The following is a 57,671-nucleotide window of genomic DNA, read 5'->3' as shown; positions in this document are numbered from 1 at the left end:
CGCGTACCAGCAGTGGTTCGGCGTCGTGGGGGTTGAGTTCGCTCAGTTTCTCGAAGCAGGGGGCCGCCTCGTCGAGGTTTTGCTCCAGGTAATAGGCGGTGCAGAGGTTGTAGACGTCCAGCGGGGGGAGTTTCGTTGGCGCGACGGATTTCAGCAGGCGAATGGCCTCCCCACTGCGCCCCATATCCAGCTCGTTGGCGGCGAGCAGGGAAATGGCGTCCATCTGTCCGTTGTCTATCTCCAGTATCCGCTGCAGTACCGGCCTGGCGCCCTCCATATCTCCCAGGAAACTGAGGGCAATGGCTTTCTGCAGCAGGTAATTGGTGCTGGTGCGGTGGGCCAGGGCGCGTTCGGCCGCCTCCAGTTCCTTCTCATATTCGCCGCGCAGGTGGTGATCCAGGGCCTTGCGGTGGTAGTAGTGGGCTATATCGGGGAGGGCAATTTTCAGGCGGGCCAGCTGCCTGTCAGCCTCCTGCCAGTCGTATTGGGTTTCCGCCAGGTTCAGCCTGGCGCTGATGATTTCCGGCGTGTCGGCGATTGACGCGGGGGCCTTGGCGAGGAGTTTTTCCAGCCGCTGTACCGCATCCAGGTCGACGTTTTCAAACCGGGCCATGAAAACGCCCAGGCTGTGGAGTTCATAGAGGGGGGCGAAGGAGGGGGCGCTTTGCTGCAGGTCTTCCAGGGGTTGCAGGATTTCTGCGTTCTGCTGTTCGCGGTAGTGGAGGGTCTCCAGCTCCAGGTAGCGCCGGTAGTCGGCCTCCGATATTTGCAGCGCCGGTCTCGGGTGGCGCGGGGGATAGTCTGGCAGCAGGTAATTGATCTGTTGCAGGGTCTTTTCATAGCCGCCCAGGTTGGCATCCGCGTCCAGCGCGACATCGCGGCTGGCGATGACGGAGAGGCTTTGCGAGTCGATCAGTTCCAGCGTCAGGTCGCAGGAATACTGTCGGCAGGAAATTTCCGTGTTGAGCAGCAGTTGTACATTGAGAGCGCCGGCCATATCGCGCAGCGGCTTGCCCTGCAGCGCGCGGGACTCGGAGATGGGCACCAGGTAGAGTCCCCGGCGGTTGGAAATCCCCTCCCGGATGGCGCTCTGCACGCTGCGGTACAGCAGTTTGATCTCGCGCCCCTCTGTGTCCGCCGCCTGTGGCAATAAGATGGCGATATACTGGCCGCCTTTTTCCCGCGACGACCCGGAAAGATAGAGGAAGGACAGGATTGCCAGAAGCGCGATCGCGGCCGCCGCGAGTACGGCGGCGCGGGCGGGGATGTTGCGGATTTTTTTGTGCCCCTGCCGGCGGTGCGGGGCTTCCACCGTCATGGTGGCACTGCACCCGCTGTCGACCGGCAGGCCGGCGGCCCGGCTGTCCCCGGGTGCGATGGCGATATCGCGCAATAGGGCGGCGACCTCGCCGGCGCTGGCCGGGCGGCGCCTGGGGTCCTTGGCCATCAGCCGGTCCAGGAGTTTGCACAGGGCATCCGGAAGTTGTGGGTTGAGCTTCGCCGCCGGTGGGTGTGGGTGGTGGACGATACGCTCCACGGTGACATAGGGACTGTCGCAGTCGCCGAAGGGATTCTGCCCGCACAGCAGCTGGTAGGCGAGCGTGCCCAGGGTGAAGAGGTCGCTGCGGTGGTCCAGCGGTTTGCCCTGGGCCTGCTCCGGCGACATCAGTCCCCAGCTGCCGGCAATATGCTGCTCGCGGGTCAGGTCGCTGTCCTCGCGCCAGCTCTTGGCGATGCCGAAGTCGGTGATTTTAGCGGTGACCGGGCTGTCGCCGGTGACCAGGATATTGTCGGGTTTCAGGTCGCGGTGGACGATACCCACGGCGTGGGCCTGCTCCAGGCCGCTGCATATCTGCACCAGGATATCGAGCTTCTCCTGCAGGGATCGGCGCTTGCCGCGCAGCCACTGGCCCAGGGTGCAGCCCTCCACATACTCCATCACCAGGGCGATGCCGCCGCCCTCTTCGAGCACGTCGTAAAGCTGGACGATATTGCCGTGGTTGAGTCTCGCCAGCAGCCTGGCTTCCCGCTGGATACGCAGGTGTGCCGAGGTACTGGTGGTATCCCTGCGCAGTTTCTTGATCGCCACCCGCCGCTGCAGCCTGGTATCGCGGGCCAGGTAGACGACGCCCATGCCGCCGGCGCCGAGGGTGCGCTCTATGCGGTAGCGGCCCGCTTGCGCCTGTTCCGGTTCGGCGGTTTCCATAGCCTTTTATTCTTGTTACGGGGTGGAAGTACATTGTTTCGGGGAGACCACAGTCTACCGCTTCTGTGCTCCGGGCACTATTTCTGCGTGACCTCCAGTTCCGGCCGGTTGTGACACAGGGCCGGGTAATCCGCGCGCAGGTCGGTAAAGGCCGGGTGGTGGCAGAGCTTGGTGAAGTGGAGAGTCCGGTACCACACGGGGGACATGCCTTCTTCCAGCGTCTTGCGAATATAGGTTTCGGTGGAGACGGTATCCTCGGTTGCGATATAGACCCGCGCGAAGGCGTGATTCGAATAGGTGTCGTCCTGTGCCTGCTGCTGGATCTTCAGCAGCGGGGCGACAGCTTTTTCCGGCTGTTGCAACTGGGCATAGGCCAGCGCGAGCATCAGCTGGTTTTCCCAGCCCTGCTGGTCGCGGGCCAGGTCGCGCACCCGCTCGGCGAATTCCCGCGCGCGTTCCGGTTGCCCCTGCTCGCGGGCAATTTCCGCCCGGTAGAGCAGGGGCTCCAGGTCGTGGGGCAGGCTGGTGTAGAGGTCGGCGAAGCACTTGTCTGCAAGGGAGAATTCCCTGTTCAAAAAATAGGCGGAGCAGAGGTTGAAGGTATCTATGGCGGTCAATCGCTCGGCATCGATGGAGCGGTACAGCCGGACGGCCTCATCGATGTTGCCCAGGTCCAGCTCGTAAGTTGCGAGTTTGGTGATGGCGTTCAGATCGCTGCCGTCCCTCTCCAGCACCTGGCGCAGGTAGGACTTGGCCTCCTCTATCTCACCGGCGTATCCCAGAATGTTGGCCTTCTGCTGCAGGTTGGAGATGCTGACCCGCAGGGCCAGGGCCCTGTCGATGGCCGCCAGGGCCGGGGCGTAATCGTCCCGGAGCAGGTGGTAGATGGACTCCATCTGGTGGTAGCCGGCCGGGTCAGGCATGGTCGTCTTCAGCTTCTGCAACAGCTCGCTGGATTTATCCCAGTCGTAGCGCATATTGGCCAGGTAGTACTTTGCCATCAGTACTTCATGGGTGTCCGCGATATTGGCCGGGGCCCGGGCGAGGAACTGCTCCAGCATTTCGGTAGAGTGGGCATCGCGGTTGATCAGCCGGTTGTCTGCGGCCAGCTGGCTGTAGAGGAAATAGATCGGCGGAAAGTGCGGGGCATCCCGCTGCAGATCCTCCAGGGCGCGCATCGTTTCGGCGGTGACCTCGATGGTGCGGTGTTCGTAGCTATGGGCTTCCAGTTCCAGGAAGCGCCGGTATTGCCCTTCGCTGATATCCAGGGTCGGGTCATCGTGGCGCAGTGGGAATTCGGGCAGAAGATAGTTGATCTCCTGCAGGGTGCTGCGAAAGCTGTCGAAAACGGAGTTCTGTTTCAGCGAGACACTGCGCCTGCTGAGAACGGAATCTGCAGCGGCGTCGATCAGCTCCAGTGTCAGTTCGCAGGCCTGTGCGGTGCAATCGAAAACCGGGTTGAGGACCAGCTGGGCGTTCATGGCGCGGGCCTGTACGGCCGGTGACTTGTCGCGCAGCTCCCGCGACTCGGCGTAGGGCACCAGGTAGAGGCCGCGGCGATGGGTGAGCCCGCGCTTTATGGCATTGAGCGCGCTCTGGGTTACAGCCCGGTACTCATCGCTTTGCTCCGAGGGTGCCAGTATGGCGATATATTTCCTTTCCGTACTCTGTAACCAATGGGGCAGCACCACCAGGGCGGCGACCGCGAGCGGCAATACCAGGCTCGCCAAGATTCCCGGGCGGCTCAGTGCAGGGCGGGGTTTCACCGGAGTGAAATTGTCCGCGGTCACCGTGAGGGTGTGGGGCACGGATGTGGCTGTGGCATTGCGTCTGGCACTCTGCGCTATGGCTTCGAGTTCCGAACACACTGTTGCAGCGTCGCGTGGGCGCCTGTCGGGGGATTTCGCCAGCAACCTGTCCAGCAGCCGGCACAGCGCCTTCGGTAGATCCGGTTTGAAGTGTGTGGCTGGCGGGTGCGCCTTGTGCACGATGCGCTCCGCCGTCTCGAAAGGGCTGCGGCCCTCGCCAAAAGGAGAGTGTCCGCACAGCAGTTGATAGGCGAGGGCGCCGAGCGCAAACAGGTCGCTGCGCGGGTCCGGAGATTTGCCCTGCAATTGTTCCGGCGACATGGCGCCGATGGAGCCGGCCACGTGGCCCTCGCGGGTGAGTTTGTCACCGTCGTGCCGCAGGGATTTTGCGATACCAAAATCGGCGATCTTGGCGGTGCCGCTGTCGGTAATCAGGATGTTGTCCGGTTTCAGGTCGCGGTGGATGATGCCCAGGCTGTGGGCGGCGCCGAGGCCGCGGCAGATCTGGGCCAGCAGCCCGAGTTTCTGCGCCAGGTCGGGCGCCTGTTCGCGCATCCAGCGTTTGAGGGTGGGGCCCTCCACATATTCCATCACCAGGGCCAGGCTGCCTTCGCTGTCGAAGGCATCGTACAGCTGCACTATGTTCGGGTGGCTCAGGCTCGCGAGCAGCCGCGCTTCCGACTGGATGCGCGTGCGGGCGGAAGCACTGGCGGTGTCACTGCGCAGCTGCTTGACGGCCACCTGGCGCTGCAGGCGGGTATCTTCGGCCAGGTAGACGACACCCATGCCCCCGGCGCCGAGCGTGCGTATGGTGCGGTAGCGGTGCGCCTGGTCGGACTCCGTGTCGGCAACTGTCATGATCGTTGTTCTTGTCTCGTTATCGGTACTTGTTGATCCGCTGCTGCCCCCTGCGGACCGGCTGTGGGCTCCGGGTTCAACGACGCGTCCCCGGCCGCACTATTTCCGCGCGATATGGGTGGTCTCATTCTTTTCGGCGCAGAGATCCGGGTAGTCGGCGCGCAGGTCGGCGAACTCGCTGAGCGTGCACAGGGAGGCAAAGGTCGCAGTGCGGTACCAGATGGGGGAAACGCCCAGCTCCATGGTGCTGCGGATATGTGCCTTGGCCGAGTGCATATCGCCGATGGTGAAGTAGATCTGGGCGCGGGCGTAGTTGACGTAGATGTTGCTCGGCGCCTCGCGGCGAATTTTGATCAACTTTTCGATGGCGGCGCTGGCTTGGCCCAGTTCCGCGTGGGCGCGGGCCCCCATCAGAACCCCCTCCCAGTCGTCGCGGCCACTGCTGAGTTCCAGTGCCCGCTGGGCAAGTGCGCGGACTTTCTCGCGCTTTTTCTGTGCGCGGGCAATTTCCGCACGGTACAGCAGTGGGTCGGCGTCTTCGGGTGTTGTCTCGGAAAGGGAGACAAAGCACTGGTCCGCGCGATCGAACTGTTTCTCGATGTAGTAGGCGAGACAGAGGTTATAGGTGTCTATGGGGGCGATGCGGTCCAGTCCGGCATCGGTCAACAGGCGAATGGTTTCATCGGGGCGGCCGCTGTCGAGCTTGTTGCCGGCCAGCAGGGAAATGGCATCTACACGGTCTCCATCCAGCTCGAGTGCCTTCATCGCGTAGGTGTTGCCTGCCTCCATATCGCCGGCTTCCGACAGGACAATGGCCTTCTGGAGCAGGTAGGAGGCGCTGGCGCGATGTTCCAGCGCGTGGTCGATAGCCGCCAGCGCCAGGTCGTACTCGCCGCGCAACATGTGATAGATAGTCTTGTGATAGTGGTAGGAAGCCTGGTCGGGCAGTGTCAGTTTGAGCTTGTCCAGCAGTGTCCTGCTGTGCTGCCAGCTGCCGGCAGACAGCGCGAGGCGTATTTGCGCCGAGATCACTTCCGGTTCCCCGCCGATTTCACTCGGCGCCCGGTGCACAAATTCTTCCAGGCGCTTCAGGGCGTTGGCGGAACGGGTGTTGAATTTGTGGTCTATGACGATATCGGCAAAGAGTTCGTAATAGGGCGGAAAGGCCGCGTTGTTGCGCTGTAATTCCTCGAGCCCGTTGAGGATATAGCCGGTTTTCGCGCTCAGATTGCGCAGCGAGTAGAGTTCCAGGTAGCGCTGGTAGTCCTCGGGGCTGACCGTGAAGCGGTTGTCGCGATCCCGCGGGGGATTCTGCGGCAACAGGTAGGTCAGCTGCTGCAGGATGCGCGAGCGGCTCTCCAGGCTCTGATCCGGTTCAAGCATGGTGCTGCGGCTGGCCTGCACGGAAAAATTGCCGGTGTCGATCACCTCCAGGGACGCCTCACAGCGGTGGCCGCTACAGGACAGGGACGGGTGTAACAGTAGATGGGCATTGAGAGCCCGGGCCTGCTCCCGCAGCGACATGCCCCGAACCTGCTCCGACTCGGAATAGGGGATCATGAAGAGCCCCTCCCGGTCGGACAGGCCCTGCTTGATCGCGCCCAGTACAATGCTGGCCAGCAGCCGCTCCTCGCGGGATTCGAAGGCATCCCCGTGCGGCGCCACCACGGCGATGTACTGTCCGCTGATTTCCGCTTCCGCCGCCGGCCACAGGGCGCTGCCCGCGCCAATCAGCAGTGCCACAGCGGCGGTGGCCGCGCAGCCGAAGAAAACCTTGCGCAGGGTGTCGCGGCGCGCATTGCGCCGGTAGAAGCTCTCGGCGGTGACACTCACGGTGCGTGTATCGCTGTCGCCGTTGTCAGTCTCCAGTTCCTGTTCAACCGCATCCAGTTCCGCGGCCACGGCGGTGGCGTTGCGCGGGCGCTGCCCGGGATCCTTTTCCAGCAGCTTGTCCAGCAGCTGGCACAGCTTCTGCGGCAGGTCCGGATTGAGGCTGGAAGCCGGCGGGTGCTGGTTATTGACGATGCGATCGACGATGACGAAAGGGCTCTCGTGCGCGCCGAATGGCTTCTGCCCGCACAGCAGCTGGTATGCCAGCACGCCGAGGGAGAAGAGGTCGCAGCGGTTGTCGAGGGGTTTGCCCAGGGCCTGTTCCGGCGACATGACACCCCAGCTGCCGGCGACGTGCTGCTCCCGTGTGAGTTCGCTTTCCTCACGCCAGTTTTTGGCGATACCGAAATCGGTGATCTTGGCGATATTGTTTTCGTCGATCAGGATGTTGTCGGCTTTCAGGTCGCGGTGAATGATGCCGATACTGTGGGCGCGCGCAAGGCCGTGGCAGATCTGTTTCAGCAACTGGATCTTCTGGCGCAGGCTGGCGCGGCGCTCGCGCTGCCAGTAATCCAGCGAGCAGCCGTCGACATGCTCCATGACCAGCGCCACATCGCCGCGCTCCTCCACCACGTCGTAGATCTGCACGATATTGCTGTGGTTGAGCTGCGCCAGCAACAGGGCCTCCTGGCGGATGCGCAGGTGGGCGGAGGAACTGGTCGGGTTCTTGTGCAGCCTTTTGATGGCCACGCGGCGGTGCAGCCGTTCGTCGGTGGCGAGGTAGACCACGCCCATGCCGCCGGAACCCAGGCGACCGGTTACCTTGTAGCGACCGATATAAAAAGGTAATTGCTCTGACGTCATGGATTGACTGAGTTGCCCCGCTATTCCACTCCGCCGTCCCTGGCAACTCGTTGTTCTTCATTGTGCTGTTCCGGTGCCGGGCTCCCCGGCCGCGCGCACCGACAGCGATTCAGTCAGCCAGTGTCTCTGCCTGCAGGTTCGACTGGGATTCCAGTTGAGATCCCTTGTAGATTTCGAAGCGGCTGCAGCCGAGGCGCATCTCCCAGGAGCGGCGTTCGACCAGGCCGGAGGTGTCTATGGCGTCCGGCAGTGTCTCGGCAATCTGTTTGCGCGCGCGGAAGATCTGCGTGTTCAGGTGGCTGACGGTGATTCCCAGTTCGCGGGTGGCCAACTGGATGGAGACCCAGCCCTGGGCATCGGCGTCTGCACCCTGCTGCATATCGCGGATGCGCGCCCGCGCCAGGTAGAGCAGCAGGTAGTTGTGGATGCGCGCCGGCAGCGCCTGCTTGATGTCCTCGCGGCGCATCTGCAACTGTACGTGTTCCTCGTGGTGGCTGACGGAGAAGCGCAGTTCGAAGTCGGTGATCGACAATTGCTGCAGCGACAGCTCCTTGGTCGCGCCCTGGTTGTCGGCCAGGAACAGCTGCCAGCTGTGCAGGCCGCAGTCGATGCGCTCGCCATGCCTGACCGCGGTGGCGTTGTTGCTGCCGTTGGAATTGCCGGTCAGCTCGTAGAGCCACTGGCCGGTGACCGGGCTGAAGTGCAGGCTGGCCAGGGGGTCGCGCTCGTTGGGCAGCAGGTGGTACTGCTCCAGGGCCTGGGCTTCGCCGGTGTGCAGGTCGATCAGCAGGTTTTCCGGCGCGTCCAGGTTTTCCACGATCCAGATTGGGTTGTTGGCGCGGCCGAAGGCGATCCGGTCGCCCTGCTGTAGTGGGTAGTTTTTCGCCGGCACCAGCTGCTGGCCATTGACCCAGGTGCCATTGCGGCTGAGATCGCGGATGTTCCAGTGCGTTCCCGTCCACTGGACGGCGGCGTGGATGCCGGAAATTTCCCCGCTGGTAATGCGTGTGTCCACGGCGCCCTGGCGGCGACCTATGGTGTGGTGCGCCATCAGGTAGACGGGCTGGTCCCTGTCTGGATGCTGCAAACAAGCCATGCTTTTGTCCCTTCCCCTTTGTGGATTCTTTTTGGGGTGTTTGCACTATGGTGACTCAATCAGGACAGGTGGCGCGGTGGCAGGTTACTTTGCCCCCAAGTGGAAAACCGGTGGGGCCGATAGGAGGTTTTCATTTCGCCAGGCGCTGCGTTGCTGCCACTAAAAATCCAATGCCGCAATGTCGATGCTGCCCGCATCGCTGGCCGAACCCCAGGCCAGTGGCAAAGTCATTTTCAGAGGCGCGTTTGGAATTGTTATTGCGCCCTGTCTTGAGTAAGCAAGCGCTAACCATCAGGTTGGCGGTTGCTTTAGTGTTGTCGCTCCATTTATACCGATCTTCCGTGCGATTGCAACGATTGAATGCGAATGGGTTCAATTTCGCCGGCAACTTGCGCTGGCGCCGAAAACATTCCGATGGATTTTGTCAGTTCTTAGGTAGGAACTGCAGGAAACTTACGAAAGTCAGGCTCTTGCGGTGGGGAGTTACAGCCTCAGGGCTCTTCCTTGTCTTCCGGTGGCAGTTGGCGGCTGTCTTTGCGGTCGAGGTCGCCGACATCCAGCACCGGCGAGGCGTCGATATGCTCCGCGTCCATCATCAATGCCACCCGCTGCAGGGAGGAGATGATCATCGACTGTTCCCAGTCGCGGAGGTCCCTGAACTGGCGCACGAAATGCTCCTGCAGGGGGGTGGGGGCGTCGCGCAGTATCTCCATGCCCTTGTCGGTCAGGTAGGCGTGCACCTTGCGCTTGTCCTCCGAGGAGCGCACGCGGTACACCAGGCCGCGCTTTTCCAGCCGGTCGAGGATGGTGGTTACTGTCGCCTGGCTGAGGCTGATTTCCTTCGCCAGGGCGCCGATGGTCACTTCGCCCTTCTCGCGAATCGCCTGCAGCAGCAGCAGCTGCGGCGCCGTCAGCCCCGCGGTCTTCACCAGTTGCTTGGAGTGCAGGTCGGTGGCGCGGATCAGGCGGCGCAGGGTGATCAGTACTTCTTCAATCTTGTCCATCAACAACAGGCTCTGTAAGTCGCGGCGGGATAATTGTCTGCGGCCGACTTTAGGTCCTGCCTGCGGTTTGTCAATCACCGGTCGTCCCGTCTCCCTGTCTTTCGGCCCGTCGGTCGCGCTGTCGCCCCCGCCCTCCGGGTTGTGTGATCTGGTTAGCTCTTGATCGGTCTGCATGGGGTCTGGCCTTGCGATTTGGCTATTATTTAGAGTACTATGCAAAAAATTATTTAGACCAGTAAATAGTTTTATCTATTTTAGGTCAAATTTGATCTGAATAGCCCAAAATGAGGCGCGAAAGCCAACTTTTGGATGACAAACAAAAATTTGATGACTAAAGGTATTGATTTGAACGCCACAAGCGTTGCAGATGCCCACGGCGAGGGTAAGAGTGCCCACAGCGGAAACGGGCAGAGCGGAAGCTCGGACGGCAAAACCGACCAGCCTCCGGAAGGAAAGGGCCCGGAAGAAAAGGTTCACGCGCGGCAGGATTCCGCCAACAAGAGGGAAGTCCTGCTGCGCCGACCGGTCAGTGAGGACGGTGCCGGAGTGCACCGCCTGATCAGCCATTGTCCACCCCTGGACGAAAACTCCATCTATTGCAACCTGTTGCAGGCCAGCCACTTTGCCGATACCAGCGTCGCCGCCCAATGGGAAGGCGAAGAAAGCGGGGAAGTGGCCGGCTTCGTCTCCGGCTACCTGGTGCCGGGGCGCCCGGACACCCTGTTTATCTGGCAGGTGGCCGTGGCCGAAGAGGCCCGCGGCCTGGGGCTGGCGGGACGCATGATCCGCGAGATATTGCGCCGCCCCGCCTGCGCGCAGGTGCGCCACCTGGAGACCACCATCACCCCCGACAACGCCGCCTCCTGGGCGCTGTTCCGCGGTCTGGCCCGCAGGCTGGATACCGGCTGCGCCGAATCGGTGATGTTCGACCGCGAGCGCCACTTCCGGGGGCACCACGACAGCGAAATGCTGTTGCGTATAGGTCCGTTCTCCCAAACGGCGGTCGCCGGCTGATGCCCCCCTTTTCCTGCGAATTACCAATCAATCGAACAAAGGTTGCCAACATGAAAGTTTTTGACGAGATCGAATCGGAAGTGCAGAGCTATGCCCGCGCCTTCCCGCGCGTGTTCAACAAGGCCCAGGGCGAATACCTCTACGACGAGGAGGGCAATCAGTACCTGGACTTTCTCGCCGGCGCCGGCACCCTGAACTACGGCCACAACAATCCGCTGTTCAAGGAAGCGCTGCTCGACTACATACAGCGGGACGGCATCACCCACGGCCTGGACCTGCACACCTTGGCCAAGCGCGAATTCCTCGAGACCTTCTACGAGAAGATCCTCAAGCCGCGCGATCTGAACTACGTGATGCAGTTCACCGGCCCCACCGGCACCAACGCGGTGGAAGCGGCGATGAAGATCGCGCGCAAGTACAAGGGCCGCGAGAACATCATCTCCTTCACCAACGGCTTCCACGGCTGCAGCATCGGGGCCCTGTCCGCCACCGGCAATTCCCATCACCGCGGCGCCGCCGGCGTGAGCATGGCCGGTATCAGCCGCATGCCCTACGACGGCTACCTGGGCGACGACATAGACACCACCGCCTACCTGGACAAGGTGCTGTCCGATTCCTCCAGCGGCATCGACCACCCGGCCGCGGTGCTGGTGGAAACGGTACAGGGCGAGGGCGGCATCAACGCCGCCAGCGCCGAGTGGTTGCGCAATCTGCAGAGCGTGTGCAAAAAGCACGACGTGCTGCTGATCATCGACGACATCCAGGCCGGTTGCGGCCGCACTGGTGGCTACTTCAGCTTTGAAGAGGCGGGCATAGTGCCGGACATCGTTACCCTGTCCAAATCCCTGTCCGGCTACGGCCTGCCGTTTGCGGTGGTGCTCATGCGCCCGGAACTGGACCAGTGGAAGCCCGGCGAGCACAACGGTACCTTCCGCGGCAACAATCTGGCCTTCGTCACCGCCAAGGCCGCCATCGACCACTACTGGAGCGACGACAAGTTCGCCAGGGAAGTGCAGCGCAAGGGCGACTACATCGGCCAGCGCCTGGAGAAAATCGTCGAGAAATATGGCGACGGCAACATGACCACCCGTGGTCGCGGCATGTTCCGCGGCCTGAACTGTGTCAGCGGCGACCTGGCCGGGCAGATCACCCGCGAGGCCTTCAAGAACGGCCTGGTGATCGAGACCAGCGGCGCCGACGACCATGTGGTGAAAACCCTGTGCCCACTGACCATCAGCGATGAGAACCTGAAGCGTGCGCTGGATATCGTCGAAGCGGCAGTGGAAAAGGTACTGAAGGGCAAAGAGGTGCCGGAGGAGCGTGATTTCTTTGCCGAGGACAGCGGTGAAGCCGCGGCGAAGAAGGCCGAGCTGGCCGGCGCCGCCTGAAAGTTTTTTCAGCCGTAGGGCCGCACCGCGCGTTTACAAAGCACCGCTTTGTGCGCGGTGAGGCGCCCCCCAAGGACGGCGGGGCCGGGGCTCGATCGAAGGCAATGTCGTCGCGCCAGGGATGGCAAGTATGAAATTGATACCAAGACAAAACCTATTGAGAGAAAAGTAATGATCGTAAGAAGTTTGCAAGAAGCCGAAAAAACCGATCGCCGCGTCGTATCCGAAGGCTGGGAGAGCACGCGCCTGTTGCTGAAAAACGACAACATGGGCTTCTCCTTCCATATCACCACCATCTACAAGGATGCGGATCTGCACCTGCACTACCAGAACCACCTGGAGTCGGTCTACTGCATTTCCGGTGAGGGCGAGGTGGAAACCGTGGAAGACGGCGTGGTCTACCCGATCCAGCCGGGCACCATCTACATCCTCGACAAGAACGACAAGCATATCCTGCGCGCCAGGACCGAAATGAAAATGGCCTGCGTATTCAATCCGCCGCTGCACGGAAAGGAGGTCCACAACGCCGAAGGCGCCTATGAACTGGATGCAGAAGAGGTTTCCGGTAAATAAATAGATGTCGTGTTGCCGGGCCGGCGGTGGAAATGTCGGCCCACTATAAAAGCTCACTCATGCATCTACAGGAAAACCATGAAATCACACACGGTGGAAAAAATTGGCGGCACGTCCATGAGCGACTATGCCGCGGTTCGCGACAACATCATCCTGAAAAAAAATGGTGCTGCCAACGGCAAGGTTGCCGCGGAGGGGGTCTACCAGCGCATCTTCGTGGTGTCCGCCTACGGCGGTATCACCGACCTGCTGCTGGAACACAAGAAATCCGGCAAGCCGGGTATCTTCGCACTCTTCGCCAGCACCGAGGAGGAGCAGAGCTGGAGCGAGGCGGTGGACGGCCTGCGCCAGCGGGTGGAGGCGCTCAACGCGGACCTGTTCGAGGATCCGCAGCTGCTGGCCAAGGCCAATGCCTTTATCGGCGAGCGCCTCGAGGATACACAGCGCTGCCTCGGCGACCTGGAGCGTCTCTGCCAGCACGGCCACTTTGCACTTGAGGGCCACCTGGACACCGTCAGTGAAATGCTCGCCAGCCTCGGCGAGGCCCACAGCGCCTGGAACACGGTGCAGCTGCTGCGCCAGGAGGGCATCGAGGCCCGCTTCGTCGACCTGACCGGCTGGCACGATCGCGAGCAGCTGGAACTGGACGAGCGCATTCGCCGCGCCTTTGCCGACATCGACCTGAGCAGGGAGCTGCCGATCGTGACCGGCTATGCCCACACCCGCGACGGCCTGATGAAAACCTTCGCCCGCGGCTACAGCGAAATGACCTTCAGCCGCATCGCCGTCATTACCGAGGCCCGCGAGGCGATCATCCACAAGGAATACCACCTGAGCAGTGCCGATCCGCGCCTGGTCGGCGAGATGCAGGCGGTACCCATCGGCCGCACCAACTACGACGTGGCGGACCAGCTGGCCAACCTGGGCATGGAGGCGATCCACCCCCGCGCGGCCAAGGGCCTGCGCCAGCAGGCAATTCCGCTGCGGGTGATGAATACCTTCGAGCCGGAACACGCGGGCACCCTGGTCACCGGCGACTATGTCAGCGAGACCCCCTGTGTGGAGATTATCGCCGGGCGCAAGAATATCTATGCGGTTGAGTGCTTCGACCAGGACATGATGGGCTGCATGAGCAGCTACGACCGTGCCATCAACGAGATCATCGCGCGCTTCAAGGGCAGCGTGGTCACCAAGGACATCAACGCCAACACCATCACCCACTTCCTGGCCAACAACCTGAAGACCGTAAAGCGCATCCGCAGTGCGATCAATGAACTCTACCCGGACTGCGATATCCAGGTGCGCAAGGTCGCGGTGGTCTCCGCCATCGGCAGCGACATGCACGTGCCCGGTATGCTGTCCCGCGCCGTGGCGGCGCTGGCACAGTCCGGTATCAGCGTGCTGGCGGTGCACCAGTCGATGCGCCAGGTGGACATGCAGTTCGTGGTCAACGAAAGCGACTATGAAAAGGCCGTGAAGAGCCTGCACCACGCGCTGGTGGAGGTCTATGAGCACGGTGAGGCGATTTGCGCGGCCTAAAATCGGGACTCGGGACTCGGAAAAGAATGCCAGAGCTTGATGCGAAGGCACTGATGCCGGGGGAAGTTTGCGGGACTGTCAGCGAGAGGGACCTCGCTGCCAAGCCTACAGGATGTATTCACGGCGCGTCCCGCAAACTTCCCCGGTAGCAGGGCCGCCCAGGCGCCTCTTACTGGTACCTGGTAGCGAGTAGTCAAAACAATAAATCAATAAAGGGTAATTAGCCGTGCTCACCAGCTTTCTATTTTTTCTCGCCCTCTTCGCCGCCATCGGCATCAGCTCCTTCCTGAAAAGCCGCGGCACCAAGAAAGACTACTACCTCGCCAGCCAGGATGTGCCGCCCTTTCTGGTGGGGCTCTCCGCCGTGGCCACCAACAACAGCGGCTACATGTTTATCGGCGTGATCGGCTACACCTACGCCACCGGCCTCGCGGCCATCTGGCTGATGGTGGGCTGGATACTGGGGGATTTCCTAGGTTCCCTGTGGGTGCACAAGTCCCTGTGCAAGGCGACGCGGGAAACCGGTGAATCCAGCTACGCCGGCGTGCTCAGCCACTGGGGCGGCTCCCGCTTCGGCGCCTGGCAGCGCCTGGCCGGTCTGCTGTCGCTCTTGTTCCTGCTCGCCTACGCCAGCGCGCAGCTGGTGGCCGGCAGCAAGGCGCTCTACGTGCTGCTGGACATGCCGATCTGGAGCGGCGCCGCGATCGGCGGCCTGATCGTCGCGGCCTACTGCCTGGCCGGCGGCATCCGCGCCTCCATCTGGACAGACGCCGCCCAGTCGATGGTGATGATCGTCGCCATGGGCACGCTGCTGTTCGTCGCCACCCAATCCGTCGGCGGCGTCGGCGCGGCCATAGAGTCCATGGGCCGGGTGGAGGGCTTCCTCAACTGGTACCCGCAGGACCTGCTGCTGCCCGGGGCCGCCGGCGGCATCATTTTCGCCCTGAGCTGGCTGTTCGCCGGCCTGTCGGTAATCGGCCAGCCCCATGTGATGGTGCGCTTTATGGCCCTCGATTCCGCCGACCGTATGGTGCAGGCGCGCTGCTGGTACTACCTCTGGTTCACCGCCTTCTATTTCATGGCCACCGGCGTGGGCATGCTGGCGCGCATCCTGCTCAGCGACCCGGGCAGCTTCGACGCCGAACTGGCCCTGCCGATGATGGCGACGGAGCTGCTGCCGCCGGCGTTCGTCGGCCTGATACTGGCCGGCGTCTTCGCGGCCACCATGTCCACCGCCGACTCGCTGGTGCTGAGCTGTTCCTGCTCCCTGACCCACGACCTGCTGCCGCACAGTATAGAGAAAACCTGGATCCTGAAACTGGCGACCCTGTTGATCACCGCGGCCGCGGTGGGCTGGGCGCTGCTGAACAAGCAGAGCGTGTTCAGCCTGGTGGTGCTGTCCTGGTCGTCCCTGGCCTCGGCCTTTGCGCCGTTGCTGATCGTGCTGGCCCTGGGCGCGCGGCCGGCCCAGAGGGTGTGCATCGCGATGAGCCTGATCGGCCTGGCGACAGCGCTGGTGTGGCGTTGGCTGGGCTGGCACGGGCATATCTACGAGGGGATGCCGGGGATTCTCGCCGGCCTGGCGGTCTTCGGCGCGGCCAGGTGGTTTGCGCGGGAACCGCTGCTGAGCAAGGCAAACGCCTGAGTTCTTTTTCAGATTGATCGCGGCCATGGGCCGCTCCTACAGCGGGTCAATGCACACTTGTAGGAGCGGTCCGGCCGGGAGCGGCCCATGGCCGCGATCAGAGCATAAAAAAGCCCGGCAGTTTCGCCGGGCTTTTTCGTTCTGGCGGGCCTCAGGCCCGCTTGCCGGGGACTTAGATCTTGATGCCTTCCACATCCAGGATCATTTCCACCTTCTGAGAGGCCGGGCCCAGGTTGTAGTCGATACCGAAGTCCTTCAGGGCGAACTCGGTGGTGCCGGTGAAACCCTGGCGGTAGCCGCCCCAGGGATCCTTACCGCCGCCGATATTGGTCACGTCGATGGTGATCGGCTTGGTGACGCCGCGCAGGGTCAGTTCGCCACTCAGCTTGGCCTTGCCATCGCCCAGGGGCTCGAAGCCGGTGCTCTTGAAGGTGGCGGTGGGGAATTTGGCCACATCGAGGAAGTCGGAGCCGCGCAGGTGCTTGTCGCGCTCGGCGTGGTTGCTGTTCAGGCTGGTCACGTCGATGTTGACCTCGACGGAGGACTTCTCCGGGGCCTTTTCGTCGTAGAAGAAGGAACCGCTGAAGTCGTCGAAGCGGCCGTACAGCCAGCTGTAGCCCAGGTGCTTGATGCGGAACTGGATAAAGGCGTGGGCGCCCTTGGTGTCTATCTGGTACTCCGCGGCCTGGGCGGTGGCGCCCACCAGGGCGGCGAACAGGAAAATGGCGAGTTTTTTCATTGGGAGTCTCCCTCTATTTTGTCGTGAGTGTGTCTTGGGGGTGTGAAATTGTGTGTGGACTTTCCTTTGCGCCCAGTCCCAGCATTTTACGCAGGGTCTCGTCGCGGTCGATAAAGTGGTGCTTGAGCGCCGCCAGCGCGTGCAGCGCCACCAGCGCCATCAGGCTCCAGGCCAGTATCTCGTGGACCTGCCCGGCGATATCCTCCTGGTTGGGGATGGCCTGAATGGTGGCGGGCAGGCTGAACCAGCCGAAGACATCGATGGCGCGGCCGTCGGCGGTGGAGATCAGGTAGCCGGAGGCCACAATGGCGAGCAGCAGCAGGTAGAGAACACCGTGGGCCAGCCGCGCCGCCAGCGATTGCCAGCGGGGCGTGTCCGCTTCCGGCGCCGGACTGGGATTGAGCAGCTTCCAGACCAGGCGGAACAGCAGCAGGCCGGCGAGCAGTATGCCGATACCCTTGTGCAGTTCCGGCCCCTGGCGATACCAGGGATCGTAATAGGAAAGCTGCCGCATCCACCAGCCGAGGGCGAAGAGGCCGATGATGGCCGGCGCCATCAGCCAGTGCAGGGCTATGGCCACCCAGCCGTATCGTGTTTCACTGTTTCTGGCCGACACCGGCACCTCCAAAATGCGTCGATACAACGATCAGTGCGCGGCCGCGTACAGCCGGGCACAGAGACAGGCTACACATTATAAAAATTCCGCGGAACCGGAATAGGGGAAAAAGCTGAACAAACCGATCGAAAAAATTGGCGGGCTGCGCAGTTTTTGTACCAAGTGCCCGCTGCCGTTGGGCTTCGCTGAGCTCAGCCCAACCAACGACGTTTCTGCGGGGCGGGCATTATCAGTGCGGCGTGCCGCGTACGCCCTCGCGCTCGGCCGCCGCCAGCACCCGCTCCAGGGCGGATCTGTCCAGGGAGCCGGAGCGTTGGGCCAGCTGTTCGGCCAGCCAGGCGGGGCTGTGGTGATTGCCGTCCAGGGCCAGTCTTTCCAACTGCCAGATCACATTCAGCAGTAGCCGGGGCCGCAGCTCGCCCTCCGCCTCGGCGGTGGAGAAGATGTGGGGCTCCAGCCGTTCCAGGTCGCTGAGTTTTACCACCAGCTCCGCCAGGCTCGGGTACCAGCGGCCGCTGAAGGGCTCCGGGCGCTGGCTGTTGTCGAAGGTGATGCGCAGGCGGTTGCCCTCGGCGTCTTCCAGCAGGGGGGTGTCATTTTCGTAGGCGGGCAGGGCGGGGCGCTGGCGGAGGATACCGGCTATCGCACTCCAGTCACTGTGGTTTTCCGCGCACAGGCGCAGTGGCTCCGTCAGCTCGCGGGTCTGGGGTCTGTCCAGGTAGGCCAGCATCTGGCCGGGGCGGTACCAGTAGAGGTCCAACTGGTGCTCTTCGGCCAGGTCCGCCAGGTCGGCGCCGGTCAAGGGCTCCTCGGCCAGGGCGCTCAGGTGATTGACGGCCTGCTGCACACTCAGCCACTGCCTGCGATGGAAGGGTTTGGTTTTCATTAACAGCCCCCCGGTGCGGATCAATCTGCTTTGGTTAATAGTAGCAGCTGGAAAGTTCACTCAACTGACAGGATTTGGCGCGAGGCGCCGGGTACAATGGCGCTTTTTACACAGCCAATGGAGTCGTCTGTGAAATCAAAACCTGTACTTCCGTACCTTTTCTCACTGTCTCTGCTGTGGTCGCAGTTCGCCGGCGCCGATGTGTCCCGGGTCGCCCGGCAAACGGCGGACTATGCGGTGGAAAACTACCAGGGGGCCATGACCGATACCCTGGCCGAACTGGTGCGTTTCCAGACGGTGGCCCGCGAGGGGGTACCGCTGGAAAACAGCAAAGCGTTCAGCGGCTTCAAGCGGGCCCTGCGCGACAAGGCGCAGCAACTGGGGCTGGAGTATCGGGACCACGGCCACGTGGTGATCATCGCCCTCGGCGAGGGAGGGGAGAAGCTGGGTATAGTGACCCACGGCGACGTGCAGCCGGCCAATCCCGCAAAGTGGAAGAAGAGCCCCTTCGAACTGGACAGCGAGAGCGAGCCCGGCAAGCTGATTGCCCGCGGCAGCGAGGACGACAAGGGCCCCATCGCCACCGCTCTCTACGCGATGAAGGCGATCAAGGATAAGGGTGTGCCGATGAAGCGGCGAATCGAGCTGATCATCTACCTGGCCGAGGAGTCCGACTGGGAGCCGCTGCGGGAATTCCTGAAGACATATCCGATACCTGCCTACAACATCACCATCGATGCCAGCTACCCGGTGGTGACTGCGGAGAAGGGCTGGAGCGAGGTGCGGGTGACCGCTGCCCAGGCGCCGACCGGAAATATGCAACCGATCGCCAATGCAGGCCAGCCCTACCTGAGCGAATTTTACGGCGGCTATTTCCGCAGCCAGGTGCCGGATGAGGCCCATGCAAGCCTGGTGAACCCAACCCCGCAACTGGTGAAATCCATCCGCGCGCGCGCCGCGCAGCACCGGCAGGTGAAGTTTGAGTTTGTCGAAGGCGACGGCAAGCTGGAAATCACCGCGCGCGGCAAGGCCACCCACAGCTCGGAGCCGGAGCACGGCGTCAATGCGATCGCCTTCCTCGCCGACGCCCTGAAAGTGCACGACTGGCCGGCCAATGCCGCCGGCAGCACGGTGCGCTACCTGAACGACCTGGTGGGCACCGGCATAGTCGCGGAGCAGTTTGGCGATATCGCCTACGAGGACGATTTTATGGGTCCGATGACCGCGGCGATAACCATGGTCAAGGCGGAGGACGCGGGGCTGACCAGCTACCTGAACCTGCGCCGCCCCACCGGCAAGAGTGCCGCCCGGCTGGAAGGCGAGATCCACACCGCCCTGGTGGAATGGCAGAAGCGCAACGACATCCGCTTCGCCAATATCGAGGTGGAGCTGGGCGACCCCTACCGGGTAGAGAATGCGCCCCATGTCGAGCCGCTGCTGGAAGTGTTCCGCCACTTTACCGGTATGAAGGACGCCGGCCCCGTTTCCATCGGCGGTTCCACCAATGCCAAGTTGCTGCCCAACGCGGTCAGCTTCGGTCCGTCCATGCCGGGCGCGGCCTACACCGGCCACTCGGAGCACGAGTTCATCACCGCAGAGCAGTTTCGCCTGAACCTGAAGATGTACACGGCGATGATGATCGAGATCGGCAATCTATAAACTGCAATCCAGTAGGCGGATCTGGCGATAATATCGATGCGAAGGCCCTGCTGCCGGTGGCCGACCGGGAAATATTTGCCGATGAGGCTTTTTACCGGTCGGCCACCGGCAGTAGGGTCGCCTCGGAACTGCCTACAGGGGATCGAAGCTCGGGGGTATCCCCGGCCGCGGGCGAACACAAGGCTCGCCCCTACAGATCCACTTCCCTGCTGCGGTCGAGGGAAATCATGTATTTCCCCACACTACAACCACCCCTTCTTCTTGAAATACCAATAGGGGGCAATACCCGAAAGCACTATCAGCCCCAGCGCAAAGGGATAGCCCAGCAGCCAATCAAGTTCCGGCATGAAATCGAAGTTCATGCCGTAGATGCTCGCCACCGTGGTCGGTGGCAGGAAGACCACCGCGGCGATGGAGAACATCTTGATGATGTTGGTCTGCTTGATATTGATAAACCCCTGGGTGGAGTCCATCAGGAAGTTTATCTTGTTGGACAGGAAGCCAGTGTGCGCCGTCAGTGTGTCGATGTCGCGGGTGATATCGCGGAAGCTCTCCTGCAGCTCGCTGTCGATATGGATATGGCGCTGCAGGAAGGTGATGGAGCGGCGGGTGTCCATCAGGCACAGCAGCACCTTGCCGTTGCTGTCCTCCAGCTTGGCGAGCAGGTCTATGGCCTCCTCCAGGTCCGAGTCCTCCTCCTCCAGCACCAGGTAGCTGGCCTCGCCCAGTTTTACGTGGATGTCCTCCAGCGCATCGGCCAGGTTTTCCACCTTCTGATCGAACAACTGCACCGCCAGTTCGTGGGCGCTGCGGGCCTCCACCTGGCCGCGGCGGGCGCGCATGCGCAGCAGGCGGAAATCCGCCAGCTCACTCTCGCGCACGGTGATCAGCCGCTGGGGCTGCAGGATAAAGGCCACTGTCGCCGTGTTGTGGCGGCCCTCGCTCTGGGTCAGGAACAGGGAGTGGATATGCACCCCCGCATCGTCGACGAAGTAGCGCGCCGAGGCCTCGATCTCGTCGACATCTTCCGATTCCGGCAGTTCGGTGCGCAGCAGCCGCTCCAGCAGTTCCCGCTCCTCCTCCTGGGGCTCCTGCAGGTCTATCCAGACCACTTCTGCGAGCTGCTGCTCGCTCACCCCCGCCGGGCCGGGCTGTTCGACGATCCTGCCGCGCCTGATTTCAAAAAGTCTCAGCATTGCAGTTTCCGATAGGCGCTATCAACCGCGACATGGTTGCAAGCTGCGGGGCGCAAATCAATCGCCGGCCGGATTTTTGTTTCGGGCTCTCTACAACCAGGTCGGCAGCTGTGCGCGTATCTCCTCGGCATCGCAGCTCACCAGGTTCTTGCCTGTCTCGCCGGCGATGACCGCCCGCGTGGGATGATCCAGCGCCTCGCGCAGGCTCCCCACCATCTGCGGCTCGGCCACTATGTAGAGCTTCTCATAGCGCCCCTCCACGCGGCCGCGCTCCAGGGCGTGGGCAATTTCGCGGGCGAACTTCTGGCCGCTGAGGCGGTGCAGTTGGCTCACGTTGCCCATCGCATGGCGTCCCTGGCCGCCACTGTCGAAGGCGCGCCCGGGCGCATCGCTTATCAGGTCGCGACCGTTCATGCGGGACTCGGGGTGAATCAGGGATTCCAATTCGTGGAGCTCACCGGCCCGTTTCTCTGCCTCGAACAACCGTGCTTGTGATTGGTTGGCCACAAGGACCCATGCAAGTGCCATGAGACTTTCCTCTCTGTTTCTCTCCCTAATGCTAGTTGAAACCGGCGTCAAAGACGCGGGTCAATGGATATAAGCCTCCGCTTCCAGGAAGCCTTTTCATATAAGGAAATTTTTTAAGGCGAATCGCTGCTGGCGGCCGGAAAGTCCCCAATTGTCGTCCTAGACTTGGTTGGAGATGTCTGGGGCGCCGTCGTGGGCTGTCCTGTTAAATCCGCACCGAGAGGAGGTTGGCCATGAGCCTGATTCCCAGAGGGTCGCTATTCGACCTGGACAATGTATTCGAGCAGTTGATGTCACAGTCGCGCGCAGTGGGGCCGGCCCGGGAAGGTTTTTTCTCCCCGCGTATCGATGTCAGCGAGAATAAGGACAGCTATGAGATCAGCGCCGAACTGCCGGGCGTGAGCAAGGACGATATCAATATCACGCTGGAAAGCGGCGTGCTGACCCTGGAGGCGGAAGTGCATCAGGAGAAGAAGGCCGAGAAGGAGGGCCGCGTGATCCGCCAGGAGCGTCGCTACGGCAAGTTTATGCGCAGCTTCAACCTTGGTGACGACGTCAGCGAAGAGGAGATAGACGCGAGCTTCAAGGACGGCGTGCTGACCCTGAAGGTGCCCAAGCGCGAGGAAGTGATACCGGAGCGGAAGCGTATCGAAATTCACTAAAAACTGTGGCTGCAGCGGGGCTGTGTCGATCGACACAGCCAGCCTACACTGCACGCAGCGAGGCAAGATGTGGAGTTGAATCATGAAAGTTAAACAGGCAATGCACGAAGGCTGTACCTGGTGTTCACCGGATACCCCCCTGTCTGAAGTGGCGAAGATACTGCGCGACGAGGATATCGGGGCCGTTCCCATCGGCGAGAACGACAAGCTGGTTGGCATGGTCACCGACCGGGATATCGCCTGCCGCGGCGTAACCCAGGGTGGGGATGTGTCCTCGCTGACCGCCCGCGATGTGATGACCGAAGGCATCCAGTGGTGCTGGGAAGACGACGACATTGACACAGCCATGCAGAAGATGGAGGACCAGCAGTTGCGCCGTATGCCGGTAATGAACAGGGAAAAGCGCATGGTGGGCATACTGAGCCTGGGCGATATCTCCCACGCGGCGGGCCGCAAGCAGACCGGCGAGTTCGCCTCGGCGGTCTCCGCGCATCACTAGTCAAGGGCAAGGCCCTGCTGCCGGTGGCCCCCAACCTACGCGGCTTAACTGGCACGATGCGGGCCCGTCACAGCAGCTGCTCTATCGGCAGCCAGCTGCTGAGGCGGGACCCGATTCTCTGCAACCAGCTGGCACCCGGGTCGCGGCGGAAAGTCCTGCCGTCGGCCCGGTGCCATATTACCCTGCCTTCCCGCAGCTCCAGTTTGTAGGCGTTGTTGCGCACATTGCCGGTAAAGTTCTGCGCGACTTCCGTTGCCAGCTGCGGCGACTCGATGATCAGCCCCAGCTCCGTATTCAGCAGTATCGAGCGGTGATCCAGGTTGAAGGAGCCCACGTAGAGCCACTGGCCGTCGACAATGAAGAGTTTGGCGTGCAGCAGCGATTTCGACTCCCCATTCCAGTTGTCCAGTTTGTACTTCAGCGTACTGGACAGTTCGTACAGGTGAACCCCGGCTTCCAGCAACGGCTTGCGATATTTGCGGTAGGCGCCGTGCACCAGCACCACATCGGTGGACGCCAGTGAATTGGTCAGTATATGCACCTCGACACCGCGCCCGGCGGCGTCGACCAACTGTCGCAGGTATTCGCTTCCGGGCAGCAGGTAGGGTGTGATCACAATCAGCTGCCGCCGGGCACTGAGAATGGCGCCCATCAGCTCACCGCCGGCGAAGCGGCCGCTGGCTGGGGGCACAGCTTCCATTTTTTCCGGCGGGTCGAACAGCGCGCGGGTCCGCCCCCGGTACCAGAGGCTCGCGTCCCGGCTCAGTGTCTCGATGACCGGGGAATCCTGCAGGCTCCTGCCGTAGTCGCTGGCAAGCAGCTGCTCGCCGTTGCGCTCCAGTTCCTCCACGAAGTGCGGCTGCGCACTGTCCGGCCGCCGGCCCAGTACCGACTGCACCGGGAAGCTGTAGGGACTGTTCCAGTAGAGATCGAACTGCCGGGCTATGTCCGGTACCACCGCACCTATGGCCACCAGCTCCAGGTCGCCGAAGTTCACCTTCTTGTCGATGCCGAAATACTTGTTGCTGAGATTGCGCCCGCCGATAAAAGTCACCCGGCCGTCCACGGTGAAGGACTTGTTGTGCATGCGCCGCTGCAGGCGGCTGAAGTCGGCGAAGAATTCCAGCGCGCGCGGGCCCCGGTGGGGGAAGGGATTGAACAGGCGTATCTCGATATTCGGGTGCCGTTGCAGCGCGACCAGCACTGCGCCCGCATCGCCGGTTGTGAAGTCGTCGAGCAGGAAACGCACACGCACACCGCGCTCGGCGGCGCGCAGCAGTTCCCGCGTCAGCAGCAGGCCCGTCTCGTCGCGGCGGAAAATGAAGTACTGGATATCGATGGAGCTCTGCGCCGCGCGGATGGTCGCCAGGCGCACCACCAGCGCATTGTGGGCCGAGGTCACAGGGTAGACACCGCTCAGGCCGGGTTGGCCCGCGGTCAGGCGCTCGGTGATTCCTACCAGCGGTGCCCCCGCCGGCGCCTCCAACTGGAAGCTGGCCTCTCTCGCCGGTGGCTCGGGAAAAACCGCCTGGCCGGAGCAGGCGCAGAGGCAGAGCTGGAGCAGCAACAGGAGCGGGTACTGGCGCAAGACGGCTTCCATGCGGATGGGCATCGACCCGGTTGAACACAGTGGATGGAACTCAAAGACGCAGTATAGATCGCCTGGATGGGGCATAGGCACAAGGTCAAGCCGGCGCCGCGCGCCTGCCGAAAGTGTGCATCTGGGGACTGGTTATGGCTCGATTGAGTAACTTTTCCTAATTTAAATTCACATATTGGTAAAATATTTCAGGCGTGTCACTGTATAAGTCTGCCTTTATACAGTTCTTTACCTGGTGGGGGCCGCTGGCGCCGTCCCGAGGGCCAATCTGTGTTTCTATACGGGAGTAATAAGTGAGGAAGACTTACAGGGGGAGCTGTCACTGCGGCGAAGTGCTCTTCGAGGCGGATCTGGACCTGGCTGCCGGCACCGGCAGGTGCAACTGCTCATATTGCAGTAAGGCCCGCTACTGGGGCGCCCTGGTGCCGCCCCAGGACTTCCGCCTGATCCGGGGCGAGGAGTTCCTCAGAGACTACCAGTTCGGCAACAAGGTGGGGCACCACTTCTTCTGCAAGCGGTGTGGTATCGCCCCTTTCGGACGCGGCTATGTCGAGGAACTGGGCGGCGACTATGTCTCCGTCAACGTCGCCGCGCTGGACGACGTGGATACACGGGAATTGGTCGAGGCACCGGTCAAATATTTCGACGGGCGCAACAACAACTGGCAGTCCGAGCCGGCCGAGACCTGGTATCTCTGAAACGGGGGCCTTTTAAGCTAAGCTGCTTTTGGTCGGTCGCGATCAGCGTATAATCCGCGCCTTTTCAGCGAGGAGAGATCAGGTGAGCAGCGAACAGCAATTGATGGAACGCAGCGGCGGCAAGTGTGAGCTCTGCGCCGCGGATGCCGGACTGGTGCCCTACGCAGTGCTGGCGTCCGAGGGGCGCGGCGACGCGGACATACTGCTGTGCCAGGCCTGCCGCGACCAGCTGGAAAACCCCGCCGAGCTGGACGGCGACCACTGGCGCTGCCTGGGCGACAGCATGTGGAGCCAGGTGCCGGCGGTGCAGGTGACGGCCTGGCGCCTGCTCAAGCGCCTGAGTGGCGAAACCTGGGCCCAGGACCTGCTGGACATGCTCTACCTGGACGAGGACCTGCTCGAATGGGCCCAGGCCGGCGCCCTGCCGGAAGAGGGCGACACAGTGGTGCACCGGGACTGCAATGGCGCGCAGCTGCAGGCCGGCGACACCGTCACCATCATCAAGGACCTGGACGTGAAGGGCACCAGCATAGTCGCCAAGCGCGGCACCGCCGTGCGCGGCATCAGCCTGACCGACAACCCGGAGCATATCGAGGGCCGGGTCGAGGGGCAGCGCATCGTGATACTGACCAGGTTCGTGAAAAAGTCCTGATACGGCGTCGGGGCGGCGACCGGCCTGGGTTATCGGTTTTTCATAAAAATACTAGCATGTATACCGCTGCGATACCGGTGCCGCCCCGGTCTTTCTTTCGCTGAGCATCATTCATCAAGGGTTGTCGAAGAAAATATATTCCCTTTCCACCCTATTGGTTCTCACCGCCTCGCCATCTTCCAGCCGCGGCCGGAAAAGCAACCTGCGCAGCATTTTACGCAGGGCGATTTCGGCGCTGTGATCATTTTGCGGGGATATTTCGAGTATCTCCAGGTCGTGCAGTTTGCCGTTGCGGCTCACACTGAAACGCACTTTTGCGCGCCCGCGCGGCTCCCGTTGGTCGAGCCGGGTGTCGGGCAGGTAGACAAAATCATCCGGCAGCTCTACTGGCTCCGCAAACAGTTTGTGGCGCCCGGCTTCGCCGTCTCCAGTGAACAGATGAAAGGCCTCGGCATAGGTGCGCCGGGCCGAGACACGCTTGCCCTGCCACTGGTACCAGTCGCCCTCGGCCACCAGCGCCCTCGCGCGAATTTCCGGTGTCTCCCGCTCTGCGGCCTCCACCAGATCTTTCGCGGTGCGCAGGCCGCTGCGGTAATTGAATTCCTGAAGTTGCCGCAGGCGCGATTCATCGGCGGTGTAGGGGTCCATGCCGTTCTGCCGGATCTGGACCTGGAACTCCGGCTGCCGCGACCCGTTGTGGAAGTCGAGCAGATAGGCCACCTGCAGTGCGCCCCAGAGTTGCGGCAGCAGGGTGTTCCCCGGTGCATCCTGGTGTTTCAGCGCCCCCAGAGTGTCGTCATACAGGCGGTGCAGGGTCAGCAGCCGTTGGCCGCCGCCGGGATTTTGCAGATAGTAGGAGCGGTGCCACTGCACATAGTCGCGGGTGGCCTGCTCGAGGCGGGGATCCCCGGGTTCCAGGGCCTTTCTGTGCACCAGGTAGATATATTCCTGCAACTGGTCCAGCTCGCCCATTTTCTCTTCGGCGAGCAGGGATTCGCGCAGGCTGTCCAGCAGTGGTATCTGCTCTTCGGTAAAGGGGCCGCGATTGACGCGCGCGAGGTGGATGGAGCGCCTGAAGCTGTCGATAGCGCTCTGGTGCTCGCCGAGGTTCTGGTAGTTGTGCCCCAGCCCCGTCAACACTTCCGTCAGTTCGCCGGTGTAGGGACCCTGTTCCGTCTCCAGTTCCCTGATCAGTGTCCGGTATTCGGCGATGCTGTCCCGGCTGGCATTGCGGTCTGCGGCATCCGCAGGGGGGGCGTGGGTTTGGTGGTCCCGGCTTTGCGGGCGCCAGTGCTCCGCGCGAATCAGTTCCAGGCCGTAGGCGGTGGGTTCGGGGGGGCTGGGAACCATGGAGCCGGTGGGGCCGGTGATTTGCGCGCTACTGGAAGCCGCGGTGACCAGCAGCAGGCTCAGGGCGAGTCGATGCACTGGGAGCTCCATTGACGTTGTTTTTTCGCATGAGTTTAACCCGCATCCCGAAATCGGCAACAGAGCGCTGGGAAGGTTCCCGGCGCCAGATAACAATTAACCAAAAGGTTGACAATTAATGTCCTGCTCTTATTGTTAACCATATGGTTAATAGAGGCGATCAACAGCTCGACGACCTGGAAGCGCTACTAAAAACGGAATCGCCTTGACTTTATTAACCCGGCTGTAAATGGACCATCCCTGTTAGTTGCTTGGAGAACTCACAATGGACAACAAACCGAAGTTCGCTGCTGGTCGCAACATCGCCATGAAGGTTCCGACTCATTTATACGAAGCGACGATTCAATTTTATCGTGATGTCCTCGGTTTCAAAGAGATAATGAAGCACGCTCCATCTGTCGGCTTCGAGTTTGGCGCCAACAATCTCTGGATAGATCGTGTCCCAAGCCTGAGCCAGGCCGAAACCTGGCTTGAGGTGATCACAAACGATATTGAAGCGGCTTCAAAACATCTCAAGGCGGCCGGTGTAGTGCGGTGCGACGAAATCGAGACTTTGCCGCAAGGAATGCAGGCGTTCTGGGTATCGAGCCCCGCATCCATCATTCACCTCATCAGCAAAGACACTGAGTCATGGTCATAGATCCACCTAACGAACGGTTGCAGCGGACAGCCCATTGCGCGGCCCGCCGCTGAGCCGGAGCGATCTATTTACATGTCGCCCTTAAAATACTGGCGCAACTACGGAGAGTTGCTTGTACTTTTGGAGCTCGCGCCAGCCTGCGGCCGGCAGCGGCACATATGGCCGCAAAAGGATGGCGGAAATGCAGATTTGCAGGGTCGAAGACGCCGCGAATGCGTGGAGCGGTCGTACGCAAAAATCTGCCCCTGCGCCGGATTATTAACCCTTTCTGTTTTGATGCCGAGCTACCAAAAGAAATGAATTCAGAGAAAGCCGCGCATCAAGCGGCTTCTGCCGGGACCAGTGGAGCGGATCTGGGAATACCTGGTGGATCCGGAGAAACGCGGCCGCTGGCTCGCATCCGGCGATATGCTGCAGCGCGCCGGCGACCCCGTCGAGCTGGTCTTTCACAATTTCCAGCTGTCGCGCCCCGGAGATGTGGCGCCGGAACAGTGTGCGGACATCGCCGGCGATGCGAGCTTGCGCGGCCGCGTCATTGCCTGTGAACCTCCGCGCCTGCTGACCATGAGCTGGGGTTCGGACTCAGAGGTCTGTTTCGAGCTGATGGCGGAGGATGAAAAGGTGCTGATGGTGGTCACCCATCGGCATCTGCCGGATCGTGGCGAAATGCTCAGCGTGGCCACGGGTTGGCACACCCTCCTGGAGATCCTCGGCGCCACGCTCAATGGCACCGAGACAGCCAGCCGCAATCGCCTTTTGCAACGGCGTATTCTACCAAGGTCCTACTGTTATGCGGGGGATTTTTAACAGCCTGCTAGCGCGAAATCTGCAGACCCCGATAAATTTTTTTCTTCGTCCAGTCGCCGCGCTGGCTTCCACAGTGATCGGCCAGTTCCTCGCCATAGATAAGTTCGTAGATATCCCTCCGCCGCGGCGGCTCCTGCAGAATCGGATGGCCCCGGTACAGGCGCGGCGAGGTCTCCTCGCCGGTGGTGAAGGGCTTGCCCCTTCGCTCTTCCAGTGTGGTGATCATCTGCCGGGTTTCGCTGTCGACGGTTCTGTCACGTGCCCGGGCCAGTTGTCGCTCGAACCCGTAGTCTGTAAACCGCAGTGTTATGTCGAATTCGGCCTTGAGGCGTTTGCGCAGCTTGCGCAGTAGGGTCAGTACCTCGGAATTCATCAGCCAGTGGTTGTTGTTCATTGTCCCTCCCTCCATGTTCCAACGGTCGCGATTAAAGCGGAGCAAGTTTCGGGCCAGCTTGCCGGAAAAGTAGTCCCGCGGTTTCTATGGCTGTGTCGTTGGCACCGGGATGGTGCAATCGTCGGACCGGTACGGGTATGATCTGCGCCCAGCCGCCCTCAAGGCATGGATTCGAAGAGCACTGAATGAACCCCATTTACGAGATTCGCAGCGGCGCCCTGGCGGGATTCAACCAACTGGTGCCCCGCCTCGGCGGCGATCCGTCCACGCTGCTGGCGCGAGTGGGGCTGCCGGCGGACTGTATGCGCCGCCCGGACCTGCTGATCCCGATCGCCACCCTGACCGGACTGCTGAATCTCTGCGCCGGGGAACTGGAGTGCAGTGACTTCGGCCTGCGCCTGGCGAATATGCAGGGCGTGCGCATTCTCGGTGCGCTGGGCAAGCTGGTGCTGGACAGCGCGGATCTGCGCGGAGCGCTGGTGGTGGCGCAGCGCTATATGGCGCTGCACAACCAGGCGGAACACTGGCGCATCCGCGTGGAGGAGAATCTGCTGGTGGCGCAGCGTTTCGATCACTTCGGCGATGCGCCGGCCGCGGCGCAGTACCGGGAACTGGCACTGGGCGCGGGCTTCCGGCTGATCCGGGACCTGGCCGGGGAGGATATTCGCCCGCGGCAGGTGCTGTTCCGCCAGGGGCCCCAGTCCAAGATGCAGTGCTATCGGGGCTTTTTCCACATCGAGCCGCAGTTCGGCCAGTCCGGCGACTGCCTGGTGTTCGACGCGGATATAGTGCAGCGGCCGCTGCGCGCACCGGGTGCCGCCCTGAATCGCTATTTCGACGAGTTCACCCGCCAGTTACTCGAGAAGCACAGCGGCAGCCTGGCCGAGCAGGTGCGGGCGTTGATCCTGCAGACCCTCGGTGCACAGCGGCACAGCCTGGCGCAGGTCTCGCGCCTGATCGGAGTGCCGGCGCGCACGCTGCAGCGGCACCTGCAGAGCGAAGGCAGCGGTTTCAAGCAGCTGCTGCAGGATGCGCGCATGGAGACGGCGCGCTGGCATCTGCGCGCGTCCACTATCGATATCAATCTGCTCTCCGCCGCGCTCGGCTACACCGATATCAGTGCCTTCTCCAAGGCATTTCGCGCGGTGCACGGCCTTTCGCCGCTGCAGTGGCGCAAAAAACAGCGGGAAAGGGACTGATACCCGCTTTGCCGGGCAGGGCGATCGGTCTATCCTGAACGCCCCACACTATAAAAAGGAATTTGCCCATGTCCGCAGAGCCCATTCGCTGCAAAGCCGCCGTGGCCTGGAAGGCCGGTGAACCCCTCTCCATCGAAGAGGTCGAGGTCATGCCGCCGCAGCGGGGGGAGGTGCGTGTCAAGCTGGTGGCCAGCGGTGTCTGCCACACCGACGCCTTTACCCTGTCCGGCGAGGACCCGGAAGGCGTCTTCCCGGCCATCCTCGGCCACGAGGGCGGCGGCATCGTCGAGTCGGTGGGGGAGGGAGTTACCAGTGTCGCCGTGGGCGACCACGTGATTCCGCTGTACACGCCCGAGTGCGGCGAGTGCAAGTTCTGCAAATCCGGCAAGACCAACCTGTGCCAGAAGATCCGCGAAACCCAGGGCAGGGGACTGATGCCGGACGGCAGCACACGATTTTCCGTCAATGATGAGCCGATATTCCACTATATGGGCACCTCGACCTTCTCCGAGTACACGGTGCTGCCGGAAATAGCGCTGGCCAAAATCAACCCCGAGGCGCCGCTGGAGGAGGTCTGCCTGCTCGGCTGCGGTGTCACCACCGGCATGGGGGCGGTGATGAACACCGCCAAGGTGGAGCCGGGGGCGACGGTGGCGATATTCGGCCTCGGCGGTATCGGCTTGTCCGCGGTGATCGGGGCGAAGATGGTCGGTGCGGGGCGGATCATCGGCATCGACATCAATGAATCCAAGTTTCCGCTGGCGAAGAGGCTGGGCGCCAGCGAGTGCATCAATCCGAACAACCACGACAGGCCGATTCAGGAGGTGATCGTCGAACTCACCGACGGCGGCGTGGACTATTCCTTCGAGTGTATCGGCAATGTGAATGTGATGCGCTCGGCGCTGGAGTGCTGCCACAAGGGCTGGGGCGAGTCGATCATTATCGGCGTGGCCGGCGCCGGCCAGGAGATCTGCACCCGGCCCTTCCAGCTGGTGACCGGGCGCGTCTGGCGCGGCAGCGCCTTCGGCGGCGTCAAGGGGCGCTCGGAGCTGCCCGAATACGTTGAGCGCTACCTGGCCGGGGAATTCCGGCTGGACGATTTCATTACCCACACCATGCCGCTGGAGAAGATCAACGACGCCTTCGAGCTGATGCATGAGGGCAAGAGTATCCGCAGCGTGATCCACTATGAGTGAAACCATGACCCCGAAACTGGTAAGCAGCACCAAGTGTTTCGACGGCCTGCATCGGCAGTTTGAACACCAGTCGCAGGTGCTCGACTGCAGAATGCGTTTCTCCATCTTTGTGCCGCAGGAGGCGGAGGAGGAAAGGGGGCACCGCTACCCGGTGCTCTACTGGCTGTCCGGCCTCACCTGCACCGACGAGAATTTCAGCCAGAAGGCGGGCGCCCAGCGCGCGGCGGCGGAGCTGGGCATCGCCCTGGTGGTGCCGGATACCAGCCCGCGCGGCGAGGAGGTGGCCGACGATCCGGAGTACGATCTCGGGCAGGGGGCCGGCTTTTACCTGAACGCGACCCGGGAGCCGTGGAAGCAGCACTACCGGATGTACGACTATGTGGTGCGCGAACTGCCGCAGTTGGTCGAACAGAATTTCCCGGTCAGTGAGCGCCGCGCCATCGCCGGCCACTCCATGGGCGGCCACGGCGCCCTGGTGATAGGCCTGCGCAATCCGCAGCGCTACACATCGATTTCCGCTTTCAGTCCCATCTGCAATCCGATCGCCTGTCCCTGGGGCGAGAAGGCGTTCAGTGCCTACCTGGGTGCGGACAGGTCCACCTGGGAGGAGTACGACGCGGCGACCCTGTTGAGCCGCACCACCGAAGGGTTGCCGCTACTGGTGTCCCAGGGTGAAGAGGACCAGTTCCTGGAAGACCAGTTGAAACCCCACGCGCTGGAAACCGCCGCCGAGGCCAGCGGCTATCCGCTGAAAATGGAGTATCACGCCGGCTACGATCACAGCTACTTTTTTATCGCCAGCTTTATCGAGCAGCACCTGCGTTTTCACGCGGACTACCTGCTGAAGCACTGAACCCTGGGGGCGCACGGCGGACCTCCGGTCGGGATTGTTACTGTCTCAAGTTTCGGAGTTCACATCGAGGCCTGGGACGTTCCCGGTGGCACTGCGCAAGGCCCTGCTGGCGGTGGTTACCTGGCAAAGGCGCCTGCGGCCGATAAGTAGGCCGATGAGGTTTTTTTTTGCCAGGTAACCACCGCCAACAGGGCCGAAGCCGTCTCACTCCGGCATTGCCACCCCCTGTGAACTCCGAAACTTGAGTTACTGTTTTTCTTTTACGGTCAGTCGCAGGTGTTTTCGTCCAGCAACTGCTGCAGTTGCTGCTCGAAGGTGGCCACTTCCTGTGCGCCGCTGATCGCGTACTCGCGGTTGAAGACAAACAGGGGTACACCACTGACGCCCTGATTGGTGATCAGTTTCTCCAGTTCGCGCACGGCGCCGGCATAAGTCTGGTTTTGCAGCACTTCCCGGGCCTCGTTTTCATCCAGCCCCACCGCGGCGGCGGCTTCGGTCAGAACGCCGATATCGTCGACATTCCTGCGCTCGCGGAAGAAGTCGTTGAACAGGCGCAGGCTCAGCTTCGTCTCCCGGTCGTATCCCTTGGCCCACTGCAGTAACTGGTGCGCATTGAAGGTGTTGTACATGCGCATGTCGTCGCTGTAGTTGAAGTCGAAGCCGAGATCCGCGCCCAGGTCCGTCAGCCGCTGGCGCGCCTCGATACTCTCCTGGGGTGTAATTCCGTATTTTTTACCCAGGTGCTCGCGCAGGTTTTCCCCCTCCGCGGGCATCTGCGGGTTCAGCTCGAACGGCAGCCAGTGAATCTCCGCCTCCAGCCTGTCGGCATAGTTTTCCAATGCCCGCTGCAGGCGCATATAACCGATGACGCACCAGGGGCAGACCACGTCGGACACTATTTCGATACTCAGCGGCAGCTTGTTCATGGCGCTCGCCTGTTGGATGACTCCATCTACTTTAGTTTAACCGCACCCCGGTGGCGACAGGCCCGTTCAGGCGAGCAATACCTGCCCGATCAACAGCAGCCCGGAGCCCAGCAGCAGCGCGCGACAGCAGAGGGCAAACCGGCTTTCGGGAATTTTTCCCTGTACCCACCGGCCGAGCCACACGCCGGCCAGGGCCACGGGCAATAGTAACAGCGACAGATAGAAGGTATCCGGTGTCCACTCACCGGTCAGCAGATAGGGCAGCACCTTCACCCCGTTCATGATGCCGAAGAATATTCCCGCCGTGGCCAGCCAGCTCAACTTCGGCAGCTGCTTCGCGATCAGGTAGATATTGATCGGCGGGCCGCCCGCGTGGATCAGGGTGCTGGTCAATCCGCTGATGCCGCCCCAGAGCCAGGCCGCGCCCTTCATGCCGCCGAGCAGGGGCGCCAGGCGCCGCCACAGGGCAAAGATGATCGAGAGAACGCCGAGCAGCAGTTTGAGTCCATCCTCCGGCGCTCGCCAAGCAACAGGCCGCCCACGGCAATACCGGCGATGGCGGCGGGGACAATTTCTTTCAACTGCGGCCAGCTGGCGTACCGCCAGTAGTACTGGATGGTCCTGATATCCATGGCCAGCAGCAGCGGCAGCATCAGGAATACCGCCAGCGGCACCGGCATCACCAGTGCCAGCAGCGGCACCGCCACCACGCCGGCGCCGCCGGCAAATCCGGATTTGGAAATGCCGGTCAGGATTACGCCGGCAATCGCCAGAAGCCAGAAGAGCGGCGAAACGATCAGCGCTTCCATCATTGGCGGGGAAGATCGAACCAGAGTGCTTCCAGGCCCCCGGCCCCGGCGACGATTTCCTGTTCGCGGGTCCTGCTAAAGCCGACCCCGTCGCCGGCGGCGAGCGCCGTTTCGCCGGCGCCCGCGGAGCCGTCGATGATATGCAGGTAGCCGGTGCGGCCGCCGGTCTGCAGCGTAAACTGCTCACCGGGCTGCAGGCGCAATCGATAGAGGCTCGCATCCTGGTGCAGGCTCAGGGAGCCGTCGCGGCCGTCCGCTGTCACCAGCGCAGTCAGCGGGCCGCGCTGTTCGATCTTCGCCTGCTGGTAGCCGGGGGCAATGCCCATCACATCGGGCTCTATCCAGATCTGCAGGAATTTCAGCGGCTTGCTGCGCGAGGCGTTGAACTCCGAATGTTGAATGCCGGTGCCTGCGCTCATGCGCTGCACCTCGCCGGCGGGCACCACGAAGCGGTTGCCGATACTGTCCCGGTGCTCGATCGCCCCTTCGAGTACATAGGAGATGATCTCCATATCCCGGTGTCCGTGGGCGCCGAAGCCGGTGCCGCCCTTGACCGTATCGTCGTTGATTACCCGCAGCACCGAAAAGCCCATATGCGCGGGATCGTAGTAGCTGCCGAAGGAAAAGCTGTGGCGGCTGTCGAGCCAGCCGAAATTGGCGCGGCCGCGGCTGTCGGATTTCCTGATGTAGTCCATTCGAACCTCCACTGGGTTGATGGCGGTATCATAGGCCCGGGGAGCACCGGGTTAAATCGCATAATTTGCAACGGTTTGATCAACGGATTCGAAAACTGGCGGGCCGGGGCAGGGAGCGCGAAAGCATTGTAGAATCCTGCGTACTGCTAAAAATATGCTATTGGAAAGTAACTACTCACTCCCTGGGGGGCAGGGAAAGAATACAGGAGCCAGATGCGAAGGTCCTGATGCCGGGGGCCATTTGGGAAATGTTTGCCGATGAGGCTTTTTCCAAATGGCCCCCGGAAGCAGGGCTGCCCGGGCCTTCCTTACTGGCTACAGGGGCAAGTAGTTACGTTGGAAAAAGAGATGCTGTATGAAAAGAGAATTGCTTCTTCTGCTCGGTTGCACAATTGCCGGCATTTGTTCTGCTGAACAGCTGACTATCGAGAGAATCTTCTCCGATCCCGCCCTGAGCGGCACCTCGCCCCGCGCCCTGGAATACTCCCCGGACGGCAGCCGCGTGACCTTCCTGAAGGGGCGCGAGGAGGACTACGACCGCTACGATCTGTGGGAATACAATATCGCCGACGGCAAGAGCCGGGTACTGGTGAACTCCGATTCCCTGCACAAGGGGGAAGAAGTGCTGTCCGATGAGGAGAAGGCGCGGCGCGAGCGCCAGCGCATCTACGGCAGCGGCATCATGGAATACACCTGGTCCGACGACGGCAAATCCCTGCTGTTCCCGCTGGCCGGCGATGTCTACTACTACGACCTCGATAAGAAGTCCGCGCGGCGCCTGACCGAAACCGAAGCCTTCGAAACCGACGTGCGCGTGTCGCCGAACGGGCGCTACGTATCCTTTATCCGCGACCAGGATATTTTTGTCGTCGACCTGCAGACCGGAAAGGAACGCCAGCTCACCACAGAGGGCGAGGGCCCGATCAAGAACGGCATGGCCGAGTTCGTCGCCCAGGAGGAGATGGACCGCATGACCGGCTACTGGTGGTCGCCGGACGACCGCCATATCGCCTACCTGCAGGTGGATGAGTCACCGGTGGACCAGGTAACCCGCAGCGAGATCTACGCCGATCGCATCGACATGATCCAGCAGCGCTATCCCGCCGCCGGCCGCCCCAACGTGAAAATCAAACTGGGTGTCCTCGATATCGAATCCGGCAAGACCCGCTGGGTAGATCTGGGCAAAGACGAGGATATCTATATCCCGCGGGTGGACTGGGCGCGGGACAACCTGCTCAGCTACCAGTGGCAGAACCGCAACCAGCAGAAACTGGAACTGCGCCTGTTCGACCTGGACAGCGGCAAGGGCAGAAAACTGCTGACGGAAACCAGTGATACCTGGGTCAACCTGCACGAAGACCTGTATTTCCTCGAGGACAGCGAGCGCTTTGTCTGGTCCTCCGAGCGCGACGGCTACAGGCACCTGTACCTGTACGACCTGGATGGTGGCAGGCTGCTGAGACAACTGACCAGGGGCGACTGGGCCGTGGATGCGCTGTCGGCGGTGGACGAGAAAAATGGCCTGGTCTATTTTACCGGCCGCAAGGATACGCCGCTGGAGCGCCACCTCTACGCGGTGGACATGGGCGGTGAACAGCAGGTGCAAAAAATTTCCCGGCGCGCCGGTATGCACGGCATCGAGTTTGCCGGGGACGCCTCCGGCTATATCGATAAGTTCTCCAATATTGTCACGCCGCCCCAGGTCAGCCTGCACAGAGCCAGCGGCGAGCAGGTGACCTGGCTGGAGGAAAACGCGGTAGAAAAAGGCCACCCGCTGTACCCGTATAAAAAAGACTGGATCGTCCCCGAGTTTGGTTCATTCAAGGCACCGCAAGGGCACACCCTCTACTACCGCCTGTACAAGCCGGCGAACTTCGACCCGAAGAGAAAATACCCGGTAATGGTCTACCTCTACGGCGGCCCCCACGCGCAGCTGGTCACTAACGGCTGGGACAAGGAATTCAACCAGTATATGGCCCAGCAGGGCTATGTGGTCTTCACCCTGGACAACCGCGGCTCCGCCCATCGCGGCACTGCGTTTGAAAACCCCATCTTCAAACGCATGGGCAGCGTCGAGGTGGACGACCAGGTCGCGGGGGTGAAGTTCCTGCGTTCACTGCCCTATGTGGACGGCGACAATATCGGTGTCTACGGCCACAGCTACGGCGGCTATATGGCGCTGATGACCATGTTCAAGGCCGGCGACTATTTCAAGGCGGGCGTGTCCGGCGCGCCGGTGACCGACTGGGGGCTGTACGACACCCATTACACCGAGCGCTATATGGGCAACCCGAACCGCGATGGCGACGCCTACGAGGCCTCCTCGGTTTTCCCCTACGTGGACGGCCTCAAGGGCGCACTGCTGATCTACCACGGCATGGCGGACGACAATGTGCTCTTCACCAACACCACCAGGCTGATCAAGGAAATGCAGGACAGGGGCAAGCAGTTCGAACTGATGACCTATCCGGGCAAGAAGCACAGCCTGCGCGGCAAGCAGACCCGCATCCATATGTACACGATGATCGAGGATTTCTTTGACCGGAAGCTGAAGGGACGCCGGTAACAGCCTAATATCTCAAGTATCGGAGTTCACATCGAGATCTGAGAGGCTTTCGGTGGCACGGCGCCCGGCCCTGCTGGTCGGGACTGAATGCCGCTAAGTTAAGGCCACCGGCGGCAGAGCCTTACATTGTGCCAGCTGCCCGCTTAACTCAGTGCCATTCTGGCCGGGACTTTCCTTGAAAACCAGGCGGTGAAACCGCCGCCGAAAACACCGACTTCTGTGGCCAGCGGTCACCAGTCCTTCCTATACTCCGGCCTGTCTTTCCTTTCTGAATCTCCGTCCCGCAGGGAGGCCCGTCTCCATGGCGCTGTGGAAACCCGACCCGTCTTTTTATCCGTCCGCGAAGATGGCGATGCAGGCGCCGCCCGAGCGGCACGCCTATGTGGCGGCCCTGAACCCGAATGGTACAGACAAGCCCGACGCCATCTGCGTCGTGGACCTGGACCCGGATTCGGCGAGCTACTGCCAGGTGGTACACAGGCTGGAACTGCCCTACGTCGGCGATGAACTGCACCACTTCGGCTGGAACGCCTGCAGCTCCGCGCTCTGCCCTTACGCGCCCCACCCGCACCTGGAGCGGCGCTACCTGATTGTGCCGGGGCTGCGCAGTTCGCGTATCTATGTGATCGACACCAGGCCGGACCCGCTGCGCCCGCATATCGTCAAGACGCTGGAGCCGCAGGAGGTGATGGCCAAGTCCGGTTACAGTCGGCCCCACACGGTGCACTGCGGCCCCGACGCCATCTACATCTCCGCCATGGGCTCCGCCAATGGCGACGAGGGGCCCGGCGGCATTTTCATGCTGGACCATTTCAGTTTCGACGTGGTCGGCCCCTGGGAACTGCACCGCGGCGACCAGGAACTGGCCTACGATTTCTGGTGGCACCTGGCGGACGACGTGTTGATCAGCAGCGAGTGGGGCAAGCCCTCGCAGTTCGAGAACGGCCTGGTGCCGGAGGATTTGCTGGGCAATAAATACGGCCATCGCATCCATTTCTGGAATCTGCGCAAGCGCAAACTGGAGCAGAGTATTGATATCGGCGCCGAGCACCAGATGCTGCTGGAGCTGCGCCCGGCCCACGACCCGACCAAGGACTATGGTTTTGCCGGAGTCGTGATAAGTACCGAGGACCTGTCCGCATCCGTGTGGACCTGGTACCGCGAGGGCGGCGAATGGAAAATGAAGAAAACCATTTCCATTCCCGCCGTGCCTGCGGATGCGGAAACCCTGCCTGAAGCGCTGAAACCGTTCAAGGCGGTGCCGCCGCTGGTTTCGGATATCGATTTGTCCCTCGACGACCGCTTCCTCTATGTGGCCTGCTGGGGCACCGGAGAAATGCACCAGTACGATGTGTCCGATCCTTTCAATCCGAAACTCACCGGCAAGGTGGAAATCGGCGGTGTGGTCAACAAGAAGGGGCACCCCAAGGCGAAGGGCCCATTGCTCGGTGCGCCGCAAATGGTGGAGATCAGCCGCGATGGGCGCCGCGTCTATTTCACCAATTCGCTCTACAGTAGCTGGGACGACCAGTTCTATCCGGACAAGATGACGGGCTGGATGGTCAAGGCGGATGTGGATCCCAACGGCGGTATCAGCCTGGATCCCGACTTTTTTATCGACTTCGGCGAGACCCGGGTACACCAGGTAAGGCTCGAAGGTGGAGACGCATCTACCGATTCCTACTGCTTCCCTTCCTGACGACTGGCAGATGTGGCTGGCGATGGTGCTGTTCGGCGCCTTTCACGGCCTGAACCCGGGTATGGGCTGGCTGTTTGCCCTGACCCTGGGGCTGCAGCGGCGCAGCGAAAGGACCATCTGGTTGTCGCTGTTGCCGATCGCCCTGGGGCACGCGCTGGCGATCGTCGCCGTGGTGCTGCTGGTGTTTGCCGGCCTGCAGTTTGTCCCCCTTTCCACTGTGCAGAAGGTCAGTGCCCTGGCACTGCTGGCATTCGGCCTGTACAAGCTGTTCAACTACTACCGCCACCCGCGCTGGGTGAGCATGAAGGTGGGGAGCGGCGACCTGCTGGTCTGGTCCTTCCTGATGGCCAGTGCCCACGGCGCCGGCCTGATGCTGGTGCCGGCGCTGCTCGGCAGCGGCGGGCAGGCGAACGGCCACCACGGCGCCCATGCCCTGCCCGAGGGGATCGGCATGCTGCTGGCGGTGGGGCTGCACACCCTGACCATGCTGCTGGTGATGGGGGGCGTGGCCTGGATTGTCTACCGCAAGCTGGGACTCGCGGTGCTGCGCAGCGGCTGGATAAATTTTGACCTGATCTGGGCCCTGGCCCTGTTGCTGGTCGGCACACTGGCCCTGTGGATGGCTTACTCCCCCTGAGCGGATAACCCGCGGGTCACGCCCGGCCAATACCTCTGGCAATATTGGCCTTACCAATGAAATAATGTTGCCTGACAAGGTGCTGCCTGCGCGCATCGCCACAAAACAATAAGCGAGTCACCAAGAGATCCGGACAATGAGAATCTACCGCTTGCTCCTGGCCGCAATGCTGTCGCTGGCGGGCGCCGCCTGCAGTGCGGAGGGCCCCGGTGGGCTGCAGCCGGCCACGACCCTGGCCGATTATCGCGCGCTGTCGGACCGACTGCGACAACTCGACCGGCAGTATATCGCCGCAGAACTGCAGCGGGCCGGGCTGGAGAAACCGCTGTCGGCCACTTATGCCAAGCGTTTCGGTTTCGAACCGGAGCAGCCGGTGGATTTCTACCGCACCGAAGAGGGTCGGCGCATCGCGGATACTGTGCTCAGCTACCAGACGCCATCCGGCGGCTGGTCCAAGCGCACTGATATGGGCGCCGCGCCGCGCAAGTCGGGTCAGGCCTTCGGGGTCGAGAGAAACTATATCCCCACCTTCGACAACGGCGCCACCAGTACCCAGTTCTGGGTGATGGCGAAAGCCTTCAAAGCGACCAAGGACAGGCGCTATGCGGATGCCGCCGAGCGCGCATTGAACCTGATTCTGTTGGCCCAGTACCCCAATGGCGGCTGGCCGCAGTCCTTCCCGCTGCGCGGCAAGTACCACGACCTGATCACCTTCAATGACGGCGTGACCAGCGGCCTGCTGGCAATCGTCCGCGCCGCCGCGCAGGGCCGGGAGGGGCTGGAATTTTTATCGGGGCCGCTGCGCCGGCGCGCCGCGGACAGCCTGGACCGCGGCCTGCAGATGCTGGTGGATTCCCAGGTTGTCGCAAACGGCCACAGAACCATCTGGGGCGCCCAGCACTATCCGCAGACACTAGCGCCGGCAGCGGCCAGGGCTTTCGAGCCGGCGTCGCTGGCCACCGCGGAGAGTGCGGACCTGCTGCTCTTGCTGATGCAACTGGAGCAGCCCCCGGAAAATATCCGGCAGGTGATCACAAGCGCCCACGACTGGTTCCAGAAGAACCAGATCCGCGGCTATCGCTGGGAAAGGGCCGGCAGGGATTACCGGGAACTGCTGGCGGATGCGGATGCCGGACCGCTGTGGGCGCGCTTTTACGAGATCGGCAGCGACAGGCCGGTGTTCGGTGATCGCGACGGCTCTGTCTACTACGATATTCGCAAGTTGTCGCCGGAGCGGGCCCGGGGTTACGGCTGGTACACGAAGCATCCGCACAAGGTGCTGAAAAGATTTGCCAAGTGGCGGAAGCGGCACGGCCTTTGATGATTTATCGAATGCGTTTGTAGGAGCGGATGGCCGCCCCGCCGCTCCTACAGGGTGACAAACCAATAAAAGGGGCCGGATAGAACGGGCTTTTTTTGCGGTTAATTACAGGTGAGATTCAGCAGCGGAGCCTGCCCCGTCTCCTTGGAAGTCATATCCACGCCGTCGCTGCCGCCCTGTGAGGCGATCACCAGGCCGGTATTGGCGCCGGCGAGCCAGGCGTCGACTATGCCGGACTCCTGCAGTTCAAGCTGCCAACTGCCGGTGGAGGAGGGCGTAAAGCTCGCCGCCTGGCCGCCGAGAATATTGGTGCCGCCGACGGAGTTCCAGGTGGCGGATTCCTCCTGCCAGTCGCCTGTCGCCTGATAGACGCCATAGCTGCTGAAGGAGTAGTTGGTCACATTCAGTTCCAGCGTCGCATCGCTGATGCTGGAGCAGCCCGCCAGCGGGGACAGGTCGAACCTGATCAGGCTGTACATCTGGCCGTAGGTGGAGTCGCTGCCGTCCGCCAGCAGGCCGTCTCCGTGGCCGTCGAAGTTGCTGCTGCCCTGGGCGGAGGACAGGAAGACGTCGTCCGACGCCGCCAGGGACAGGGGCTGGCCACCGCCGGAGCCGGACGAGCCGCCGGAGCTGCTGCTGGAACTGCTGCTCGAGCTGCCACAGCTGGTCTGCACCTTGATCACCGGGCCCAGGCCGGTTTCCTTGGAGGTCATGTCGACGCCGTTGCTGCCGCCCTGGGAGGCGATCACCAGGCCGCTGTTGCCGCCGTTCAGCCAGCTGTCGAGCAGGCCCGAGGAGAGCAGGTCTATCTGCGCAATGCCGGTGGAGGAGGGCGCGAAGCTTGCGGCCAGGCTGCCGCGAATCGACGAGCCGCCGACGGAATTCCAGCTGGCGGACTCCTCCTGCCAGTCGCCGGACGCAAGATAGATGCCGTAATTGTTGCCGGATCTGTCGGTCACATTCAGCTCCAGGGTCGCGGCGCTGTAGCTGGTGCAGCCGCCCAGTTCGGACAGGTCGAACTTGATCAGCGTGTACAGTGTCCCGAAGGTGGAGTCGCTGCCATCCGCCAGCAGGCCGTCCCCGTGGCCGTCGAAATTGCCGCTGCCCTGCTTGGAAGAGATGAATACATCGTCGCTGGCCACCAGTGTTACCAGTTCGCCGGAGCCGCTGCCACCGGAACTGCTGCCGCTGGAGCTGCTGCTGGAACTGCTGCCCCCCGAGCTGCTGCCGCCGGAGCCGATCACGCTGCGGCCGCTCGCGTTGCGGGTCAAGGTCATGACCTCGCCGATGCCGTTGGCGGACCACCAGTTGACGTTGGCCGGCAGCAGCAGCGGATCACTCTCGCGCTCCTCGCGGCTCAGGGTGGACGCGGAACCGTCGAACTGCGCGGTGCGCAGCACCAGTTCGTTGGCGCTGACCTGCATCACCTTGAACTGCTGGATGCTGGCCAGGTCGATGGTCCAGGACTTGGGATCATTGGCGGAACGGGCCGGTGCGCCCCAGCTGCCCTCGCCCACATAGACGGTGCCGCCGGTGCTGGTCGCGGCGAAGTTGCTGCCGCTCGGCACCAGCGCCTCGGTGAGCTTGGTCAGGTGGGTGTCCGACTCCACCACCAGGTTCATCGAGTAGTCGTAGAAGGGCTGCGCCCACCAGCCGAACAGGGTGGGGTTGTCGGACTTGCCGCTGTAGTGGGGGAACATCGGCTTGTGGTACTGGGCTAAGCGCCAGCTGGCGCCGCTGCCGGAGGCGGACAGGTCGCTCTCCAGCCAGCTGTTCATGGCCGAGGCGTAGGAGGACCAGCCGCCGTTCTGGAACTGGCTGTTCAGTGTGTAGACCCGCAGCAGCGGCGATACCTGTACCGCGCCGTAGGTGTCGCTGGGATTGCAGTTGCCGTCGCCGTTGAAGTCCACCCCGAACACCTGGCAGACGGTGGAGTAGTTGTCGTCCTCGTGGTTGCCGTGGGTGGGGATCAGCGGGTAGATGCGCTTGTAGCTGTAGCCGTCTATCTGGTCGCTGGAGTAGGTGAGTTCCCAGTCGCCCAGGAAATCGCTCATTTCCGAGGCGCTGTTGGCGTTGGTGAAGTCGCCGCCGTGCATCACCGCCAGCGGGCGTATCTTGGCCAGCAGCTGGTTGCCCTGGCGACGGGTGGTGTGACCGGTGCGGGTGTCGCCGCCGGCGATGACCACATAGGGATCGCTGTTGGCCGGGGCCGTCTTGAACCAGAAGCGCTGGCCGCAGCCGTCCTGATCACAGACGCGGAAATAAATCGCGGAGTCCGCGCTCAGGTTCTGCAGTCGCACGAAGTGGCTGGTGATGGATCCGTCGAAGGTTTCTGTGGCGTCCACCTGGGCGCTGGACCAGGCGCCCTCGTCGGTGGAATAACCGTAGCTGACGTAGGGGTTGCTGCTGCTCCCGTCCGGGGAGAAGCCGATTACCGCGCTGCTGGAACCATCGCTGTCCCAGGCCAGCCGGTGGTGTTTGGTGGCCGCGGCCGCATCGGTCGCGATCAACAATGCGGGTAAAACCAGTGCACTGCCTAGATATCGTCTCATGGGAGACTCCTTTAGGGGGTGAATTATTTTTTTGCGCTTGCCGCGGTTTTATCGGCGGGACCCCGAAAATCTTAGTTGCCTGCCCTGGCAAGTCGCGGACGCATTATTGAAGGTGCTTGTGACAGGCTTTTGAATTCCCGGCAACCAGGCGCACAAATGCCGCATTGCGGTAGGGAATTGTGACGGCATCGCCATTTATAAAGTCAATCGCCGCGGCGCCACGGTTTAAGTACTGGTAAACACCCTGTAAGGGCTGCTCCGCGTCGCTGGTCCAGTAGTCGCCGCGCTTTGTCCTGGGGAAGTAATCGGTATCTATGGCGGGATGGCCGGGCCTCGGGTCGGCGGCAACCAGCGAACGCAGTTCTGCCGTATCCGGCAGGCGCCAGTTGTCGGCACCGCACAGTTGTTCGCGGTTGGTGCGGCGGATCAGGTCTTCGGTATCGCAGCGGTCCTCCTCGAAGTAGCAGTCGCCGCTGTTGGCGATACCCTTCTCGAACTGGTACCAGGAATAGCTCCAGTAGCCGTCGTGGATGCCCTCGTCGTCGGTCTTTACTTCCCACAACAAGTTGGTGCGGGTGTCGCAGACGCAGGACCAGGGGCCGGCCCAGGCATCCAGCGCCTTTCCGTCGCCGTCGATTTTTACCAAGTGGTGAGCGTGTGGTGTCTGTTGCGGTTGCGAATGGAGCGCGGCCGCAATCAGCAGTATCGCGGGCAGGGCGAACACCAACAGGGCGCGGATGATCATTCTGCTCTTTCCAGTTCGAGACGTATGGCCCTGGTGTGGCGGCTGTGTGCCACCTGGGCGCGATCGAAGGCGGATACCCACAGGCAGACGCCGCTCCCGATGGCCACGTCCAGCGGCGATCCGGTATCCAGCTTGCGCACCATTTCCAGTGACCAGTGGCCGTCTTTCCACTGGGCACGGGCGCGCACATCGGCCCTGTCCCCCTCGAAGCGGTTGGAGCTGTAGATGACCGAGGGCATCAGTGTGCCGATCGGGTAATCGTCCTTTTCCGCCGAGTAGGGTTCGTAGTCGAACCAGGGAATTACCCAGTCGGCTCCACTGCCTGGTTCCTGGTAGGGCGCCAGCTGTCCGGCGCTCTTCGGCAGCCGCCTGGGGGTGACGGTGCCGGGCCTGTACCACTGCCAGTTCATCACATAGGAGCCGGACTCCACGCCGTCCTGGCGGTAGCCGGCGGTGTAGCGGCGGCTGCCGGGGGGCAGTGTGTCCGGCGCGCCGATATGGTTGTCGTCGGCGAGGTGCATATCATTGGTGCGCACCGCCTTCCAGTGCCAGAGGTCGTGAATCTGCCCCGAGTCGCTGTAGTGGTAGCCCCTGCCGTGCCAGTTGGCCGGTTTGCCCTCCAGCGGATTGCGGCCCAGGTGGGCGGTGCCGGCGGCGCCGAAGCCGCAGGAGTTCGACAGCAGCAGCGCGAACTTGTCCTCGTAGTAGCGGGTCTCGTCAAAGTTGTGAAAGCCGTGCTGCTGCACCTGCCAGCCGGTTTCGGTTTTTTTCAGGGGCAGGTGCACAAGGCTCTCCGTCGGGTCCTCCCAGGTGATGTGGAAGAAAATCTCCCGGCCATTGTGCAGGGCGCGCAGCGCGACTTCTGTCTGCCCGTCGATAAAGTTCGCACCGCCGTCGGTGTTGACTGTCAGCATCGTGCCCTTACTCCAGGCCTGCTCGTCGGCGATACCGTCGATAGCGACCGGTGTCGACAGCGGAATGGCGGCGACCGCTAGCTGGTAGGGTGAAGCGGTGGAAACCAGATGCCAGCTACCCAGTGCGGTCGCGGCCAACACTGCTGTAAGAAATAGTGCAGTGCTAGGGGGGCGCGTCGACGGGCGCAGTATGCGCAGCAGGGCGCCCTTTCCGTACTGCACCAGATAGACACCCCCGTGCAGGAACAGATAGCCAGACACCGCCAGCGCACAGGCGAAGTGCAGGGCACGCACTGCAGAGATTCCGCCGTTGCCGGAGAACAACAGCCAGCCACTGCACAGGGAGGCAGCCAGAATAAGGCCGCCGGCCCAGACAACGACGCGGTGGTAGTGGATGTTGCGCGGGCGGCGGAGGCCCTTGCGCAGCAGCACCGCCGCCTGGCTGCATAAATAGCCGGCGGCAATGGCGCTGAGAAGGCAGGCGCTGAAAAAATGCAGGCCGTGCACCTGCCCCTGGGGAAGCAGTTCGGTGATGGTGGCGACGGTGGGTTTGCTGAGTGCGGCAATGCGCAGGCCGCTCAACAGGCTGGCCAGCACCGCCGCAATGGCTGCACCGTGCAGGAGTATCCACAGAGGGCTTTTGGAGTTATTCGCCACGGGGGTGCCCAAATAGTCCGCAGCTTAGCGGATGGATATGGCGGTTCTATGAATTTTAATGAGCGCCATCCGCTGCTGCCGCCGCATCAGTCGCGCAGTACCGTTGCGACAAAACTGTCGCGGCTCTCCAGCCTCTCCACGAGCGCGGCCAGTTGCGGGTGCCCGCCGCGCCAGTCGATGTCGCCGTGGCGGAAATCCAGGTAGGCCAGGGCACAGGCCAGGTTGATGTGAGCCAGGTTCATCGGCTCCGGCAGGTGGCCGGCGCGCTCCTCCAGGTAGCTCAGGGTGCGCGCAATCGCGTCCTGGTAGCGCTGCCACCAGAAGTCCGAACGCAGCCCCTCCTGGTCGCGCGCTTTTTCCTGCCGCAGCAGCACCAGGGTGTCGGTCAGACCGGAGCAGACACTGTAGAAGGTCTTCAGCTTCCAGTCCCTGTCCAGCGCCCCGCTCAGGGAACCATCGCCCAGCTCCCTGTCGAGGTAGGCGCAGATGACTTCGCTGTCCACAACCGATTCGCCACTGTCCAGGGCGAGGGCCGGCACCTTGCCCAATGGGTTGGCTTCGACAAAGTCCCCGGCGTTGTCGAAGGGGTGGGATAGCGCCTCGCGCACCCGGTCTTCGAGCCGGTGCTCGCGCAGGACAATGCGCGCGTTGCGCGCATAGGGGGAGGCGGGGGTGAAGTAAAGTTTCATGGCGCCATTCGCTCCTTGCACTCCTTGTGAAAAAGGCAGTGTGCTGAACGGCGCCCCGGCTGTCTAGCCGCTGTTGGTTATGCGGTGGTAGAGGTGCTGCTTGAGATAGGCGCGCTGCTTCTTGAGGCTGGTGTAATGCTCGTCGTCGGTGCCTATGCCGCTCTCCTGTAGTCCGCGGATCTCCTTGTCCAGCCGCTCGTATTCCCGGCTGTCGCTCCTGAATTCCAAATCCTCGGCCTTCAGCAGGTTTATGGTCTCTATGTATTCGGGGAAGTCGTTCTCGAGGGTATGGGCAGTTATTGGCATAGAGGCATCTCCCGGCTGTGATAAATGGGGCTCTCCCAATTGCTAATTCTAGTGTGCTCTGCAGAGGGGCGGTGCGCCATATCGGCGAGTGCGGCAGTTTCTTATTCGAATCTTAATGAGAATGAGTTGCATTTGATTGTGTTCCCCCCTATGATGCGCGCAAAATTCATGAGGGGGAATGGATTGTGACGAAAAACAAGCACTTACTGACTCAACCCACACTGCTCGCAATGGCCCTGTGCCTGGCTCACACCGGAGCCTGGGCGGAATCCGGGAAGGCAATCGAGACCGTAGAGGTGACCGGCGAGACCACTGAGTCCTATCTGGTCGAGGAAATGGATACTGCCACCGGCCTGGGGCTCTCCATCCTGGAAACACCGCAGTCGGTGTCCGCCATCAGCCGGATGCAACTGGACGATTTCGAGCTGAACAGCCTGAACGATGCCCTGCTGACCGTACCGGGTATCCAGGTGGAAAGTGTCGAGACCGACCGTACCTATTACACCTCGCGCGGCTTCGACGTGACCAACTTCCAAGTGGATGGTGTAGGCGTGCCGGCCACCTATGGCAACAACGACGGTGAGACAGACACCGCCATCTACGAGCGCATCGAGGTGGTGCGCGGCGCCAGCGGCCTGATGTCCGGTGCGGGCAATCCCTCCGCCACCGTCAATATGGTGCGCAAGCGCCCCACCGAAGACTTCCAGCTGTCCATCGGCGCCGTCGCCGGCTCCTGGAGCAAGGCGCGCCTGGAGGCGGATGCCTCCGGCACCCTGACCGAAGGCCTGCGCGGGCGCCTGGTCCTGGCCAGGGAGGAGCGCGAATCCCATCTCGACAATTACGCGCTGGACAAATCTGTCCTCTACGGTGTGGTGGACAAGGAGCTGGGGCAATCCACGGTGGTCACCCTGGGTAGCAGTTATCAGGTAAGCAAGGCCGACAGCCCGCTGTGGGGCGCCATGCCGCTGCACTACAGCGACGGCACGCCCACGGATTACGATGTCTCCACCAGCACCTCCGCGGAATGGGCCTACTGGGACAATATCGAAACCGATGTCTTTGCTGAACTGAAGCACACCTTCGCCGGCGGCTGGGAGGCCAAGGCTTACTACACGCACGCGGAGATCGAGGGCGACAGCGAACTGTTTTATATGTACAGCCTGCCGGATCCCGACACAGAAGTTGGCTTGCTAGGTTATGCCAGCGAATACGGCCTGGACGAGCAGCGCGATCTGTTTGATCTGCGCCTTACCGGCAAATACAACCTGCTGGGCCGGGAGCACGATGCCCTCTTCGGCTACAACTGGTCCGAGGGCACTGTCGAGGACTACTCTCTGTACGATTACGCCAACGGCTTCCCGCCGATAGGTGATTTTAGCCAGTGGAAAGGCGTTACAGCCGTGCGTCCGGTATTTACTGACGGGCTGACCGGCAGCGACTGGACCGACAGGCAGAGTGCCTTCTTCGCCGCGACCCGATTCCATATTACCGACGCCCTTTCCCTGATCGGTGGTGCGCGGGTGGTGGACTGGGAAAGCGAGGGCGAGAGCTACGGCAACAGCAACGACACCAAGGAAAGCGGCAGGGTGCTGCCCTACGCGGGCCTGGTCTACCGCATCGGCGACAACTACTCCGTGTATGTCAGCAGCACCGAAACCTTTATGCCGCAGGATGACCTCACCGAAGAACTGACACACATGGAGCCGACCGAAGGTATCAACGAAGAGATAGGGGTCAAGGGCGAGTTCTTCGACGGCAAGCTGGTTGCCAGCCTGGCCTACTACCAGACCGAACAGAAGAATGTGGCCGAGTATGCCGGCGAAGTCGAAGATCCCGTAAGCGGTGGCCCAGTGCAGGTTTACGAGGGTGTCGATTACGATAGCGAGGGCTTCGACCTGACCCTGAGCGGCCAGTTGGCTCCCGGTTTGCAGGCGGATTTCAGTTATGCCTATGTGGATATCGACGATCAGCACGGTGTGCTGGATCGGGCCTACATTCCGCAGCAGGTAGTGCGCCTTTTCGCCAGCTACCGCCCGCCGGTAATGGAGCAGCTGAAGGTGGGAGCCGGCATCAACTGGCAGGACGATGTGGAGCGCGTGACTGGCTACGGCTTTACCGTGCACCAGGAGGCCTATGCCACAGTCCGTGCCTTCGCCAGCTACAGCATCAACGACAAGCTGAACGTCTCGTTGAATGCCAACAACCTGACCGATGAGAAATATATCAGCAGCCTCTACTGGGATCAGGGCTTCTACGCCGCACCGCGCAACTTCAGCGCCTCGGTAAACTGGCGCTACTGATTTGAACGCTTGATGCGCAATCCTTGGGATGGCGGGTTGATAGGCCCCGCCATCCTTTTTTGCGTTTAGGGGCTTTAGTTTTCGATGAATAGAATTCTGTTCAAACTGCACAGCTGGATGGCGCTGGCCGCCTTTGCGCCGCTGCTGGTGATCTGTGTGACCGGCAGTATCCTGGTTTTCAAACACGAGATAGACAGCGTGCTGATGGAGGACAGGGTGCGGGTGGCCGTCGATGGCCGCGAGCGGCAGTCGCTGGATACGCTGCTCGCCAATGTGAACCGGAGTTTCCCCGAATACGAAGTGGTGGGCTGGCACCTGTTCCAGGATCCCGGCCGCGCGGACCAGGTCTACCTGATGGAGCGCGGCAGCAGTGACTGGTCCTACACACTGTTGAACCCGTATTCCGGTGAGATGCTGGCCGAGCCCCGGGGCCTGACCCACTATCTCACAGACTGGCTGCTCGACCTGCACTACACCCTGCTGATGGACGACCCGGGCCTGCTGATCACCAGTATCTTTTCGGTGTTGCTGTGCCTGCTCGGCCTCAGCGGGCTGATACTGCACCGCAAATTCTGGAAGAATTTCTTTACCCTGCGCTGGAAGTCGCGGCTGATCGTCTATTTCAGCGACCTGCACAAGATGACCGGCGTCATCGCCTCGCCGGTGCTGCTGATTGTCGGCTTTACCGGAGCCTGGTGGAATATCACCCACTTCGCCCACGAACTGGAGAAACACGCCGACGGCGGGGAGCATCATGTGATGCAGGAGCGCCTCTACAGCGATGCACTTTCATTGCAGGCGCTGCACGACGATACGGCGCAGCGGGTGGAAGGTTTCGAATCCACCTATATCAGCCTGCCCTGGGAACCGGGTGTGAATATCACCTTCTGGGGCGACGTGCACTCCGCTAACCCGTTGCTGAGCCAGTACGCGAGCAATGTCAGCTACGATGCCGGCTCCGGCGACTATATCGCCGCCTTCGATATCCGCGAGGCCGGGGCGGGTGCCAGGATAGTCGACAGCTATCGCCGCCTGCACTTCGGCGACTTCGCCGGCCTGGCGAGCCGGGTGCTCTGGTGTGTCATCGGCCTGAGTCCGCTGCTGCTTTCGGTAACCGGGGTCTATATCTGGCACCGCCGCAGGGAGAAACGCCGCAATGCGCGCATCAAGCGGCGCAACAAACAGCTGGAAGGGCTGACCGTTTAGAGCGGGGCCTTTTCCACCCGGCTGCCGGGCCGGCGCCGTTCCAGCAGTTCACCGAGGTACATCTTCAGGTAGGCGGCAGCGGCGCGCTTGCCTTCAGCGGCGATTTCCTCGGTGATGCGCCCGAAGCGGGAGTAGGACTGGGACCAGAAAGAGTCGTTGATGGTAATCGCCAGCAGGAGCCGCTCCCTCCAATCCTGGGACGGGGGCAGCTCGAATTCCCGGGAAAGGTTTTTCAGCAGGCTGTCCGCCAGGCGCCAGTTGTTCTCCATCTGCAGGTTGCGCAGGGCCCAGCTGGATTGGGGGCCGAAATGGACCTTCAGTGCCGGTATGTTGACTTCATAGTAGGAGCGCACCAGGTCGCAGAGTTCGAATAACAGGTCCTGCCAGTTTTCCACCAGAGAAATATGGGGGTGGCTGCCCAAGGCCTCGCTGAAGGCCTTGTAGTGACGCTCCGCCAGTGCGGTCAGGCTGGCATCTACGCTGGGAAAGAAGTGGTACACGGACGCGGCGGGCACGCCGGCGACCTGGCTGAGATTGGCGAGGGTAATTTCACTGGAGTCCTGTTCGGTGATCAGGGCCTCCAGTGCGTCGAGCAGTTTCTCGTACTTCTCGCGGCCATTTTTGCGCTGTGGTTTGCGCGGGCTTGCAGTGTCGCGCCTGACTGCGCGTCGATCGACTTCGTTCAATTTACCAGCCCCTGACGAACGCCAGCGGCAATCATGCCGGCTGCGCGTTTCACTTCCTTGTAAACACGTTGTCATTTGGTGACGGTAATTATTAATGGGTAGTCCCCATCGGGCAAGAGCATATTGCCCGAATTGTGGCTTAGTTCCGCAATCGACAAATAAATTTGAACAAAAGCTTGAGCGGCAATTGCTGGGAAACCTGAATAATGATTCGGATACACGGTCCGCCGCCGGGCGGGGCCCGGCAACGGCGTACCTGATCAGTGGTAGTGCAACTCACTCGCCTTGCCGTGAAATACCCGGTAGGAGAAGACGGTATAGGCGAGAATCATCGGTACCACTATGGCTGCGCCCACCAGGATAAACAGCAGTGACCCGGTGGCACTGGCGGCCTGCCAGATATCCAGTCTGCCCGGTACTATGTCGGGATAAAAGCTGAAGGCGAGGCCGGTAAAACTCAGGACAAAAACCAGCAGTACGTTGACGAAGGGAATCCAGCAGTGGCGATCGTCCACCTTCGGCAGGCGCCGCAGCAGGATCTCGTTGGCGGCGAAGGCGAAGAAACACAGCATCGGGACCAGCAGCACGAACATCACCAGCGGGAAGGTAAACCAGCGGTCGAACACCCCCGGGTTTACCAGTGGATTGACCGCGGAAACGGCCACGACCCCGACGAAAGCAGCCCGTCCGGCCCGGTGTGTCCAGCGGATCGCGCGCTTCTGCAGTTTGTCTTCGGTTTTCATGATCAGCCAGGCGGAGCCGATATAGGCATAGGCCGCGGTGACCCCCAGTGCGCTCAGGCCACTGAACAGCTGCGCCGGCCAGCGGGTGTCGAAGCCCATGACATACTGGCCGAGCATATAGCCCTGGGTCAGGCTGGCGAGCAGGGAGCCGGCCTTGAAAGTCCTGTCCCAGGCCAGCTTGTGCGCCACTGCGGCCTTGGCGCGGAAGTCGAAGGCCACCCCGCGCATGATCAGGCCGATCAACATGATGGCGGTGGGGATATACAGGTTCGTCAGCACCATGCTGTGGGCCGAGGGAAAGGCGATCAGCAGCAGGCCGATTGCCAATACCAGCCAGGTCTCGTTGGCGTCCCAGAAGGGGCCGATCGACGCGATCATGGTATCCCGCTGGAGCTCGTCCTCTTCTCCCAGGGGCAGCAGTATGCCCACGCCCAGGTCGTAGCCGTCCAGCACCGCGTAGGCCAGCACCGCCAGGCCCATCAGTGCGATAAAAACCACCGGCAGCCAATCTGCCGCATTCGTTGCGGTCATGCTTCACCTCCGCGAGCAGATTTCGGGGCGGGTTCCCGGTGGGAGCCGGGCAGGTTGGTCAGGCTGCCGCCGGCGGCGGGTTCGGCGGTTTCGAATTCCTCGACTTTCACCGCCTTCAACGCCATCACTTTCAGGGTGTGAATGTAGGCCCACATCAAAATGGCATACACAACCAGGTACAGTAGCAGGGAAAAGCCGACATTGGCCGGTGCTACCGGCGTGACCGCCTCAGCGGTTCTCAGCACGCCGGTCACCAGCCACGGCTGGCGCCCAATCTCGGTCACATACCAGCCCGCCAGCGTCGCCACCCAACCGGAAAAGGTCATTGCCACCACGATCTTCAGCAGCCAACGGGGCGGTTCGCCGCGGCGGTACAGCTGATAGCAGCCGGTCCAGGCCACCAGCAACATCAGCACGCCGACGCCGACCATGATGCGAAAGCCGAAGAAGAGCGGTTTCACCGGCGGGTGGTTGTTTTCAAATTCGTTCAGGCCCCTGATCTTGCCGTCCAGTTCGTGGGTCAGTATCAGGCTGGCCATTTTCGGCAGGGCGATTTCCAGGTGATTGGTGCGCTCTTTCTCATCGGGAATCGCAAACAGCAGCAGCGGTGCACCTCTTTCCGTTTCCCAAACCCCTTCCATGGCGGCGATCTTCTGCGGCTGGTGCTCGAAGGTGTTCAGGCCGTGCAGGTCGCCAACGTAGATCTGCACCGGGATCAGTATCGCCGCCAGCACCAGGCCGGTTTTCAGGGCCAGTCGCGGCGCCTGCTTTTCATCGCCGCGCAAAATACGATAGGCGGACAGGCCGGCGACGAAAAAGGAGGCAGTCAGCCCGGAGGCCAGCACCATATGGGTCAGGCGGTAGGGGAAGGAGGGGTTGAATATCACTTCCAGCCAGCTGGTAGCGTGGACCACGCCGTCGCGGATCTCATAGCCCGCCGGCGTCTGCATCCAGGAGTTGAGCGCGAGTATCCAGAAGGCGGAGAGGGTGGTGCCCACGGCGACTATGAATGCGGAGAAGGTATGCACCTTGCTCGGTACCCGCTTGATACCGAACAGCATGATGCCGAGGAAGGTGGCCTCGAGAAAAAATGCAGTTAGGACTTCGTAACCCAGCAGCGGCCCGGCGATATTGCCCACCCGCTCCATAAACCCCGGCCAGTTGGTGCCGAACTGGAACGACATGGTGATGCCGCTGACCACGCCCAGGGCGAATGTCAGCGCAAACACCTTGACCCAGAAGCGGTAGGCGCGCATCCAAACCGGATTGTCTGTCTGGTCGTGACGCAGTTTGAAAAAGAAGAGAATCCAGCCGAGGGCGATGGTGATGGTGGGAAAGAGGATGTGGAAGCTGATGTTGGCGGCGAACTGCATCCTCGACAGGATCAGGGTGTCTAGCATGGGGACCTCTGCTGATAACGGTAATTGCTGTCCGGGATTGCGGCGCGCGGGACGCGCCGCAGATACCTATTTGGTTTTGGACGCGCCTCCTTTTACCTTACCCCTGAGTTCGAGCAGTTTGCTAATGCCGGAACCCAGCTTCATCAGCTTGAGCAGGTCTTTCTGCTCCAGCCTGCTCAGGGTGTTGGCGAACTGGTCCAGCAGTTCCAGCAGGTCGTAGACCTCCTGCATCTTCTCCTGGGCCTGGGCTTCCTGCTCATCCTGGGGCTCGTTCAATAGTAGCTGGCGCAGCAGGGTCAGGGTCGGGTCCAGTTCCCGCTTGCGCCGCTCTTCGAACACGGTGCGGGCCAGGTCCCAGATGGAACCGGCGGCGGTGAAGTAGTCCTTGCGGTCTCCGGGCAGATGGTGCAGTTCCACCAAGCGCCAGGCCTGCAGCTCCTTCAACCCCATGCTGACATTGCCGCGGCTGATCTTCAGTGCCTGCGCCAGTTGGTCCGCATTCAGCGGTTCTGACTGGATAGTCAGTAGTGCGAACATCTGTCCCACGGTGCGGTTGAATCCCCAGCGGCTGCCCATCTCGCCGAAGTGCAGCACGAATGCCTGGGCCTGACTGGATAACCTCATAGTGTTCTGTAGTTTCAGAAATTTCTGAAAATTATAAATATAAAGAAGTAGCTGTCAATCCTCCTTGTGGGCTATCAGAGTGGGCAATTGGCGGGGCGCGCCGTGGCAGATAACTGCTCCCTGCGTGATCTGCATGACCGCCATACATGGTGGCCTCGCACCAAAAGTTGGGTAGGGTGGATAAGCGCCAAGCGCATCCACCAGCCGGCGCGGCGGATGCGCTTGGCGCTTATCCGCCCTGCGGCTTAATCTAACCGCGCCAGTGCTGCCTCGTACCAGTCATCCGGGACTATAAAGCCTCGGCTCACCTCTGCGCCCGCCTCCAGCGCTGCGACACAGAGGGGCTTGCACAGCTTTTCACCGCAGAGCTTCTCTGCCAGCCCCTCGCAGCTGTCGCCGCGCGATGCCTGGTAGCCCCGGCCGGCCAGCCAGGCGCGCTTGGGCAGGCGGATCCAGTGGTGGGAATACCCGGAAAAGCGGTACTGGAACTCGTCGAGGGTCGCCCACCAGAAGTCGCAGCAGATGGGGTTGATGTCTAGGTGCAGCGGCGCGCCTTCCTCGCCGAGGGGGCGGAACAGCCGCCCGGGCATCAGCGCCCACTGGCGATCGATATGGATATCCCGCTGCCGCAGCAGTTCCCGCGCGGCGGGCTTGCGGATCAGCGGCAGCTGGTGTTCGCGCATCCTCGACAGCTTGACATCCAGCCTGTCCCGCAGCCCCGGTCCCATCCAGTATTCGTCCGCCACCCGCAGGTAGAACTTGACCGCTATCTCCCAGTGTTCGGTGGCGCCGCCCGGCAGGTGCCGGACGACGAAATCCAGCTCGCCCAGGGTTCGGCCCCCTGCGCGCAGCGGCAGGTTGCGGTGGAGGAGCCGGTAGTCCGGGTGCTGCGCAAAGGCGAACTCCCACAGGTTCTCGAAGTAAATCCCCAGCCGCGTCGTCCGCTGGCGCTCGTCGCAGCGGCGCAGGCGGGCTTCCAGCAACGGCGCCAGCCGCTCGCGGACGTCCGCGCGGGAAAAATAGTCGACCAGTTCGGCCCGGCGCCGAGGGGACAGCCAGGGCAGGCCGCGGCCGCGGACTATGGATTCTGCGCTCACTGCCCAGAGCAGGTTGGCCCAGTGATCGGGTTCGAGCATGGATTCACTCATAGGCTATCTGCTGCACCGGCGCCTGAAAAAAGCGGCGTACCTGCAGGTGCTGTGCTAGGGTTCGACAGAACACGGCTAATAATAATTAAAGGAGGCTTGTGTGGAATCAGGACCATTGATCTCGATCGGCCTGCCGATCTCCCTGTTTATCATCATGATCGGTATCGGCATGACCCTGACCGCCAGGGACTTTCACCAGGTGACGGTGAAACCCGCCGGGCTGATTGTCGGAACTGTCACCCAAATCCTGGTCATGCCGCTGATTGCCTTCGCGCTCTGCTGGGCGCTGGGCCTGCCGCCGGCCATCGCTGTCGGCCTGGTGGTCATCGCGGCCTGTCCCGGCGGCACCACCTCCAACCTGTTCACGTTGCTCGCACGCGGCAATGTGGCGCTGTCCATAGTGCTGACGGTTTCCGCGAGCCTGATCACCATCATGTCCCTGCCACTCTTCACCAATTACGCGCTGCAGACCTACCTGGGCACCCAGCAGGAAATCGTGCTGCCGTTTGGCAGGACGGTGGCCATGTTGTCGGCGATAGTGCTGTTGCCGGTCACCCTCGGCATGCTGGTGCGCGCCTTCCTGCCGCGGCTGGCCAGCCGCGCCGAGGGGCTGGTGAGTATTTTCGGCGGCCTGGTGCTGGCGGTGCTGGTGGTGGCGGTAGTCTACGGGATTCGCGATCGCTTTGTAGACCTGCTGGTGCAGGCCGGCCCCTCGGCGATACTGCTCAACCTGCTGGGTGTAGCGCTGGGCCTGCTGTCCAGCCGTGCCACCGGCCTGTCCCGGCGCGAGGCGCTGGCGGTGGCCACCGAGCTGGGCATCAAGAACGGCACCCTCGGATTGATGGTGACGCTGACGCTGCTGAATTCCAGTGAGATGTCGGTCCCGTCGGCGGTCTACGGTGTGCTGATGTTCCCGATCGGCTTCGCGCTGGCCGCCTATGGGCGGCGCGTCATTCCGGCGGGCAAGGGCGCTGGTGCGGTCGGGCCTGCCGAGGCCGGCTGAACTCGCTGACGGAGCCGCCGTTCTATTGCGGGTGGCGGCTCAGTCGGGCCTCTCTATGTACGCCTGCAAGCTCCCTGCTTCAGTCGCCTGGGATCTCACTGCTCTCATTTATCGATAACGCGATAAAAACTGGCTTCTGCACCAAGTACGCCGCCGATAATGCCCGCTGAGCGACAGGCTTTCAGCCAGTTTCGATAGCATTTCATTTTCTGTCCCAGTAGAAAAAATACGAGTGACATCGGCAGGGCGGCGAGTAGTTGCACAATGCCCGAGGTAATAATTCTCATCCGTGGCTGCCCGGTAATTTCTTTCTGAACGGCTTGGGTGATACCCACGGTATACTTGCGGCGGGACAGCCAGCGGAGGGAAAGGCGGCTCGCGGGTATCCCTTCGTATACCACGGCTTCCGCGCAGCTAAAGATATCGAAGCCCCGCGCAGCTGCTTCGGTAAAGAACAGCGTGTCTTCGCCTCCGGCAAATGGCCGCCCTTCATCGAATCGCAGTCCGTGATCTCGTGTCACTGTTATCGGGATGAGTACATTATTGGTGGCGCAATAGCGGCGGCGCTCACCGGTATTGTAGTGCTTGCGTTTAAAAAACTTGGAAAGGTTGGGATCTGCATCAGGGGGAAGCTGGCTCACTACCTTGCCGGAAATAATGGCTGTGCCCCCAACTGAACACGCATAGCCATACAGCTGGGTCAGCCAATCCGCCTCCACCCATTCATCGTCGTCAATAAAAACCAGGTAGTCGGCTTCTAACCTGTGTGCTTCTTGTATGCACCTATTGCGTGCAAATGGAATGCCTCGACGGGGCTCCAGACAGTAATTCAATGGCAGGGGGAAGGACGAGGTCAATTCAGTTACGACCGGCTCGGCGCTCCCGGCTGGATCATTGTCCACTACCGTTATCGTCGTTTGGGTGCCAGGGGGGGGCTGAATGTGGGCCAGGCTGGACAGTGCCGCCCTGAGGGGGCCCGGGCGTTGACAGGAGCAAATACAAATACTGATCCGTACGGGGGGCATGTATGGTTGACCGATAAATAATACTTATAAGCCTGCTTTAGGCTATTCTCTTAGGCTATGGCCTAGTGTGAAATACCCGGATGATGCCAGCGTGGCCATGGCAGGACAAGCGGCTGTCGGGGGGCTGATTAGGCCAAGCTCAAGCCGCAGTCAGGCTACCCTGCCTGCGCCTGTTTTGCTAGGATGTGCAGCTCGAATTTTGCTCTCGATCCGGCTGATCAGAGAAGCGGTTCCGGTCCACTCGAAATATCGAGTAGTCGGATGGTGCAGGTAGCCGGACTTTGGACCGGGTATATATCTATAGGTAGTGTTCAGAATTCTGTGTCATTTCTTTACCATACGCAAAAAAGAGATGACTCATGACCAAACCTACGTTCGATATGGATGCCGCTGTCAAGGCGCTGCGTGAGGG

50 protein-coding genes (1 of these 50 running past the window's edge) are annotated in these 57,671 nt (G+C 61.9%); 22 read left to right on the top strand and 28 right to left on the bottom strand.

Features of this window, described 5'->3' with window-relative positions:
- The 5 genes from AC6R19_RS17835 to AC6R19_RS17815 form a co-directional block, all read right to left on the bottom strand.
- Nucleotides 1-2,206, bottom strand: the 5' portion of a protein-coding gene (locus AC6R19_RS17835) for a protein kinase domain-containing protein (protein WP_500581201.1). 413 nt of this gene lie to the left of the window's left edge; the window shows 2,206 of its 2,619 coding nt (coding positions 1-2,206); it begins with the start codon at nt 2,204-2,206; its stop codon lies off the left edge, out of view.
- A 77-nt stretch (nt 2,207-2,283) separates the two neighbouring features.
- Nucleotides 2,284-4,872, bottom strand: a complete 2,589-nt coding sequence (locus AC6R19_RS17830) for a protein kinase domain-containing protein (RefSeq protein WP_500581200.1) — start codon at nt 4,870-4,872, stop codon at nt 2,284-2,286.
- 99 nt (nt 4,873-4,971) lie between these two features.
- A complete protein-coding gene (locus AC6R19_RS17825) occupies nt 4,972-7,566 on the bottom strand; it encodes a protein kinase domain-containing protein (RefSeq protein ID WP_500581199.1) in 2,595 nt (864 codons plus the stop codon).
- Between the two features lie 109 nt (nt 7,567-7,675).
- Nucleotides 7,676-8,662 (bottom strand): FHA domain-containing protein, encoded by a 987-nt coding sequence (locus AC6R19_RS17820; RefSeq protein WP_500581198.1) that lies wholly within the window; start codon nt 8,660-8,662, stop codon nt 7,676-7,678.
- A gap of 491 nt (nt 8,663-9,153) precedes the next feature.
- A complete protein-coding gene (locus AC6R19_RS17815) occupies nt 9,154-9,666 on the bottom strand; it encodes a MarR family winged helix-turn-helix transcriptional regulator (RefSeq protein WP_500581197.1) in 513 nt (170 codons plus the stop codon).
- A gap of 345 nt (nt 9,667-10,011) precedes the next feature.
- On the opposite strand from AC6R19_RS17815, the gene ectA reads away from it, so the two are divergent.
- The 5 genes from ectA to AC6R19_RS17790 all read left to right on the top strand — a co-directional run bounded on the left by ectA (nt 10,012) and on the right by AC6R19_RS17790 (nt 15,825).
- Nucleotides 10,012-10,680, top strand: a complete 669-nt coding sequence (ectA, locus tag AC6R19_RS17810; RefSeq protein ID WP_500581196.1) for a diaminobutyrate acetyltransferase — start codon at nt 10,012-10,014, stop codon at nt 10,678-10,680.
- A 50-nt stretch (nt 10,681-10,730) separates the two neighbouring features.
- A complete protein-coding gene (ectB, locus tag AC6R19_RS17805; protein ID WP_500581195.1) occupies nt 10,731-12,068 on the top strand; it encodes a diaminobutyrate--2-oxoglutarate transaminase in 1,338 nt (445 codons plus the stop codon).
- 171 nt (nt 12,069-12,239) lie between these two features.
- The gene (locus tag AC6R19_RS17800; protein ID WP_500581194.1) at nt 12,240-12,641 is read left to right on the top strand and encodes an ectoine synthase; all 402 of its coding nucleotides are present in this window, start codon (nt 12,240-12,242) and stop codon (nt 12,639-12,641) included.
- Nucleotides 12,642-12,719: 78 nt separating this feature from the next.
- Nucleotides 12,720-14,180, top strand: coding sequence for an aspartate kinase (locus AC6R19_RS17795; RefSeq protein WP_500581193.1), 1,461 nt, complete (start codon nt 12,720-12,722; stop codon nt 14,178-14,180).
- 226 nt (nt 14,181-14,406) lie between these two features.
- On the top strand, nt 14,407-15,825 hold the full coding sequence (locus tag AC6R19_RS17790) for a sodium/proline symporter (protein WP_500581192.1): 1,419 nt from the start codon (nt 14,407-14,409) through the stop codon (nt 15,823-15,825).
- A 172-nt stretch (nt 15,826-15,997) separates the two neighbouring features.
- Here AC6R19_RS17790 and AC6R19_RS17785 read toward each other — a convergent pair whose 3' ends face one another.
- From AC6R19_RS17785 to AC6R19_RS17775, 3 genes are all read right to left on the bottom strand, one after another.
- On the bottom strand, nt 15,998-16,564 hold the full coding sequence (locus AC6R19_RS17785; RefSeq protein WP_500581191.1) for a YceI family protein: 567 nt from the start codon (nt 16,562-16,564) through the stop codon (nt 15,998-16,000).
- Nucleotides 16,565-16,577: 13 nt separating this feature from the next.
- The gene (locus AC6R19_RS17780; RefSeq protein WP_500581190.1) at nt 16,578-17,180 is read right to left on the bottom strand and encodes a cytochrome b; all 603 of its coding nucleotides are present in this window, start codon (nt 17,178-17,180) and stop codon (nt 16,578-16,580) included.
- Between the two features lie 229 nt (nt 17,181-17,409).
- Nucleotides 17,410-18,066, bottom strand: a complete 657-nt coding sequence (locus tag AC6R19_RS17775) for a hypothetical protein (RefSeq protein ID WP_500581189.1) — start codon at nt 18,064-18,066, stop codon at nt 17,410-17,412.
- A gap of 129 nt (nt 18,067-18,195) precedes the next feature.
- Between AC6R19_RS17775 and AC6R19_RS17770 the strand changes: the two genes are divergently transcribed.
- Nucleotides 18,196-19,725: a dipeptidase gene (locus AC6R19_RS17770; protein WP_500581188.1), complete on the top strand. Its 1,530-nt coding sequence runs from the start codon at nt 18,196-18,198 to the stop codon at nt 19,723-19,725.
- Nucleotides 19,726-19,967: 242 nt separating this feature from the next.
- Here the strand turns inward: AC6R19_RS17770 and corA are convergent, their stop codons facing one another.
- Together corA and AC6R19_RS17760 are read right to left on the bottom strand one after the other, a co-directional pair.
- Complete coding sequence (corA, locus tag AC6R19_RS17765) at nt 19,968-20,921, bottom strand: magnesium/cobalt transporter CorA (protein WP_500581187.1); 954 nt, start codon at nt 20,919-20,921, stop codon at nt 19,968-19,970.
- Between the two features lie 90 nt (nt 20,922-21,011).
- The gene (locus AC6R19_RS17760; protein ID WP_500581186.1) at nt 21,012-21,449 is read right to left on the bottom strand and encodes a host attachment protein; all 438 of its coding nucleotides are present in this window, start codon (nt 21,447-21,449) and stop codon (nt 21,012-21,014) included.
- A 233-nt stretch (nt 21,450-21,682) separates the two neighbouring features.
- Here AC6R19_RS17760 and AC6R19_RS17755 point away from each other — a divergent pair, with 233 nt between their 5' ends.
- Together AC6R19_RS17755 and AC6R19_RS17750 are read left to right on the top strand one after the other, a co-directional pair.
- Nucleotides 21,683-22,111 carry an Hsp20/alpha crystallin family protein gene (locus AC6R19_RS17755; protein WP_500581185.1) on the top strand — a complete coding sequence of 143 codons (429 nt, stop codon included), beginning with the start codon at nt 21,683-21,685 and terminating at the stop codon, nt 22,109-22,111.
- An 82-nt stretch (nt 22,112-22,193) separates the two neighbouring features.
- Complete coding sequence (locus tag AC6R19_RS17750) at nt 22,194-22,610, top strand: CBS domain-containing protein (RefSeq protein WP_500581184.1); 417 nt, start codon at nt 22,194-22,196, stop codon at nt 22,608-22,610.
- Nucleotides 22,611-22,677: 67 nt separating this feature from the next.
- On the opposite strand, the gene AC6R19_RS17745 is transcribed toward AC6R19_RS17750, so the two are convergent.
- Nucleotides 22,678-24,198, bottom strand: a complete 1,521-nt coding sequence (locus AC6R19_RS17745) for a phospholipase D-like domain-containing protein (protein ID WP_500581183.1) — start codon at nt 24,196-24,198, stop codon at nt 22,678-22,680.
- A gap of 305 nt (nt 24,199-24,503) precedes the next feature.
- Between AC6R19_RS17745 and AC6R19_RS17740 the strand changes: the two genes are divergently transcribed.
- On the top strand, nt 24,504-24,908 hold the full coding sequence (locus AC6R19_RS17740) for a GFA family protein (RefSeq protein ID WP_500581182.1): 405 nt from the start codon (nt 24,504-24,506) through the stop codon (nt 24,906-24,908).
- Between the two features lie 82 nt (nt 24,909-24,990).
- A complete protein-coding gene (locus AC6R19_RS17735) occupies nt 24,991-25,560 on the top strand; it encodes a PhnA domain-containing protein (protein WP_500581181.1) in 570 nt (189 codons plus the stop codon).
- Nucleotides 25,561-25,674: 114 nt separating this feature from the next.
- Here AC6R19_RS17735 and AC6R19_RS17730 read toward each other — a convergent pair whose 3' ends face one another.
- Nucleotides 25,675-26,988, bottom strand: coding sequence for an energy transducer TonB (locus AC6R19_RS17730; protein WP_500581180.1), 1,314 nt, complete (start codon nt 26,986-26,988; stop codon nt 25,675-25,677).
- Nucleotides 26,989-27,253: 265 nt separating this feature from the next.
- Here AC6R19_RS17730 and AC6R19_RS17725 point away from each other — a divergent pair, with 265 nt between their 5' ends.
- The gene (locus AC6R19_RS17725; RefSeq protein WP_500581179.1) at nt 27,254-27,628 is read left to right on the top strand and encodes a VOC family protein; all 375 of its coding nucleotides are present in this window, start codon (nt 27,254-27,256) and stop codon (nt 27,626-27,628) included.
- A 342-nt stretch (nt 27,629-27,970) separates the two neighbouring features.
- Nucleotides 27,971-28,435, top strand: coding sequence for an SRPBCC domain-containing protein (locus AC6R19_RS17720; RefSeq protein WP_500581178.1), 465 nt, complete (start codon nt 27,971-27,973; stop codon nt 28,433-28,435).
- Nucleotides 28,436-28,442: 7 nt separating this feature from the next.
- Here the strand turns inward: AC6R19_RS17720 and AC6R19_RS17715 are convergent, their stop codons facing one another.
- Nucleotides 28,443-28,829, bottom strand: coding sequence for a hypothetical protein (locus AC6R19_RS17715; RefSeq protein ID WP_500581177.1), 387 nt, complete (start codon nt 28,827-28,829; stop codon nt 28,443-28,445).
- 185 nt (nt 28,830-29,014) lie between these two features.
- On the opposite strand from AC6R19_RS17715, the gene AC6R19_RS17710 reads away from it, so the two are divergent.
- The 3 genes from AC6R19_RS17710 (at nt 29,015) to fghA (ending at nt 32,077) form a co-directional block, all read left to right on the top strand.
- Nucleotides 29,015-30,028 carry an AraC family transcriptional regulator gene (locus tag AC6R19_RS17710; RefSeq protein WP_500581176.1) on the top strand — a complete coding sequence of 338 codons (1,014 nt, stop codon included), beginning with the start codon at nt 29,015-29,017 and terminating at the stop codon, nt 30,026-30,028.
- Nucleotides 30,029-30,096: 68 nt separating this feature from the next.
- Nucleotides 30,097-31,224, top strand: a complete 1,128-nt coding sequence (locus AC6R19_RS17705; protein ID WP_500581175.1) for an S-(hydroxymethyl)glutathione dehydrogenase/class III alcohol dehydrogenase — start codon at nt 30,097-30,099, stop codon at nt 31,222-31,224.
- 4 nt (nt 31,225-31,228) lie between these two features.
- The gene (gene fghA / locus AC6R19_RS17700; RefSeq protein WP_500581174.1) at nt 31,229-32,077 is read left to right on the top strand and encodes an S-formylglutathione hydrolase; all 849 of its coding nucleotides are present in this window, start codon (nt 31,229-31,231) and stop codon (nt 32,075-32,077) included.
- A gap of 266 nt (nt 32,078-32,343) precedes the next feature.
- Here the strand turns inward: fghA and AC6R19_RS17695 are convergent, their stop codons facing one another.
- From AC6R19_RS17695 to AC6R19_RS17680, 4 genes are all read right to left on the bottom strand, one after another.
- Nucleotides 32,344-33,003 (bottom strand): DsbA family oxidoreductase, encoded by a 660-nt coding sequence (locus AC6R19_RS17695; RefSeq protein WP_500581173.1) that lies wholly within the window; start codon nt 33,001-33,003, stop codon nt 32,344-32,346.
- Nucleotides 33,004-33,069: 66 nt separating this feature from the next.
- A complete protein-coding gene (locus AC6R19_RS17690) occupies nt 33,070-33,468 on the bottom strand; it encodes a TSUP family transporter (RefSeq protein WP_500581205.1) in 399 nt (132 codons plus the stop codon).
- Nucleotides 33,432-33,815, bottom strand: a complete 384-nt coding sequence (locus AC6R19_RS17685) for a TSUP family transporter (RefSeq protein WP_500581172.1) — start codon at nt 33,813-33,815, stop codon at nt 33,432-33,434. Before AC6R19_RS17685 ends, AC6R19_RS17690 begins: the two co-directional genes overlap by 37 nt.
- Nucleotides 33,812-34,507, bottom strand: a complete 696-nt coding sequence (locus tag AC6R19_RS17680; RefSeq protein ID WP_500581171.1) for a pirin family protein — start codon at nt 34,505-34,507, stop codon at nt 33,812-33,814. Before AC6R19_RS17680 ends, AC6R19_RS17685 begins: the two co-directional genes overlap by 4 nt.
- A 355-nt stretch (nt 34,508-34,862) precedes the next feature.
- On the opposite strand from AC6R19_RS17680, the gene AC6R19_RS17675 reads away from it, so the two are divergent.
- The 4 genes from AC6R19_RS17675 to pelA all read left to right on the top strand — a co-directional run bounded on the left by AC6R19_RS17675 (nt 34,863) and on the right by pelA (nt 40,730).
- Nucleotides 34,863-37,073, top strand: coding sequence for a S9 family peptidase (locus tag AC6R19_RS17675; protein WP_500581170.1), 2,211 nt, complete (start codon nt 34,863-34,865; stop codon nt 37,071-37,073).
- Between the two features lie 301 nt (nt 37,074-37,374).
- On the top strand, nt 37,375-38,772 hold the full coding sequence (locus tag AC6R19_RS17670; RefSeq protein WP_500581169.1) for a selenium-binding family protein: 1,398 nt from the start codon (nt 37,375-37,377) through the stop codon (nt 38,770-38,772).
- Complete coding sequence (locus AC6R19_RS17665) at nt 38,732-39,409, top strand: hypothetical protein (protein ID WP_500581206.1); 678 nt, start codon at nt 38,732-38,734, stop codon at nt 39,407-39,409. The genes AC6R19_RS17670 and AC6R19_RS17665 overlap by 41 nt, the downstream gene beginning before the upstream one ends.
- A 136-nt stretch (nt 39,410-39,545) precedes the next feature.
- Nucleotides 39,546-40,730: a pectate lyase gene (gene pelA / locus AC6R19_RS17660; protein ID WP_500581168.1), complete on the top strand. Its 1,185-nt coding sequence runs from the start codon at nt 39,546-39,548 to the stop codon at nt 40,728-40,730.
- A 101-nt stretch (nt 40,731-40,831) separates the two neighbouring features.
- Here pelA and AC6R19_RS17655 read toward each other — a convergent pair whose 3' ends face one another.
- The 5 genes from AC6R19_RS17655 to AC6R19_RS17635 form a co-directional block, all read right to left on the bottom strand.
- Complete coding sequence (locus tag AC6R19_RS17655; protein WP_500581167.1) at nt 40,832-43,282, bottom strand: DNRLRE domain-containing protein; 2,451 nt, start codon at nt 43,280-43,282, stop codon at nt 40,832-40,834.
- Between the two features lie 103 nt (nt 43,283-43,385).
- Entirely contained in the window at nt 43,386-44,027 is a 642-nt protein-coding gene (locus tag AC6R19_RS17650; RefSeq protein ID WP_500581166.1) for an Lcl C-terminal domain-containing protein, read from the bottom strand.
- Nucleotides 44,024-45,598 (bottom strand): ethylbenzene dehydrogenase-related protein, encoded by a 1,575-nt coding sequence (locus AC6R19_RS17645; protein ID WP_500581165.1) that lies wholly within the window; start codon nt 45,596-45,598, stop codon nt 44,024-44,026. Before AC6R19_RS17645 ends, AC6R19_RS17650 begins: the two co-directional genes overlap by 4 nt.
- An 86-nt stretch (nt 45,599-45,684) precedes the next feature.
- On the bottom strand, nt 45,685-46,287 hold the full coding sequence (locus AC6R19_RS17640; RefSeq protein ID WP_500581164.1) for a glutathione S-transferase family protein: 603 nt from the start codon (nt 46,285-46,287) through the stop codon (nt 45,685-45,687).
- A 63-nt stretch (nt 46,288-46,350) separates the two neighbouring features.
- Nucleotides 46,351-46,593: an HP1242/YdcH family protein gene (locus tag AC6R19_RS17635; protein WP_500581163.1), complete on the bottom strand. Its 243-nt coding sequence runs from the start codon at nt 46,591-46,593 to the stop codon at nt 46,351-46,353.
- A gap of 185 nt (nt 46,594-46,778) precedes the next feature.
- Between AC6R19_RS17635 and AC6R19_RS17630 the strand changes: the two genes are divergently transcribed.
- Together AC6R19_RS17630 and AC6R19_RS17625 are read left to right on the top strand one after the other, a co-directional pair.
- Nucleotides 46,779-48,893 carry a TonB-dependent siderophore receptor gene (locus AC6R19_RS17630; RefSeq protein ID WP_500581162.1) on the top strand — a complete coding sequence of 705 codons (2,115 nt, stop codon included), beginning with the start codon at nt 46,779-46,781 and terminating at the stop codon, nt 48,891-48,893.
- 84 nt (nt 48,894-48,977) lie between these two features.
- Nucleotides 48,978-50,099, top strand: a complete 1,122-nt coding sequence (locus AC6R19_RS17625; protein WP_500581161.1) for a PepSY-associated TM helix domain-containing protein — start codon at nt 48,978-48,980, stop codon at nt 50,097-50,099.
- Here AC6R19_RS17625 and AC6R19_RS17620 read toward each other — a convergent pair.
- The 5 genes from AC6R19_RS17620 to AC6R19_RS17600 form a co-directional block, all read right to left on the bottom strand.
- Nucleotides 50,096-50,785 (bottom strand): TetR/AcrR family transcriptional regulator, encoded by a 690-nt coding sequence (locus AC6R19_RS17620; RefSeq protein WP_500581160.1) that lies wholly within the window; start codon nt 50,783-50,785, stop codon nt 50,096-50,098. The two genes, AC6R19_RS17625 and AC6R19_RS17620, sit on opposite strands and share 4 nt — an antisense overlap.
- Nucleotides 50,786-51,045: 260 nt before the next feature.
- Nucleotides 51,046-52,059: a cytochrome d ubiquinol oxidase subunit II gene (locus AC6R19_RS17615; protein WP_500581159.1), complete on the bottom strand. Its 1,014-nt coding sequence runs from the start codon at nt 52,057-52,059 to the stop codon at nt 51,046-51,048.
- The gene (locus AC6R19_RS17610) at nt 52,056-53,459 is read right to left on the bottom strand and encodes a cytochrome ubiquinol oxidase subunit I (RefSeq protein WP_500581158.1); all 1,404 of its coding nucleotides are present in this window, start codon (nt 53,457-53,459) and stop codon (nt 52,056-52,058) included. Before AC6R19_RS17610 ends, AC6R19_RS17615 begins: the two co-directional genes overlap by 4 nt.
- Before the next feature lie 66 nt (nt 53,460-53,525).
- On the bottom strand, nt 53,526-54,083 hold the full coding sequence (locus AC6R19_RS17605; RefSeq protein WP_500581157.1) for a GbsR/MarR family transcriptional regulator: 558 nt from the start codon (nt 54,081-54,083) through the stop codon (nt 53,526-53,528).
- A 245-nt stretch (nt 54,084-54,328) separates the two neighbouring features.
- Nucleotides 54,329-55,231 carry a DUF1853 family protein gene (locus AC6R19_RS17600; RefSeq protein ID WP_500581156.1) on the bottom strand — a complete coding sequence of 301 codons (903 nt, stop codon included), beginning with the start codon at nt 55,229-55,231 and terminating at the stop codon, nt 54,329-54,331.
- A 100-nt stretch (nt 55,232-55,331) separates the two neighbouring features.
- On the opposite strand from AC6R19_RS17600, the gene AC6R19_RS17595 reads away from it, so the two are divergent.
- On the top strand, nt 55,332-56,234 hold the full coding sequence (locus tag AC6R19_RS17595; RefSeq protein WP_500581155.1) for a bile acid:sodium symporter family protein: 903 nt from the start codon (nt 55,332-55,334) through the stop codon (nt 56,232-56,234).
- 104 nt (nt 56,235-56,338) lie between these two features.
- On the opposite strand, the gene AC6R19_RS17590 is transcribed toward AC6R19_RS17595, so the two are convergent.
- Nucleotides 56,339-57,259: a glycosyltransferase family 2 protein gene (locus tag AC6R19_RS17590; RefSeq protein WP_500581154.1), complete on the bottom strand. Its 921-nt coding sequence runs from the start codon at nt 57,257-57,259 to the stop codon at nt 56,339-56,341.
- Nucleotides 57,260-57,671 lie beyond the last annotated feature (412 nt).

The organism is Microbulbifer sp. SE14 (assembly GCF_059834885.1).
The sequence above is the reverse complement of the archived record's forward strand: the minus strand, read 5'-3'. Positions and strand labels throughout refer to the sequence as shown.

Bases quoted from the DNA above. Each gene is read 5' to 3' on its own strand.
- AC6R19_RS17830 (WP_500581200.1), bottom strand. From the start codon at position 4,872: ATGACAGTTGCCGACACGGAGTCCGACCAGGCGCACCGCTACCGCACC.
- AC6R19_RS17825 (WP_500581199.1), bottom strand. From the start codon at position 7,566: ATGACGTCAGAGCAATTACCTTTTTATATCGGTCGCTACAAGGTAACC.
- AC6R19_RS17820 (WP_500581198.1), bottom strand. From the start codon at position 8,662: ATGGCTTGTTTGCAGCATCCAGACAGGGACCAGCCCGTCTACCTGATG.
- AC6R19_RS17815 (WP_500581197.1), bottom strand. From the start codon at position 9,666: ATGGACAAGATTGAAGAAGTACTGATCACCCTGCGCCGCCTGATCCGC.
- ectB (WP_500581195.1), top strand. From the start codon at position 10,731: ATGAAAGTTTTTGACGAGATCGAATCGGAAGTGCAGAGCTATGCCCGC.
- AC6R19_RS17800 (WP_500581194.1), top strand. From the start codon at position 12,240: ATGATCGTAAGAAGTTTGCAAGAAGCCGAAAAAACCGATCGCCGCGTC.
- AC6R19_RS17795 (WP_500581193.1), top strand. From the start codon at position 12,720: ATGAAATCACACACGGTGGAAAAAATTGGCGGCACGTCCATGAGCGAC.
- AC6R19_RS17785 (WP_500581191.1), bottom strand. From the start codon at position 16,564: ATGAAAAAACTCGCCATTTTCCTGTTCGCCGCCCTGGTGGGCGCCACC.
- AC6R19_RS17775 (WP_500581189.1), bottom strand. From the start codon at position 18,066: ATGAAAACCAAACCCTTCCATCGCAGGCAGTGGCTGAGTGTGCAGCAG.
- corA (WP_500581187.1), bottom strand. From the start codon at position 20,921: ATGCTGAGACTTTTTGAAATCAGGCGCGGCAGGATCGTCGAACAGCCC.
- AC6R19_RS17760 (WP_500581186.1), bottom strand. From the start codon at position 21,449: ATGGCACTTGCATGGGTCCTTGTGGCCAACCAATCACAAGCACGGTTG.
- AC6R19_RS17755 (WP_500581185.1), top strand. From the start codon at position 21,683: ATGAGCCTGATTCCCAGAGGGTCGCTATTCGACCTGGACAATGTATTC.
- AC6R19_RS17750 (WP_500581184.1), top strand. From the start codon at position 22,194: ATGAAAGTTAAACAGGCAATGCACGAAGGCTGTACCTGGTGTTCACCG.
- AC6R19_RS17725 (WP_500581179.1), top strand. From the start codon at position 27,254: ATGGACAACAAACCGAAGTTCGCTGCTGGTCGCAACATCGCCATGAAG.
- AC6R19_RS17715 (WP_500581177.1), bottom strand. From the start codon at position 28,829: ATGAACAACAACCACTGGCTGATGAATTCCGAGGTACTGACCCTACTG.
- AC6R19_RS17710 (WP_500581176.1), top strand. From the start codon at position 29,015: ATGAACCCCATTTACGAGATTCGCAGCGGCGCCCTGGCGGGATTCAAC.
- AC6R19_RS17705 (WP_500581175.1), top strand. From the start codon at position 30,097: ATGTCCGCAGAGCCCATTCGCTGCAAAGCCGCCGTGGCCTGGAAGGCC.
- fghA (WP_500581174.1), top strand. From the start codon at position 31,229: ATGACCCCGAAACTGGTAAGCAGCACCAAGTGTTTCGACGGCCTGCAT.
- AC6R19_RS17695 (WP_500581173.1), bottom strand. From the start codon at position 33,003: ATGAACAAGCTGCCGCTGAGTATCGAAATAGTGTCCGACGTGGTCTGC.
- AC6R19_RS17685 (WP_500581172.1), bottom strand. From the start codon at position 33,815: ATGATGGAAGCGCTGATCGTTTCGCCGCTCTTCTGGCTTCTGGCGATT.
- AC6R19_RS17680 (WP_500581171.1), bottom strand. From the start codon at position 34,507: ATGGACTACATCAGGAAATCCGACAGCCGCGGCCGCGCCAATTTCGGC.
- AC6R19_RS17675 (WP_500581170.1), top strand. From the start codon at position 34,863: ATGAAAAGAGAATTGCTTCTTCTGCTCGGTTGCACAATTGCCGGCATT.
- AC6R19_RS17670 (WP_500581169.1), top strand. From the start codon at position 37,375: ATGGCGCTGTGGAAACCCGACCCGTCTTTTTATCCGTCCGCGAAGATG.
- pelA (WP_500581168.1), top strand. From the start codon at position 39,546: ATGAGAATCTACCGCTTGCTCCTGGCCGCAATGCTGTCGCTGGCGGGC.
- AC6R19_RS17655 (WP_500581167.1), bottom strand. From the start codon at position 43,282: ATGAGACGATATCTAGGCAGTGCACTGGTTTTACCCGCATTGTTGATC.
- AC6R19_RS17650 (WP_500581166.1), bottom strand. From the start codon at position 44,027: ATGATCATCCGCGCCCTGTTGGTGTTCGCCCTGCCCGCGATACTGCTG.
- AC6R19_RS17640 (WP_500581164.1), bottom strand. From the start codon at position 46,287: ATGAAACTTTACTTCACCCCCGCCTCCCCCTATGCGCGCAACGCGCGC.
- AC6R19_RS17635 (WP_500581163.1), bottom strand. From the start codon at position 46,593: ATGCCAATAACTGCCCATACCCTCGAGAACGACTTCCCCGAATACATA.
- AC6R19_RS17625 (WP_500581161.1), top strand. From the start codon at position 48,978: ATGAATAGAATTCTGTTCAAACTGCACAGCTGGATGGCGCTGGCCGCC.
- AC6R19_RS17615 (WP_500581159.1), bottom strand. From the start codon at position 52,059: ATGACCGCAACGAATGCGGCAGATTGGCTGCCGGTGGTTTTTATCGCA.
- AC6R19_RS17610 (WP_500581158.1), bottom strand. From the start codon at position 53,459: ATGCTAGACACCCTGATCCTGTCGAGGATGCAGTTCGCCGCCAACATC.
- AC6R19_RS17605 (WP_500581157.1), bottom strand. From the start codon at position 54,083: ATGAGGTTATCCAGTCAGGCCCAGGCATTCGTGCTGCACTTCGGCGAG.
- AC6R19_RS17600 (WP_500581156.1), bottom strand. From the start codon at position 55,231: ATGAGTGAATCCATGCTCGAACCCGATCACTGGGCCAACCTGCTCTGG.
- AC6R19_RS17590 (WP_500581154.1), bottom strand. From the start codon at position 57,259: ATGCCCCCCGTACGGATCAGTATTTGTATTTGCTCCTGTCAACGCCCG.